We start from the raw sequence: 56,222 nt of genomic DNA, 5'->3' as shown, positions 1-56,222 counted from the left end.
GAAACAGAGAGGGAAGCTGAAGGCGCAAGAGAAAAAGCAAGAAAGAGAGAAGAAGAAGAGGGAAAAGAAAAAAGAGAAGGAACAGAAAAAGAGAGAGAAGCAAAGAGAGAAGAAAGAGAAGAAAAAAGAGAAAGAAAAGAAGAAACGAGAAAAACAGAAAGGGAAAGAGAGGCATAATCGCGGAGGAAATGATCGTTGAACGACTAAAAACATGAAGTGGATTGTAAGGAGTATGACTTCTGGCTGTTTCAAGGCATTCTCTGGTTTTTAATGAAAACGCCTATAGAAAGGAGATAAAGTATGACACGTGTTACTAATTTTCCAAAAGGATTATCAAAACCTGCAATAAGAGCACTAGAGGGAGCAGGTTACACAGACATAAACCAGTTAGTAGAAATAACCGAAAAAGAATTAGCCGCTCTGCATGGTATGGGACCGAGAGGTATAAAAATAATCAAAGATGCGCTTAAGGAAAAAGGTTGTTCATTTAAGAGTGAATAAGCTTGTAAGTTTAGTACAAGTTCAAACCTGAAATTTGGACGTCTGTTTACTAGTAGTTAATTAAAGGGAGTCAACAGGTGGTTGCAGGAGATGATCAATTTTGGTGATCATCTCCTGTTTTCATGAAGTAAGGTTTATCTCATAAATCCACCTTCTGAATGGATGATCTGGCCTGTAATCCAGCCTGCTTCCTCGCTAGCTAGGAATGCAATTAATTTTGCGGCGTCTTTTGGCTCCCCTATTCGACCGAAAGGAAACATGGGGGCTAGACCGCTTTTTATTTCATCAGTCATCCAACCTGTATCTGTTGGGCCGGGATTAATGGCGTTAACTGTTATCCCTAAAGGGGCTAGTTCGGCTGACATAGTAATCGTTAAAGCGTCCACGGCCCCCTTTGTTGTGGCGTATGCTAATTCTCCGGGCATAGGACCTCGAAATTGACCCGATGTAAGATTAACTATTCTTCCGCCAGATTTCTTGGTAAAATGTTGAGCGAATTTACTACTAATCAAAGTCGTAGCCCGAACATTGACCATGTAATGTTTATCTAATTCAGACGCAGTAATATTTGTATAATCGTTATTAGTCGAATAAGCTGCGTTGTTTATTAAAATATCTGGATTGCCAAGTTGTTCCTTAACATAATTCATCAGTTGATCAGGGGCCTCATCTTTAGTGAGATCCAGCTCTAAAGATGCTGTCCGGACACCCTTCTTTGACAGTTCTTCTTTTAATTTCAGCGGTTCATCTGAAGACATACTCCAAGGCATCTTTTTATCGTACTCTGTCCAGTACGTAAAAAATACATCATATCCTGCTTCGGCTAATTCGTTACAAATAGCCGCCCCGATACCTCGCAGACGGCTTACCCCGGTAACAATAGCAATTTTCCTTTGTACTTCTCTCATTACAAGTGCTCCCCCAATTTGACTATGATTAAGTCTATTGTTTTGAAAGTAATTATACACCAAATGCTCCGTTATGTGGATAGAGGGATCCATCATAAATGCAATGTAAATATCGCAAGAACAATGTTGGAAAGGTATAACTCGTAAAACAACTTTTAAAGGGGAAGAGGAAGAGCGGTTTTTATAATTGCAACGAAACTAGATGCTCGTCAAATGCGTCGATAATTTCAAGGAAGTGATTGGCCTCCCTGTATACATGATCTGCAAGAAGCGGATGGATAATGCTTTTAATTTTGCAAGCCTCAATGAGTTCCCTTGCCGTCTTCTTGAATTCTCGAAGCGATACAACGGACACTCTGTTTTGATCCAGGAATTGTTCAAGTAGAGGAACGGTCTCTGATTGCGGGCGCATGCTATCCAGGTCTTGTGCTTGAAATAACAATTGATCAAAGTCATGGCTGAAATCTCTCGCTTGTTCGACAAGTTTGCGTTCAGAAGGGTCTAATAAATGGCCGATAAATTTGGAATGGTCTGCCATGATACGCAAAAAGAAGACATTTTCTTTTATGATAGCTTCCGGCAGGGGTTTTAATTTTCCTTCATTTAATTCCTTGAGGCGTTTAGCGAAATAAGCTGCCTCTCGGCTAATGTGATCTACTAGTAAAGGCATATTATTTGATATAATTTTGCAGCTCAGAATCAGGCCAAGCACTTTTCGTTTAAATGCCCAAATCGATGCGGCTGCTTGATACACTTGGTTGTTAAATTGACGAATTACTTCTGGACTTGTTTGTGCATTATAATTGGCAGCCTGTTCTTCGATTTGCTCAAATATTACAATATACTGCCGTGCTTCTTGGATAAGCTTTGTCTGGTCGGCTGTGAAACCTAAGCTTAAGAAGAAAGCATGTTCTTTCATAATTCTTGACCAAAAGCGAATCTCTTCTAACGATTGCATAACGAAAGACGTTATAGCCCTCACTCCTTCAAAATTCAATCGGCTCATTCTATGCTTTACATACATAATAAATAACTGAAACCCAGCGATAGCGATATAAAGCGGGTGTAGAACATAAAAAAACCTTGTAAAATTGTTTTACAAGGTCAATGTACTGTGTATGGGCACGCTTGAAAATGGTGCTTGTATGAGTGTTGATTGTCTTATTGATTAGATGTGTTGCATTTTCTCTCTAATTCCAGCACATCCGCGAAACATTCCATTGCTGCACTAATATAAAGATCTAGATAATGAGGTTCTATGTATTCGGTAATTCGTTCAAGCAGTTCCGTCTTAACAAGTAGGGGTCGATCTTTCGGGAAGTATATTGGTGAATAGACGGGTTTGCCACTGGCTCTTTCATTGTTTACAACGAGTCGTAAATGAGTCATTTAGATACCAACCTTCTCAACTCCCACTTGGGCAGTTTGTCTTATATTTGTGACATAATTGTAGCACGAATATCTAATTTCTTATAATGGGAATTGAAGGAAAAAAGTAATGAAAAACAAATAGGTTTGGCAAATGGTTATAATACAAATTTAATTGGAAAATACTATATGTTATAATGAAAGAAGAGAAAGAAGGTGAGCGATTGCGTCGAAAGTATGGAAGGCTTCTGAAAAAGGACAATGTTATTGTTTTTCCAGGAGCTTATGAAAACCTCGTGGAAGCCGGAAAACTGGCAGTAGATCAGGAACAATTTGAAAAAGCTGTGGAAGCTTTTGACCAAGCAATTAATTACAATCCCGATAGTTCGGAGTTTCTTGGCCCATATGCAATCGCGCTTTATGAGACGAAAGACTTCTCTCGTGCCAAGGAGTTTGCTGCCCGACTCCTATATAGTGGAACAGCGGATTATATTGCGGCAATGGAATTGTATTTGGCTATCAGTATCCAATTGCAGCATTATGATGAAGTGAGGGAGACAATCGATACCTTGTTTGAAGAACAGATCATTCCGGAACGGATGTTGAAGAAATTCAATTATTTGCGTGAACTGAATGAGCGCCTGTCTGATCGGTACAATGAAAGCGAAGGACATGCTCCCGCTGTACGTTTCTCGTTTGAAGAATTTATGGACATTGGGACAGACATGCAGCAGGCGATGCTTGCTTCGCTTGAAAATGGTGAGCTGGACGCAATGCTTCCGGTGTTAATCAAAATTATTGGTTCAGATGAATTATCACCGATTGTAAAAACGTTCGCTTTGATTTTATTAAAACAGGCAGAGTACGGAAAAGCGGTTGAAATTCGAAAGTTTGGCATGGAAATGACGGTTCACCCGAATCTGCTGCCATTGCCGAATGAAGATAAGTTGACCAGTGATGTCTTCGAGCTTGCGGAGAGGTCATTTGAGAAAGATCCAACCAAACTGGAAATGCTCAAGTCCATCATCCGTAAATATGGGATTGTTACGTATCCATTCAGTTGGGGGAACTATACAGCTGACGAAGTGATGGAAGCGTATGCACTATACATAGAAAGCCTGATGTCAGGACAACAGCTGCCCGAGGATGAACTGATTGATTTCATTCATTACATCGACACTGATTTTGATCGATGAACAAGGGGATGGTACTTGATATTAAATCTGTTGAAAGATAGGAAGACTATGATATACTGTAATGGTTGTAAATGACGTATATACGTGATGAAATATATTGTTGATAATGATTCGGAGGTAGTTGTAATGTCAGTTAAATGGGAAAAGCAAGAAGGAAATAAAGGTACGTTGACCGTTGAAGTTTCTGCAGAGCAATTTGATGGGGCTCTTGATAAAGCATTTGCTAAAGTCGTGACAAAAGTTCAAGCGCCTGGTTTCCGTAAAGGAAAAATGCCGCGTAAAATGTTTGAAAAAATGTATGGAGTAGAATCTCTATATAATGATGCACTCGACTTCATTCTGCCTGAAACATATTCCAACGCACTTGATGAAGCGGATGTAGAACCGATTGCGCAACCGGAAATTGAAGTTGAGAAAATCGGCAAAGGCGAGACGCTTGTCTATAAAGCTCACGTTCAATTGAAACCAGAAGTGAAACTCGGCGACTACAAAGGTCTTGAAGTGAAACGCCAAGATACTGAAGTGACAGATGAAGAAATCGAAGCTCAATTGAAAGACCGCCAGCAAGCTTTCGCTGAAATGGTAGTCAAAGAAGAAGGCGCTATCGAAAACGGAGACACAGTCAACCTCGACTTCGAAGGTTTCACTGGTGGAGAGCCGTTTGAAGGCGGAAAAGCGGAAGGGTATGATCTTGAAATTGGTTCTGGATCCTTCATCCCTGGCTTTGAAGAGCAAATGGTCGGCATGAAAGTCGGCGAAGAAAAAGACGTTGAATTGACATTCCCTGAAGAATACCATGCAGCTGAATTGGCTGGCCAACCTGCAGTATTCAAAGTGAAAGTAAACGAAATCAAAACAAAAGAAATCCCGGCTTTGGACGATGAACTTGCAAAGGAAATCGACGAAGAGGTATCTTCTCTTGATGAATTGCGTACGAAATTGAAAGAAAAGACTGCTGAAGAGAAAAAAGGCGCATCTGAAACTGCTCTTCGTGATGAGCTAGTTGAAGCGGCAGCAAATAACACTGAAGTGGATATTCCTGAAGTGATGATCGAGTCTGAAATCGACCGCATGATGGAAGACTTTGGCCGTCGCCTTCAAATGCAAGGCATGAATCTTGACCTATACTATCAGTTCTCTGGTCAAGACGAAGCTGCTCTACGTTCTCAAATGAAGGACGACGCATTAAGCCGCGTACGTGTTTCTTTGACACTTGAAGCAATCGCGAAAGCGGAAAACGTGGAAGTGACAGAAGAAGAAATCAACGCTGAGCTTCAAAAAATGTCCGAGCAATTCGGCATGGAAATCGATCAAATTAAAAAGACACTAGGCGGCACGGACGTTCTTGAAAACGACCTTCGTTTTAATAAAACGGTTGAGCTTCTTGTCGACAACGCTAAAATTACTGAATAATAACCGAATGTTTAGCTGAATATAACAAGGTACGGAAGTCCGTACCTTGTTTTTCATAGGATCAGACAGTTCCAGCGCGTAATTCTAATTAGTTGATAAACACGGGGGAATCTTGTAAGATTGTCACTTGATAGGGGTGAGCATGATGTTCAAATTTAATGATGAAAAAGATAATTTAAGCTGTTCATTTTGTGGGAAAACACAGGACCAGGTACGGAAGCTTGTAGCTGGCCAAGGTGTTTACATTTGTGATGAATGTGTAGAATTATGTGCAGAAATCGTCGAAGAGGAAGTGGGTCTTGACGAAGACTTCGAGCTGAAAGATGTTCCGAAGCCACGTGAAATCCAAAGCATCCTTGATGAATATATCATTGGCCAGGATCGTGCCAAGAAATCATTGGCAGTTGCCGTTTATAACCATTACAAACGCGTAAACTCCAACAGCAAGATCGACGATGTGGAAATTTCCAAATCGAATATTGTCTTGATCGGACCAACAGGTAGCGGGAAGACATTGCTTGCACAAACTTTGGCCCGTATTTTGAATGTTCCTTTCGCCATTGCGGATGCGACTTCATTGACGGAAGCGGGATATGTTGGAGAAGATGTCGAAAACATTCTTCTTAAATTGATCCAAGCCGCTGATTTTGATATTGAGCGTGCAGAAAAAGGGATCATTTATATCGATGAGATCGACAAAGTGGCAAGAAAAGCTGAAAATGCATCGATCACCCGAGATGTTTCAGGGGAAGGCGTGCAGCAAGCACTGCTTAAAATTCTGGAAGGTACGGTTGCCAGCGTTCCGCCACAAGGCGGCCGAAAACATCCACATCAAGAATTCCTTCAAATTGACACAACCAACATATTATTTATCGTAGGTGGTGCGTTTGATGGAATCGAAGAAATTATTAAACGCCGGACGGGACGTAAGGTCATCGGATTCGGTTCCAACGAAGAGAAGGAAGAGAAGAAGGAAGGTACTGTGCTTTCTCAATTAATTCCTGAAGACCTTCAGAAATTTGGACTCATTCCGGAATTCATAGGACGCCTTCCAGTCATCGCGACACTTGAGCCGTTGAATGAGGATACATTGTATCAAATTTTAACTGTTCCGAAGAACGCTATCGTGAAACAGTATCAAAAAATGGTCGAAATGGATGGAGTGCAGCTCCGTTTTGAAGATGACGCATTAATTGAAATTGCAAAAGAAGCGATTGAGCGTAAAACGGGTGCTCGTGGATTGCGTTCCATCATAGAAAATATCATGTTGGATATCATGTATGAGCTGCCGTCCCTTGAGGAAGTGACGGAATGCGTTATTACAAAAGACGCGGTTCTTGGTAAATCCAACCCACTTTTATACCGTGCGGACGGATCCCAACTGGATTTGGATCAAGAGAAGACAGCTTGATGCATGGAGGAAATAGCTGACTCCGAAGATGCGATTCACTCGCTCGTCGGTTGTCGGCTTTTTCCACCTTATAGGATTCATTGAAGTTGGACATACATAACTTATGGAGGTGACTTCCGTATGCCATTGAAAACGAACATACCTTTATTGCCACTTCGCGGGATGTTGGTATATCCGTCGATGATTTTACATATTGACGTCGGGAGAGAGCGCTCCGTTTTTGCGATCGAACATGCCATTGCCCAAGAAAATCTCATTTTCCTTGTGACCCAGCGCGATATTACAATGGAAAATCCAGAGGCAGAAGATATTTATCAAATTGGCACATTGGCCACTGTAAAATCATTGACCCAATTGCCGAATGGTACGCATCGTGTGTTGATTGAAGGAATGGAACGGGCAGCGTGGTCGAACTATCGGGAAGCAGATCTATATCCTGTAGTGGACGTGGAAAGTATTCCTGACGTGCAAGTGAAAGATGCGGAGAGTGTAGCACTCATGCGAACGCTTCTTTCCTATTTTAAGAAATTTGCCAAAATATCCAAACGTGTATCAAAAGAAACATTGGCGACGTTTGAACAGATTGAAGAACCAGGACGTCTAGCTGATACGCTCGCTTCGCATATGCCGATTAATATTACTTCGAAGCAGGAAATCCTTGAAATGCTGGACGTGAAAGAACGCCTCGAGTGGATGATCAGCAAGCTGCATAATGAGCAGGAAGTTATGAACTTAGAGAAAAAGATCAACGAGCGGGTCAGGGAAGCGATGGAACGCACGCAAAAGGAATTTTATTTGCGTGAGCAAATGAAGGCCATCCAGACGGAATTGGGCGATAAGGATGGAAAAGGGCTTGAAATCGCAGAACTGAAGGAGCGTATTGAAGGAGCTGCCATGCCGGAAGGCGCAAAAGAAGCAGCATTGCGTGAACTCGATCGCTATGAGAAGCTGCCATCTGCAGCTGCGGAAAGCGGTGTAATCCGGAACTATGTCGAATGGCTCGTTACATTGCCATGGTCAAATGCATCGAAAGACCAGCTCGATATTAACCGGTCAGAAGAGATATTGAATCGTGATCACGAAGGTTTGGAAAAAGTGAAGGAGCGTATTTTGGAATATTTGGCTGTCCGCCAAATGACGAATTCGCTTCGCGGACCTATTCTCTGTCTTGATGGACCACCGGGTGTCGGAAAGACTTCCTTGGCACGTTCAATCGCAGAATCACTCGGCAGGAAATTTGTCCGTATTTCACTTGGCGGAGTGCGCGATGAATCCGAAATCAGGGGACATCGACGTACGTATGTCGGGGCAATGCCTGGCCGTATCATTCAAGGGATGAAAAAAGCGGGAACGATTAATCCTGTTTTCCTTTTGGATGAAATTGATAAAATGTCGAATGACTTCCGGGGAGATCCTTCGTCCGCGATGTTGGAAGTGCTGGATCCGGAACAGAACAGCACCTTCAGCGACCATTACATTGAAGAGCCGTATGACCTATCGAATGTCTTGTTCATTGCTACATCTAACGATCTTAGCTCAATTCCGGGACCACTGCGCGACCGGATGGAGATTATTTCAATTGCCGGCTATACAGAGCTTGAGAAACAGTCGATTGCTAAAAATCATTTGATTCCAAGGCAGCTGAAAGAACATGGCCTGATTAAATCCCAAGTGCGTTTTTCTGATGAAGCAATTTTGGACATCGTCCGCCATTATACAAGGGAAGCCGGCGTCCGGAATTTGGAGAGGGAGATTGCGCGGATTTGCCGCAAGGCTGCCAAGATGATCGTTACAGGAGAACGGAAAAGTATTACTGTTAATCCGAAGACGGTCGAATTATTGTTAGGAAAGAAAAAATTTAAGCACGGTAAAGCAGAGGAAGTCAATCAAGTCGGTGTTGCGACAGGTCTTGCCTATACGACAGTCGGCGGGGATACGTTGCAAATCGAGGTTTCATTGTCACCCGGAAAAGGTAGGTTACTACTGACAGGTAAATTGGGCGATGTCATGAAAGAATCAGCACAGACCGCGATGTCCTATGTCCGGTCAAAGGCAGAAGAATTCAACATAGTCGAGGCATTCCACGAAACGCAAGATATCCATATCCACGTTCCGGAAGGTGCGGTGCCGAAGGACGGACCTTCAGCGGGCATTGCAATTGCCACTGCTTTAGTATCTGCCTTGACGAAGCGTCCTGTCCGGCGGGAAGTCGGGATGACGGGTGAAATCACACTGCGCGGCCGTGTGTTGCCGATTGGCGGAGTAAAAGAGAAGACTTTAGGTGCCCATCGCGCTGGATTGACAACCGTCATTTTACCAATGGATAATGAACGCGATATAGAAGATATTCCTGAAAGTGTGCGAAAAGAATTGACGTTCAAGCTCGTTTCGGATGCGGAAGAAGTACTCGACATCGCATTGGAGGCAAAATTGCAATGAAAGTCAATAATGTGGAAATGATAATGAGTGCTGTTAAGCCAGAACAATATCCGGATAATGGGTATCCGGAATTTGCGTTAGCTGGCCGTTCAAATGTCGGTAAATCTTCATTTATTAATAAAATGATTGGAAGAAAAAGCTTAGCCCGGACATCTTCCAAACCGGGAAAGACCCAAACGTTGAACTTCTATAAAATTGAGGAACAGCTATTTTTTGTTGACGTGCCAGGGTATGGCTATGCGAAAGTATCCAAATCTGAACGGGAAGCTTGGGGAAAAATGATCGAACGATATTTGACTGGCCGCGAACAATTGCGTGCCGTCATCCAGATCGTTGATTTGCGCCATGCGCCTTCAGAAGATGATCGGCTGATGTATGACTTTATCGTGCATTACAATCTGCCGGCCATCATCATCGCAACGAAGGCAGATAAAATTCCAAAAGGCAAATGGATGAAACATAAAAAAGTCATCAAAGATGCATTGAACCTTCGCCCTGAAGACCCGCTCATCGTCTTCTCCTCTGAAAAAGGAATTGGCATGGAAGAAGCCTGGAGGGAAATTGAAAGTAGAATGTAGTAAGTTATTTTTCCAACCATGGAAAAGTCCGGACAGGAAAACTGTTCCGGACTTGTTTATTATATAATAATGATTATAAAAACAGCTTATGAACCGTTTGATTTCATAGCTTGTTCACAATTCAAACCGCCATTGCAACATAAATATGTTATAATAAGTACCGTTGAATAAGAACGTGAGAGGTGTGAAGGACCCAATGCATACAATCGTAGTTGGTGTCAATCACCGTACGGCGCCTGTTGAAATACGGGAGAAGGTTTCTTTCGTTGAAGCAGAGCTGCCTGAGGCGATGCGACAATTGCAGCAAGAAAAAAGCATATTGGAGAATATTATCATTTCGACTTGCAACCGGACGGAAATTTACGCTGTAGCGGATCAGCTGCACACAGGGCGTTACTACGTTAAACGGTTCCTTGCGGATTGGTTTGGTCTCTCCATGGATGAGTTGTCACCACACTTGCTCATTTTCGAAAATGACGGAGCGTATGAACATTTGATGCGTGTGGCGGCAGGCATCGATTCGATGGTGCTCGGAGAGACACAAATTTTAGGCCAAGTCCGCTCCAGCTTTTTATTGGCGCAGGAAATCGGCACGACCGGAACAATCTTTAATGAATTGTTCAAGCAGGCGATTACGCTTGCGAAACGGGCTCATTCAGAAACGGCAATTGGTGAAAATGCCGTTTCCGTTTCCTATGCTGCCGTAGAACTGGGCAAAAAGATTTTTGGTACGTTGAATGATAAGCATATCGTCATCCTTGGGGCAGGCAAAATGGGTGAGCTCGCCATCAAAAACTTGTATGGTAATGGTGTAGGCCAAGTGACTGTCGTCAACCGGACATTGTCCAAAGCGGAAAACCTTGCTGCACAATTTGGCGGAAGCGCCAAATCAATGCAGGAGCTGCAATGCACTTTGCTGGAAGCTGATATTTTGATTAGCTCGACAGGTGCTACGGATTTTGTCATCGACTTGGAACTTATGCAAATGGTGGAGAAGCTTCGTAAAGGGAAACCTTTGTTTATGGTCGACATCGCAGTGCCGCGTGACTTGGATCCTCGCATTGGCGAACTTCCAAGCGTCTTCTTATATGACATAGATGATATGCAGGGCATCGTGGAAGCGAACCTTGCTGAGCGTAAGCGTGCTGCTGATGAAATCGGCATCATGATTGAGCAAGAAATCGTCATGTTTAAAGAATGGGTGGCGACACTTGGTGTTGTGCCAATCATTTCGACATTGCGGAATAAAGCGCTCCAAATCCAAGCGGATGCGATGACTAGCATTGAAAATAAAATGCCGAATTTGACTGATCGGGAGAAGAAACTCCTGAACAAACATACAAAATCTATTGTCAATCAATTATTAAAAGAACCGATCCTACAGGCGAAAGAGTTGGCGACCGATCCGGATGCGATGGAAAAGCTGGCGCTATTCCAACAAATTTTCGGCATTGCCGAGAAGGAGTCTGCAAGCCCAGCCGGAAAAACGGAATCGAAAGACAGCGTTCAACCGGTGAAAATCGGCAGCGCTCCGGAATTGTCATATTGATCGGAAGAATCGGATGCACACTTTGGTTTAAAGGTGGGCTTCCGATTTCGTCCGCTCTTTCATCGTTTGAAAGGCAGAGATTGCATCATGGCTGAAATGACCATGGCCAGGTTCCATGAACTTGTAGTCATCCTGTACGCGGTGAGCCTCGTATTTTATTTCATTGATTATTTGAATAAAGATACGGTCGCTCACCGCAGTGCGTTTTGGATACTCTCGCTTGTATACGTTTTGCAAACCGGTTATTTGATTTTCCATATGATTGAAACGAAACGGTTCCCGATCCTTTCCCTGTTTGAAGGGATCTATTTTTTCTCGTGGCTGCTCATAACGCTGTCCGTCATTCTGCATCTCGTCTATAAAGTTGGATTTGCGGTATTTTTCCTGAATGTGATCGGGTTCATCTTTATGACGATTTACACGTTTGCGCCATTTCAGATTGAACAGTCTCCCATTGGTGAATCGCTCATTTCTGAATTGCTTTTTATCCATGTAACATTCGCAATTCTTTCGTATGCAGCGTTTGCCATATCCCTCGTATTCGCCATTTTATATTTGCTAGTTTATAAGGTACTGAAAAAGAAGAAATGGACGAAGCAGTTTGCCCGGTTTCCTTCTCTTCATCAATCGGCAATTGGAATGAAAGCGGCTATTTTTACGGGAATTCCTTTGTTGCTGATCAGTTTAATTTTAGGCATGCAATGGGCGACAGTGGCGCTCGATCATTGGTCATTCTTCGATGTAAAGATTATCGGCTCATTCTTTCTCATTTTGCTTTATAGTTTGGTATTATTTTTGCAAAAGAGTGGAAAACTGACAGCGAACGATTTTGCATGGGCGAACGTCTTCGCTTTTCTTTTCGTCATCATCAATTTTTTCTTAGGCAGTAAACTATCACAATTTCATTTTTGGATTTAGCTTCAGTCAGGAAGACGGATTGGGCTTTCTATGGAAAGGAATGTGTTTCATTGAGAAAAATCATCGTAGGTTCCAGAAGAAGCAAGCTCGCATTGACGCAGACAAACTGGTTTATTGAACAGTTGAAAGCAGCGGGGGCGCCCTTTGAATTTGAAGTGAAGGAAATTGTTACGAAAGGCGATCAGATCCTTGACGTTATGCTTTCCAAAGTTGGCGGAAAAGGACTGTTTGTCAAAGAGATCGAGCAAGCCTTGTATAACAAGGAAATTGATTTTGCGGTACATAGTATGAAGGATATGCCGGCGGTTCTGCCTGAAGGACTCACGATCGGCTGCATCCCGCCTCGTGAAGATGCGCGTGACGCATATATTTCAAAAGGCCATGTCAAGTTTATGGACCTGCCGGCTGGAGCGGTTGTCGGAACGTCGAGCTTGCGTCGAAGCTCCCAGTTGCTATTAATGCGACCAGATATTGAGATCAAGTGGATTCGCGGAAATATTGATACGCGCCTGAAAAAGATGCAGGACGGCGAATATGATGCGATCCTATTGGCGGCGGCAGGCTTGAAGCGAATGGGCTGGAATGATGAAGTTGTGACGGAGTACATGGCACTGGAGGATTGCATCCCGGCGGTCGGACAAGGAGCACTTGCGATCGAATGCCGAAGTGATGATGATGAGCTTCTTGCAGAGCTATCGAAACTGACCGATGATAAAACATGGAAAGAAGTAGAGGCTGAGCGTACATTCCTCAGTGAAATGGATGGTTCCTGCCAAGTGCCGATTGCCGGTTTTGCAAAACTGGATGGCAATGAAGTGAAGTTGACTGGTTTTATCGCATCTCCAGACGCGAAGGAGATCTTCAAAGAGACGATTAGCGGCGATAGTGCTGTAGAAGTAGGAAAAGCGGTAGCTGCCAAACTGAAAGAAGAAGGGGCCGCTGCTGTTATTGAGAAAGTGAAGGCGGAAATGAATGACTGACGGCAAACCGCTTGCTGGAGAAAACGTCATCTTCACCGGAACAAAGAAATCACCCGAAGTTTTTGATATGGTCAAGCGATATGGAGGACATCCTATTGCGGCGCCGCTCATTCGGGTGGAAGAAATTGTAGAGGCAACAGATGAAAGCCGGATGCGGGAGTGCAATCAATTCGATTGGCTCATTTTCACAAGTCAATCTGCTGTCCGGGCGTTCCATGCAAAAATGGAACGTTTTCATTTATCAGCTGACCAGTTTATCATCAATATTGCTGCAGTTGGGACACAGACTGCGGCTGCACTCGAACGGTTAGGTTTTACAGTCGGTTTCATTCCCACCGTTTTTAGTGCGGACACGTTTGTCCAGCAATTTCGCCCCTCGGGAGACAGGCAAATGAAAGTTCTGTTTCTTCGGGGGTCTTTGGCAGGTTCCTTAATACGTGAGGAACTGCCTTTTGCAGTAAAGGAATGGACGGTCTATCGCACAGAGAATGCCATCGAATCGGTTGAGACCATTATCCGGTTGATTCGAACGGGTACATCCGTCTCCGTTCTGTTCGCCAGTCCTTCTGCTGTCCGTGTGTTTGCAGAAAATATAGCGCCAACTGTCGGATGGGAAGGTTTTACAATCGGTGCAATTGGACATGTGACAGAGCAGGCACTTCTCGATGAAGGAGCCTCTGTCCATGCCACTCCCGAAATTTATACATTAATGGAACTCGTCAACGCTTTGGCGAGACGAAAGGATGAGCAAAGATGACCAACTTGCAATTCAGAAGAAACCGCCGGCTGCGTAACTCGGCGGGACTCCGTTCAATGGTGCGGGAAACAAGCTTGAAAAAAGAAGACTTCATTTATCCAATTTTCGTAGCGGAAGGGGAAGGCATTAAAAAGCCGATTTCCTCTATGCCTGGCGTTTACCAGTTTTCATTGGATCAGCTGGCCGCAGAAGTGGATGAAGTGGTCTCGCTCGGCATCCCTTCGATTATCTTATTTGGTATCCCAGCTGAAAAAGATGCAGTCGGATCCGGAGCATATCACGATCATGGAATCGTCCAGAAAGCGACTCGCTTCGTAAAAGAACGTCACCCTGAATTGATTGTCGTTGCGGATACTTGCTTGTGCGAATATACAGACCATGGACATTGCGGTGTCATTGAAGGAGAGAAAGTGCTGAACGATCCTTCACTGGATCTTCTTGCGAAGACAGCAGTAAGCCAAGCGAAGGCTGGAGCCGATATTATCGCACCATCGAACATGATGGACGGGTTTGTTGCAGCAATCCGAAAAGGCTTGGACGAAGCAGGCTTCGAAGATATTCCGATCATGTCCTATGCGGTGAAATATGCTTCCGCTTATTACGGTCCATTCCGGGATGCTGCGGAATCCGCACCACAATTTGGCGACCGCAAGACGTACCAAATGGATTATGCGAACCGGATGGAAGCTTTGCGGGAAGCAGAGTCGGATGTGATGGAAGGCGCAGACTTCCTTATTGTAAAGCCGGCGTTATCCTATATGGATATTATCCGCGATGTGAAAAATAATGTCCTCTTGCCGGTTGTTGCCTACAATGTAAGCGGTGAGTATGCAATGGTCAAAGCAGCTGCACAAAACGGATGGATTGACGAAAAGCAAATCGTTCTTGAAACATTGACAAGTATGAAGCGTGCTGGAGCGGATATTATCATGACATACCATGCCAAAGACGCGGCGCGCTGGTTGGAGGAGAATTGAGTGAGCAGACAATATGAAAAATCCAGAGAGGCATTTGCCGAAGCGGTTAACTTATTGCCAGGCGGGGTAAACTCCCCGGTACGTGCATTCAAGTCAGTCAATATGGATCCGATTTTCATGGAAAGCGGGAAAGGTGCCGTCATTAAAGATATCGATGGCAACGAATATATCGACTATGTCCTTTCATGGGGCCCGCTTATCCTAGGACATACTGATCCAGATGTAGTCGAAGGAATCAAGCGAGTCGCGGAAACGGGGACAAGCTTCGGTGCTCCGACTTTGCTTGAGAATGAACTTGCGAAAATTGTAATCGACCGAGTGCCATCTATTGAAATGGTCCGCATGGTTTCATCCGGTACGGAAGCGACAATGAGTGCGTTAAGACTGGCGCGCGGGTACACAGGCCGGAATAAAATCCTGAAATTTGAAGGCTGTTATCACGGCCATGGGGATTCCTTGCTCATTAAAGCGGGTTCTGGTGTCGCTACACTTGGCTTGCCGGATAGCCCCGGTGTTCCAGAAGGCATCGCAAAAAATACAATTACCGTTGCCTACAACGACTTGGAAAGTGTAAAAGCGGTCTTTGAACAATTCGGGGATGATCTCGCTGGTATCATTGTGGAACCGGTTGCCGGCAATATGGGGGTCGTTCCTCCACAGCCTGGCTTCTTGGAAGGTTTGCGTGAATTGACCGAGAAAAATGGCACGCTGTTGATCTTTGATGAAGTCATGACTGGCTTCCGCGTCGGTTACAACTGTGCGCAAGGCTATTTTGGCATCACGCCAGATTTGACTTGCCTAGGAAAAGTAATCGGAGGCGGGCTTCCTGTCGGTGCTTATGGCGGTAAACGGGAAATCATGGAGCATATCGCGCCAGCAGGAACTGTATATCAAGCTGGTACATTATCCGGAAATCCACTTGCCATGACAGCTGGTATTGAGACATTGAAAAAGCTGACACCTGCTTCGTATGAACACTTCATGAAGCTTGGCGATCAGTTAGAAGCTGGTTTCCGTGAAGCGGCTACGAAATATGATATACCGCACACAGTCAACCGTGCAGGTTCGATGATCGGATTCTTCTTTACGAACGAAGACGTCATTAATTACGATAAAGCGAAAACGTCGGATTTGAGTCTCTTCGCGGAGTATTTCCGTTTGATGGCCGAAGAAGGAATCTTCTTGCCGCCATCCCAATTCGAAGGTATGTTCCTATCCACGGCACATACGGAAGAGCATATTGAACAGACGGTGAAGGCGTTCCATACAGTGTTTGAGAAGTTATCAAAATGACAATAAATTTTTGCACTATGATTCGGTTATTTACGAATCATAGTGTTTTTTTATTGAATTCCTGCCTAAGCAGTCTACTCCAAGGCTTCCATGCATATGATGGCAAATGAGAAGAAGCAAGGGAGGGAATTCGTTGAGGAATTTACAATGGAAGATGGAAGAATCATTTTATTTCCCGGGACATATCGGCGTTCCTCAAGATGCCCAGTCGGTGAAAGTGAAGGCCGGTTTTACTGAAAAGAGAACGGATGACGCTGTGAGGTTGACGGGCATCTACCATATCGCTGCGAAAATCAATTTTCTAGAAGGGGAACGTCGCGAAGGACTTCCCGATTCGGCAGTATTTATTGATGATGTAGAACTGGAAGGCATGCAAGGATATTTTGAGTATGCGGTGCCGCTAAACATCGATCTACCGCCGGAAGTAGGCCATCCAATGCATGTCCATGCGAAAGATGTGAAGACAACCGTCGATGAAGAAGGGGTTCTTCAAATCACTTGGGATGTGGATTGTGTATATGGAGAAGACAGTAATAAATTGGCGGAGGGTAAGGTAAAGGAACCCGAAGCAGCGGTAAATGAGGTCGCAAAGAAGGAGCCGGTTGTTGCAGATGAGCAGAAGGAAAAAGCGGCTGCACAAAAGGAAGAAGCTGTTGTTCATGCGGAGACAAAAACCGAAAAGCAAGTGGTATCCAAGCAAATCATTCAAGCTGAAGTGAGCGAAGGAAAAGTTGAGGAGAACGCAGTAGCATCGGCGGCTGTTGAAAAGGAAGATATAGTTGAAGAGGCAACGGCGCCGTTAGCAGAAAGTAAAGCTGAAGACACGGTCGAGGCGATGGCTGCAGAGCCGGAAGAGAAGGTGGCAGTGGCAGTTACAGAAAAGGCCCCGCGTCAGGAAGAACAGACTGCTCTCGAAGCGCACGTCGCAACGTATGACAGCAGTTCGTTCACTGGGGGAGACGACATGCTATCATACATCGCGAGTCTTCAAGATGAATGGACCACAACGACCTTCCGTTCAAATGATGTTTTTGTATAACAGAAACGCGATTCCGCATAACAGACAGAGCAGGAGAAAGTCGCCGGTTGTCGGTACGACTAATACACGGATCAATTGAAAGCAGCATATTGGTATAATAATACCCTTACAATAAAAACGTGTTTTCCGCAGCCATGGTGGCAATAAATAAGGATTATACCCTCTTCTCATCACAATCTTCCTTTCGTAAAGTGGTTGACGTTTCCTATTCCATTCCGGTACAATAAGGTCAATTGCATATTGATGCGTGGAACGGGATAGTACACATGACGGTTCATTTTAGAGAGGGCTCGCCTGGTGAAAGAGCTTATGAATGGTTTTGTTGAAAGTCACCCGGGAGCAGTTTCCGTGAACTTTGAAGTAGCGGAAGCCGGTTAGAAGCCGTTATAAGATGTTGAGGTGCAGACGTTAGTTTGCACGAATAAAGGTGGTACCGCGAATATAACTCCTTCGTCCTTTTTGGCGATAGGGGTTTTTTTATTTTCCGGAAAACCTTCCCGCATCTTTTTCGCTCATATGCATCCTGTAGAGTAATGGTTGAAATGAAGGAGGAATTGGTATGACAACTGAAAATAGTACAATGCCAACGAAGTACGATCCGCAGTCGATTGAATCGGGACGATACGAATGGTGGCTTGAGGGCAAATATTTTGAAGCGCAGCCGGAGAGTGGGAAAGAACCCTATACGATCGTAATCCCACCGCCAAACGTAACAGGTAAATTGCATTTGGGTCACGCATGGGACACAACGTTGCAAGATATTCTGATCCGTATGAAACGGATGCAGGGCTATGACGCATTATGGCTGCCAGGCATGGACCATGCTGGAATTGCGACTCAAGCGAAAGTAGAAGAAAAACTGCGTGCTGATGGCAAAACAAGATATGACTTAGGAAGGGAAAAATTCCTTGAAGAAACATGGAAATGGAAAGAGGAATATGCCAGCCATATCCGGGCACAATGGTCGAAGCTTGGTCTAGCACTCGATTATTCCCGTGAACGGTTCACGCTTGATGAAGGACTGTCTCGCGCAGTTCGTGAAGTCTTTGTCAAATTGTATGAAAAAGGCCTTATCTACCGCGGCGAATATATTATCAACTGGGATCCGGCAACCAAAACAGCCATCTCTGATATTGAAGTAATCCATAAGGATGTACAGGGTGCATTCTATCATATGCGCTACCCACTAGCGGACGGAACCGGAAGCATCGAAATAGCGACGACCCGTCCTGAAACTATGCTTGGGGATACGGCGGTTGCAGTTCATCCGGAAGATGAGCGCTACAAGCATTTGATCGGAAAAACGGTCAAATTGCCGATCGTCGGCCGGGAAATTCCGATTGTTGCTGATGATTATGTCGACATGGAGTTTGGAAGCGGTGCGGTGAAAATTACACCTGCTCATGACCCGAACGACTTTGAAATCGGTAACCGCCACAATTTGCCTCGCGTTCTCGTCATGAATGAAGACGGCTCGATGAATAAGCTGGCGGGCAAATACGAAGGCATGGATCGGTTTGAATGCCGTAAACAGATCGTTAAGGATTTACAGGACATGGATGTCCTCTTCAAAATTGAAGAACATTTACATGCAGTCGGCCATTCAGAGCGAAGCGGCGCTGTAGTGGAACCGTATTTATCAACACAATGGTTCGTTAAAATGGGTCCACTAGCGAAAGAAGCGATCGATCTTCAGCATGGCGAAGGCAAAGTCAATTTTGTACCGGAACGTTTTGAAAAAACGTATTTGAATTGGATGGAAAACCTGCATGATTGGTGTATCTCTCGCCAGCTTTGGTGGGGCCACCGGATTCCGGCTTGGTATCATAAAGAAACAGGCGAAGTGTATGTAGGGCATGAAGCACCTGCTGATATCGAAAACTGGAACCAGGATAATGATGTTTTGGACACTTGGTTCTCCTCCGCGCTTTGGCCGTTCTCTACAATGGGCTGGCCGGATGCGGAAAACGAAGAATTCAAGCGCTATTATCCAACAGATACGCTCGTCACGGGCTATGACATCATTTATTTCTGGGTATCCCGGATGATTTTCCAAGGGATCGAGTTTACAGGGCAGCGTCCATTCAAAGACGTACTCATTCATGGCCTGGTGCGTGCAGAAGATGGACGGAAAATGTCCAAGTCGCTCGGCAACGGCGTAGATCCAATGGATGTCATCGATCAGTACGGGGCAGACGCATTGCGTTACTTCCTGGCAACAGGTTCATCGCCTGGCCAAGACCTTCGTTTCTCGACGGAGAAGGTTGAAGCGATCTGGAACTTTGCGAATAAAATCTGGAACGCATCCCGTTTTGCTTTGATGAACATGGATGGCATGACATACGAAGAAATCGATTTGTCCGGTGAGAAATCCGTAGCAGACGCTTGGATTTTGACACGCTTGAACGAAACGATCGAGCAAGTAACGAAACTCGCTGACAAGTATGAGTTCGGTGAAGTCGGCCGTGCCCTATACAATTTCATCTGGGACGATTTCTGCGACTGGTACATCGAGATGGCGAAATTGCCGTTATACGGGGAAGATGAAGCGGCGAAGAAGATGACTCGTTCGGTTCTAGCTTATGTGCTCGATAACACGATGCGTTTGTTGCATCCACTCATGCCGTTCATTACAGAAGAGATCTGGCAAAACCTCCCGCATGAAGGCGAATCAATCACGACAGCTGCTTGGCCGGTTGTTGATACGTCATTGACGGATACAGACAAAGCGTCAGCAATGAAACTGCTCGTCGATCTGATCCATGCAGTGCGTAATATCCGTGCGGAAGTAAACACGCCGATGAGCAAGAAAGTATCCTTGTACCTTGCAGCTAAAGATCAGGCGATTGTTGACGTGCTGGAAGCGAACCGGAATTACATCGAACGTTTCTGTAATCCGGAAACGCTTGAAATTGGCATTGGCATTTCTGCGCCAGGTAAATCGATGTCTGCTGTCATTACAGGAGCGGAACTGTTCTTGCCGCTTGAAGGCTTGATCAATGTCGAGGAAGAAATTGCGCGTCTGACGAAGGAATTGGCAAAGTGGGACAGCGAAGTGAAGCGCGTCCAAGGCAAACTTTCCAATGAGCGATTCATTTCCAAAGCACCGGAAGCGGTTGTAGCGGAAGAGCGCGAAAAAGAAAAAGATTACCTCGAGAAGAAGGCGGCTGTAGAGCGCCGGATTGAAGAATTGAAAGAAATGTAATAACAGCTGGCGGCCTTCTATCAGAAGAGACCGCCAGCTTTTTTGTTGTATCTGAGGTGTTTTTTATATTGGTTTGTGAAGTTCCAAAGTACTTTGATCAAAGCGATTGGGAATTGGTATCCTATGGAAAAGATCTTTAAGGAGAAACCGTTTATGTGGTAAAGTTGAAGAAAAGAAGATGAAAGAAAAAATAGGGGGAATTCATCTGGTATATGTAATGATATTCTTTTCTCTATTTATCTCAGCAATCGGGTCGGTTGCTATCCTAAAAAAGACGGAACATAAAGTATGGAGTATGGTATCAGCTGTATTTGTAAATATCATCATCTTACTTTCTACCATGTTCATTATGTACAATATGAATGAAGAGGCGCGTATTTTTGGTGTCGACGATTCAGAATCACTTACTTTAATAATTGCTATCCCGATTATATCGTGGGTAAATTTTGTACTACTTCAATTTGTGAATAAGAACGGCAGGCAGGTTAATTAGCACACAACATTCATGAGGAACATATGGAGAGTGAAAAACGCACAGGCGTAGCTGTGCGTTTATATCATTTCTTATCGCCGACCGTTATTCGATTCATTTATCTGGCATGCCATTCATATTGAATATCAGGCAAGCCTTCTTCGTTTTCATGTCCTCTGCCAACTTTTTGAAACCCATTCTTTTCATAAAAACGTTGCGCGTTTTTATTTATTTCAAATGTAGTTACTGTTAGCTTCCCGCTTGATTGCGATTTAGCAATGTCCAGGAATAATTGGCCGATACCAAAGCCTTGATAGTCAACATGAATATAGAGCTGGCTAATTTCCTCATTATTATACGCAATCATGCCTACTACTTGCTGGTTAAATAAGGCGATGTCTATATGAAAATGCTTTGGTACAATTGATTTAAAAAATAAACATGCTCCTCAAAGCTATGAATTTCATTCCGGCAAATGGCCTTTTCTTTACTAGTACGCCACATGCTCACAGTTTGTTCAGCATATTCCGGGCGATACGGAATGATAATCATTTCGGGCAGGTTCATCTTCTTGCCTCCTCGGCGCTTTCCATTCCATGACTGCAGTGTGAATCGTGCGCCTTTCTCGCCCCATTGTCATCCATGATCCATGAATGTTCTCTTAACATATTTCATCAATTCAGCAGCAGGGGAGACGTCATGTGTTACATATAACGATCTGGCTCCGACTGGATCCTCCACTTCGTTCAGCAGCCAGCGGCCATCCGGCAACAGGAGAAAGTCGATGCCGATATAGTCGCTTTTTAAAGCCTTCGCCATGGTTTGCGCTTCCTTTTCCTGTGATGCAGAAAGAATGTATCGTTCCACGGAGCCGCCTAATGTATAGTTTGATTTGAACGAATCGCGTCCTATGCGTTTTACGGCACCTAGTACTTCATTCCCGAGCATGAACACCCGTATATCCGTGCTGTTCGATTCAACAAAAGGCTGGGTAATGATGTTCCGGCCAGCAAACGTATTGAAAAAATCCTCCGCTTCTTCTTTCGATTGGCAAAGAGAAACCTCATTGCCACCATGGCCATCACACGTTTTTAAGACGTTCGGGAAGACGGAAAGCTCATCGGCTGAGCCGACTTTTTTTGTAGGGACGGCAGGAATGCCGAGCAATGCTGCAAGTTCATAAGTCTTGAATTTATCATTAGCGATCCGGTTCACTTCCGACCGGTTGAACAGTCGAAACCCTGCGGCCTCCCAATTCGCAGATAGCTCTGGATTTCGATCGCGGAAAATAATGAAATCAGCATCCTCAGCAGGTTGTTCTTCATCCACGATAAGTGTCAATTCCATATCCAATCGATGGGCTGAATTCTTCAAGTCATCAATAAATCCTTTATTTCGTTCGGCCTCCGCGGATGAATAATAAAGACATCCTTTCATGACAGCTTCCCTACAATATATTCAATCATCTTATCCGCAACATTAATGCCCGTGACATTATAAATATTGCGGATATGTGCGGCAGCGTTCACTTCACAGACGAGCGGCTGTCCGCTTTCGCCAAATAACAAATCGACGCCGGCAAATTCGGCCCCAACCGCCTCGGCAGCTTGCAATGCAATCGACTTTTGCTCATCGGAGAGTTCGATAACGCTTGCCACCCCGCCATTTGTAATATTCGCCCGGAAATCGGTTTCAGACGAACGATACATGGCCGCCACGATTTCACCGCCGACAATATTGACCCTAATGTCACGCCCTCGGCTCGATGCAATGAACTGTTGAAATACATAATCAATCCCTCTCAATTCATCGACTTTCGCATAAAAGTCTTCTTCTGTTTCAATCAAATACACTTTCATGCCGAAAGAGCCATGTCCTTCTTTTATAATGAGCGGCAAGCCAAGTTGCTTGAGTACATTTTCATAATATCCGGTGTTCTGTATGGTGAAATTCGGATACACTTTTGGCGCAATGATCGTTTTAGGCATCGGGATGCCTGCATTTGCAAGTTTAATATATTGTTTTGCTTTGTTGTCACACGTTTCGATGACATCCGGATCATTGAAGACGGGGATGCCATTCTGTTTCAAATAGGTCGCGAGCAAAATGTCTTTATCGAGGAAAACGACAAAATCTGGCCGATTACGAATTGGCGCTGAGAGATCGATCAGTACCTCAAAGTTCTTTTTCAATGTCGCCTGAATGCCTGCCCGCTCTGCCGCTTCCGCAACAAGTACTGCCTGATCTAGGAATTTATCGCTAGTTAAACTGCCATTGTAAATCACCCAACAACTTCTCATATAGGACCCCTCCGGCCATGATATACTTACCCTAAGCTGATTTTAACACACGGAGGGATTCAATTGATTCCAAAATTGGATGAATATAAAGAGCGATGGGACATTCGTAGTGATAGCGAAATAAAACCAGGGCTGGATCACGTGAAAGAGGCGTTGCGCCGCGTCGGAAATCCGGAAAAAGAGTTGAAAATTATCCATGTGGCGGGGACAAATGGGAAAGGCTCCACTGTTGCCTTTATGGAAGCTATTCTTAAAGAGCACGGCTATCAGACAGGGGTATTTTCTTCTCCCGCACTTGTCGATCTGCATGATCAGATCAGATTAGACGGGCTGCCGGCCAGCAGAACGGAGTTGGACGTAGCGTTTCGCTGCATGAAGGAAAATGGCATTAGCGGGTTACTAACAGATTTTGAGTTGCTGACGGTTGCTGCATTCTTGGTGTTCCAACGGAATGCTCCAGATTATGTTTTGCTGGAATGCGGAATGGGCGGAGAGCTGGACAGCACAAACGTGGTAACGCCACTCGTATCTATCATTACTTCCATCGCACTAGACCATGAAGGGTTTCTCGGAACGACACTTACAGAAATTGCGGGCCATAAGGCGGGAATCATTAAGAAGCAGGTGCCTGTCGTAACGGGAAGTTTGCCGGATGAGGCAAAAGCTGTGATTGAACAAAAGGCAGATACGCTAGAAAGCCCTTGGAGAAGCTTCGGAGTTGATTTTACATTGGAGACAGGGGAAACGGAGCGATTCATCGGTTTAGCTTCATTCGAATGGCAAACGAGGAAGATGAAAGGACCACACCAGGCAAGAAACGCCGCCGTTGCTTTGGAAGCACTGTTGCTTGCGGGAATTAATTTGGAACAGCCAGCCGTCGCAGCCGCCATTGCCAAAGCACAGCTTCCGTTCCGGTTTCAGGAAATTAGCGAGGGGGTATTTCTGGATGGTGCACATAATCCGGCTGCAGCTAAAGCACTAGCTGATACGATCCGGACAGAGTTCCCTGGAGAGAAAGTTGATTTTATAATTGGGATGCTGCAAACCAAAGATATTCAAAAGACCCTCGATGAACTGATTCCCGTGGCTAAATCCTTTACATTTATCTCTTTTCCACATCCACAAGCCGCCTCTGCTGAACAGCTTATGGAAAGTTGTCGGTATAGTACAAAAAGGGTGACAAAATTGGAAGCTGATTCTATAATACTAACAAGAGGAAATACTAGGAAGAAAATAGTTGCAGGGTCACTGTATCTAATCACTAGTCTTTTGGACTACTTTGAGTTAAAATGAGGATGGAAGTTCATTAAGTGTAATGAATTGGTAAACGTGTAAAATAAATTAAGAACCCTTTTAATTAGGTAAGGAGGAAATGAGAAATGTCCCAGAAGAGAGATCATATACTTATTTTTTTCTTTTGTTGGCTGCTCATTGTTCCTTCTGGACTCTATTTTGCATGGGCAAATTTCTCGCCGCAGTCATTTGATTGGTTCAGAATCATTCTTTATACGTTCATGGCCTTACTGACGTCTTCTTTCATAGTAAAATTTAATGGTAAACCTATTTCATTGACGATGTGGGTGACGATGGCTGTATTTCTGGAGTATGGGCTGTTCGTTGAAATAATAATTAGCCAGCTGGCGCTTTTCGCTACATTGACCGTACAAAAAAGTTCATTGCCGTTCGTCAAGAGGTATTTCATTAATTCATCGATGGTCATGATCACTTCGGCAGTGGCGGCTTTCGGGTTCTATTTTGTTGGTGGTGATATCGGAACGAATCACTTTGGAATCGCTCTCGTCAGCCTCGCTGTCTACCGGCTATTTTATACGGTTGCCAATTTATCGATACTCAAAATCTATTTTATGTATAGCAGGAGTTCATCTGTTTTTACGTTTCGCGATATTGCCTTTGAATATGGAAGCGTCGTCCTTCTGCTTCCGATTTCCTTAACGCTGTACTTTTTACTAGAGGCCATTGGGGAAAGTGCATTTGCTTTAATTGGCATTCCGTATTTGGTGACGGTTACAATTATCCGTCAATATAGTAAATCGGAGCGAGTGAACAGTGATTTGAAAAGGGCGGGTGAGATCGGCAATGAATTGGCTGGCATATCTAGTGTCCAGCAAGTACGGGATCAATTTATCCAAAAGGTAAGTATCCTGTTCCAGTCCGATCATGTGTACTTGTTCAAAAGTCATGGGCAATGGCTGGAGCAAGTGAGGGTTTTGGAAGACGACAAATTTATTGAAAATGGATTTGAGTCATTTCAAATCGGGCAGGGGATTGCTGGAAGTGTGCTCTCCAAAACGGAGCCTGTCATATACCGGCGAAGATCCGAATGGGAAGATATCGCACTGCACTTCGCGCCGCTGGATTTGGAAAGTATTCTATGTGTACCGATTTCCCATCAAGATGAAGTTGAATTCATACTTCTGCTCGGTTCTAGAAGAAGAAAGGCTTTCAAGGAATATCAGCTGAAGATTTTGGATTTACTTGGCTCTTACTTCATCGTGTCTCTCGACAAAGCGAGGTATATGCAGGAAGCGCTGGCGAAGAGTGAAAAATGCGCATTGACAAAGCTCTATAACTACAAATATCTCGAAGATAAGCTGTCCGGCGATATGAAAAAGCTTGGCAGAGGAGATCTTAGGTCACTTTCCATTGTCATGGTGGACATTGACCATTTTAAACAAGTTAATGACACGTATGGGCATCAAAGTGGAAATGATATACTTGCGAGTTTTGCGGAACTGTTAGAGCAAGTAAAACCGGAAGGCGCGACGGTCGGCAGGTACGGCGGTGAAGAGTTTTTAGTCTTGCTTCCAAATAAACAAAAAGACGAGGCGTATCTTTTTGCGGAAGCATTACGGCAGCAAATCAGAGCCACGCCATTTGCAATCATTCCTGATTTAAGTGAGGATAAACGGCAACTTGATGTATTCATTACTTCAAGTATTGGCGTATCTGCAGCTCCGGATGATGCTGACGAAGCGATGACCCTGTTGCGGAATGCGGACCGGGCCCTCTACATTGGTGCGAAGCAGGCGGGTCGGGATAGGGTTGCACAATATGTGAGATAACGAATGGAGGATGGGAATGCAATATTCTGCGATGCAAAAGAGAGTCATATTAACGTTGTGGTTGTTGCTTTTCCCATCTATATTATATGTCAGCATTCATTATTTCCCGCTTGGCAAGTTAGATTGGTTCGATATTGGATTTAATTTAGTTGTGTATGCGCTCATTATGATGCTGCCGGTTCGTTTGAACAGTGTTTCGTTGAGTTTGGACAGATGGGTATTATTTTATGTGTTTTTTCATTACGGATTAGTAGTTGAATTTCTTTTTATCCAGTTCGGTGTCTTTCTACTCTTATTTTCGGACCGTTCCTCCACATCAAAAGTAATGAGATTCGCAGGTAACTCGGCGATTTTTGCTATCGTTTCACTTACAAGTGCGGCAGTTTATTACGCAGTAGGCGGAACAGTGGGTGAACCATCTGTCGGCAGGCTGGCGTTGTTCGGATTTCTGTACGCTTCGACGTATTCCGTCATGAATAACTTATTGCTACTGGCTTATTTTAAATTCGTGAAATATAAGGCGATCGAGTTTTGGGATTCTGCAGTGAAGGACTACATCATTACGATACTGCTACTTCCTTTTGCCATGACGTTATGTTTCTTGACAGCACTCTTGGATAATAAATCGTTCTTGCTGATCGGTATTCCATTCATTCTTGTATTGCTGATCACAAGGCGATATGTCCAATCGGAAGGGTTGCATGACGTACTAACCTCCGCCACAGCGATCGGACATCAGCTGGCTAAAAATCTGCGGGTGGAGGATGTGATGGACACATTTATCAGTAAGCTCAAAACGGTTATTCCTTATGAGAATGCGTATATTATTGATTTACGAAAAGATAAGCTAGTCATGCTTCGGGTAGTAGAAGCTGGTCAAATTGTGGAGAAAGCGGAGCTGTTCACTTGTCCAGATTGGCTAATTGCAGGGAACGGACTGGACACGGAGGCGACCTGTGTTTATTCGAATCGAAAAATGATGAGCAAATTGGAGCAGTATCATTTTGCACCGGCCATTCAATCCGTTATGACCACCCCGATACTCAGAGGATCGAAGACAGAAGGCTTTTTAATTCTTACCGCAAGCAGTCGGTACATTTTCACAGAGCTGCATACTAAAATGATAGGTGTGCTGGCCGGATACTTGATCGCTTCTATCGACAAAGCTATGTATTTTGAAAAAACAGTGGAAAAGAGTGAACGATGCGGTTTAACCGGACTTCATAATTTTAGATACTTGGAACGGAAGATGGACGAGGAAATGATTCGGTATCACACGAAAGACATCAGCCAGGTGTCCGTCATCATTTTGGATATTGACCATTTCAAATCAATTAATGATTCCTATGGCCATCAAAGTGGGAATGATCTGCTTTGCGCATTTGCGGAACTTCTGAAAAGCCATTTGGCGCATGGTGCGACCCTCACACGTTATGGAGGCGAGGAATTTGTCATGTTGCTGCCGAATGTCGATAAACAACAGGCTTACAAAATCGCTGAATCAATTCGCATGGAAGTCATGGCAACCAACTTCCGAATCATTCCCGATCTCACAGCAGACCGGCAGGCCATTCAAGTCCAAATGACCATCAGCGCAGGTGTCGCCTCCATCCCGAGTGATGCAAACGACGCGAAAGATTTATTGCGCAAGGCGGATCGCGCACTCTACATTGGCGGAAAGCAGGCCGGCCGTAACCGAGTCGGCGTCTACGAAGAAACTCAGTTCAATACCGTTGTATAAACAGGACCGGGGAACCGGTCTTTTTTTATATCTTTTTTACTAGCATTCGAGAAAAGTTGATAAGTTTTGATGAATTTTGTATGCTGTAAGTAACAAGATTGATAGGAATGTAAAGAAAATGTAATCTGTTAGATTAAACAATGAAAATAGTGGTAGAGAAAACAAAGGGAGGGCAATTCCATGAAGCGTTTACGAGTGGACAACAATGAACGGGGGGTAACGCTGGTGGAGTTATTGGCCTCCCTTGTTATTTTAGGGATTGTCTTCGTCGGCTTCATGACGGTTTTTCCGCAGATGACGAATTTTAATGAGAAGACGGGTAGCAAGTTGGAGACGATGAATTTGGCTAGGAGTAAGTTGGAGGAAATTAAGGATATGGGAATTCCGGCTGAATGTAAAGGAATTATTGATAGATGTGAAATCTCGGATGATAATGTAGAAGGATATAAAGTTACAATTCAATATAAAATGACTCCCGACTTGAAAAAAGAAGGAGAGCCAACTGAACAAGTTGCATTATATCAAGTGCATATTAAATTTTTCAGACCGGGGCACGAAAACAAACCAGTCAGTGAAACATTCGGTTATGTACGGGATTGATCGCAGAGATGGAAGGGGTGAAAGGTGTGTTGAAAAAACAGGATGGAATGACGTTAGTAGAGGTGCTGGCAACACTCCTTTTAACGTCCCTTGTTATTGTGCTCATCTGGACCACCGTTGCGATTAGCATGAAATATAATGTGACTGAAACGAAAAAACTGCAAATGCAGCAGGATGCGAATTATATTATTACAGATATCCAGAGAATACATAGGAAATATGAGTGTTATCAAATAATACAAGAAAACCAAGGTTCGTGGGAAGTCCAGGAATGCTCGAATGGTAAGATCATTTCGGTTTATTCAAATCCAGCTTTTAAATACGAGTTGTCAGGACAGCCAGAGAAAATTTTTACAAAACAAAAAAAAGAGGAAGCTGGAGTACGGTATTCTCCTTCCTACCTATTAACAGTGAGCGTCAATACTGATAAAAATAATGGACCATCTATTAAAGTGCAAACTACTATTTCACGTATTGATGAAAGTACTAAGCGATAGGAGGCAGATAAGATGAAAATTCTTCTGAATCAAAGAGGATATACATTACTCATTGTCCTTTTTTTGGTCGTTTTCATTATGACGGTTACCGCTATTTTCGTGAGAGGATCTATAAGTAACGCTAAGCAAGAGCACCTTGTGGATGATAATCAGCTTTCAGTTGTAGCTGCAGAAATGGGAGTTGAGTTTTACTCAAATTTATATAACAACTATTTTATTGATATTCGAAAAGATATATGGAATAAGGAATATAGTTTATTTCTTAAAGAAAAAGAAAACATTGTTAATGATAAATCTATAGTGCACAAGGAAAAGCGTATTGAAGAAGTTGCAGAATACTATCGGAATGAAGTTTACACGAAGGTATATCAGAAGTTGAGAAATGTTAATATTATTTCTCCCAATAACGACGTCATATTCTATTTTAATGAGAGACCAATTATTACACCATACTCTGACTCTTTGAGTAATTTCTATACAAGAGTATCTGGTACAGTTACAGGTGAATATAAAAACAAATCAAAAACAAAGCTTGAAATGGAATTATTATTATATATACCTAGTATGATCGAGAATAGTAATGAAGGTGAAGAAAAACCTGCATTTGATATGTTAAAACCTCATCAAATTAGAGAAATTGGTCAACATTTAAATTGTTTACAAAATCAAAGATATCAACAACAAGATTTTGTGAAAGTTTACTGTTCTAATACAAATTTCAATGGAGAACAAATTCAACAAAATAAGTCAGTGGATATAGGAACAAATGGTAATTTTACTGCGAAACAAATTGAACAGAATTATTCCAGTTTTACAGTAACATCAGGAGCACTATTTAAATCAGAACAAATTCAGCAAAATGGGACAGTTAATATACAGTCGGGAGGGGATTTTTCGGCTAAACAGATACAACAAAACGGGGAACTCCAGATACATACAAATGGATTGTTTTCTTCCGAACAAATTAATGATAACTCTAGCAAGTTAATGATAACGGCTTTAAATGGAATAACTGCTAAGCAAATTCAAAAAAACCATAATTCTAAATTTAAGACTAACAAGAATTTCGCATCTGAACAAATTCAGCAAAATACTGGATTTATTAAGTTGGAAGTTGCGGGAGATTTTAGCTCAAAACAAATTGATCAGAATGAGAACTTGGAGATCTTAACTTTAGGGAATTTTGAGTCTGAACAAATCCAGCATAATAAAAGCAACTCTATAATTCATGTCGGAGGTCAATTTAATTCGAAACATATACAGAATAATAAGAATTTAAAAATAATTGTAGCCTCAGATTTTTATTCTGAACAAATACAAGGCAACGAAAGGCTTGAACTTTATGTTAATAGAAACTATAAGTCTAAGCATGTCCAACAAAACGATAATTTGAAAATAATTGTAAGAGGGGATTTTACTGCGGATAAGTTGGATTTAAAACCAAATAGTTTAGTTTGCGTAGGTGGGAAATTCTCTGTAGAAAACATTAATAAGGATTCATCCAGTAGTATTTATGTGTTGAATATGAATAATGAAACTATTAATAGTAGAGAGATAACATTAACGAATAGTGAAGAGTGGACATCCAAATGCGGAGGAGAACCTATCGATTCTACGATAAATTGGAAAAAACCTATTATCGATATCGAATATTGAATCTGAAGCATATAGGAAAGGTGGGAGAGTAGGTGAATAAAAAAATCCTCTCTTTTTTCATAATAATTTTATCGGTTATATTAATATCAACAGGAGTATTTGCTTCTGAATTTCGAAAGAAAGAATTCTCGTCCCGCACTTTCATCGGCCCATACGACATCTCGGGATTAACCGTAGGTGAAGCAAAAGCCAAGCTGGCAACTGATGTAACTGCACTTCACGATCAGATGGAGCTGTCAATCGTTTATTTAGATGAGACGGCTCAATTGCCAAAGGAAATTGTAGCTTTTAATGTGGAGAAATCTGTAGCGGAGGCGCAGCCTGGGGAAGAAAACCCGTTATACTCGATTGTTTCTGAAGATGGGTTGGAGACTGTGTTGGTGCAACAATTCGGATCTATTTCGTTTTCGAAGGAATCAATTGAAATGATTTCGCAGGGAATAGCAGAAGAGATGCAGAGTGCCATTTTTCCGCATGTCGTGTACATAACGGATTATATGACAAAGGCTGACCGGAAGCAGACGATGGTGGCGTCAGCAAGTCATTCGATGGATCATCTATCTCCTATACTAATTGAAGCGATTCGGAGCCTGGACGGGGCAGAAATTAAGGGGCATCAAGTTTTTGATTTGACGGAAGAGCTTGGGGAAACGGAAGTGGCTCCGTTATCTGACTCTGAGCTGACCATTCTTGCTTCGACTTTGTATCAAGCGGTTTTGCAAACGAATTTTGCGATTGAGGAACGAGCCATTAGTTCGTCGCTCCCTCCGGCAGTTGAAGTTGGATTTGAAGCTGCTGTGAATCGCCGGCTCGGTATCGGGTTTTCATTTCTGAATCCTAATAAAGCAGATTTTGTTTTACATACGGAAGTGAAAGCAAATGAGCTGCTAATTTCCATTGAAGGCTTGCCGTTGGTGTACCAATACGAACCTTATATCGAACGAGTGGATACGTTCAAGCCGCGGATCATCAAGCAATTCAGCGCTTTTATTCCAACAGGCCAGGTTGTTGAGAAGGAAATTGGTAAGGATGGATTGGAAGCTATTGTTCAGAGAGCGCTGAAACAAGAAGGTGTTTTAGTGGAGATGGAACCTGTATCGAAGGATTTTTATGCTCCTGTTCCTCGTGTTGAATTGCATCCTCTCGTAGATGAGAAAGAGGCTGCTAGTATATCTGATTCAACGGACTCGGAGACAGTAACAGTGCCGGGTGGCAATGAAGTGACTTCTGATTCAGCTTCCACACAAGCACAAATAGAAGGTACTCAGGAAGAAGTGACTTCAGGGCAAACAAGTACAAGTACTACTTCCACTGGATCGAATGGACAACAGTCGGATAGTCAGGAAGGCATCATTTATGACAAAGGCGGCATGCCGGTCAACAAGTGATCGAGAGGAGAGGAAGTATGGCGACAACTCGAAAACGGCTAGGGGATTTACTTGTGGAATCTGGCCTGATTACAGATGCACAGCTGCAAACAGCTTTAGCGGAAAAGCCGCGTGACCAGAAACTGGGGGATTCATTACTGCAGCGCGGCTATATCACAGAACAGCAATTAATAGAAGTTTTGGAGTTCCAACTAGGGATTCCGCACATCAACTTATTCCGTTATCCGTTTGATGCTAAGCTCTTCAATATTGTACCGAAAGAGTTTTCAAAACGGAATTTGATCGTTCCTCTAAAAGCAGAAGGGGACAAGCTGTTTGTGGCAATGGCTGATCCCATGGACTATTTGTCTATCGATGACCTTCGGCTTTCCACGGGATTCCATATTGAACCAGCAATTGCATCAAAAGACGATATCTTACGGACAATTTCCAAGTATTACGAAGATGACTTGCTAGAAGACTTTTTAATTGACCAGCCTGAAGATACGCGTGAGCAGCAAGATGAACTGACCGATCTGGACTCGCCGATTGTCCGGCTTGTGAATCAATTGCTTTCTTCTGCTATTACCCAAAAGGCAAGTGATATTCATATCGATCCACAAGAACATCAAGTGGCGATCCGTTTTCGTATTGATGGGTTGCTTCATACCGAGCGCTATTTGCCGAAGCATATGCAAGCAATGCTTACCGCGCGCATTAAAATCATGTCCCGTCTCGATATTACCGAGCAACGGGTTCCACAGGACGGTCGGATTAAAGTGAATATCGACTTCCGACCGATCGATTTGCGTGTATCGACCCTTCCTACTGTATTTGGTGAAAAAATTGTTATGCGTATTTTGGATTTAAGCAGCTCCTTAAATGATTTATCGAAACTGGGATTTAGCGAAATGAACTTGGAGCGTTTTTTACAACAAATTGAACGGCCAAATGGCATTGTGTTAATTTCTGGACCTACCGGTTCGGGGAAATCATCCACTTTATATGCGGCACTTAACCGTTTAAATCAAGAAGAAGTTAATCTTATTACGGTAGAAGACCCGGTGGAATATCAGCTTGAAGGGATCAACCAAATACAGGTGAATCCACAGGTTGGACTAACTTTCGCAGCCGGACTTCGGTCGATTCTCCGGCAAGATCCGGATATTGTTATGGTCGGTGAAATCCGGGATCGTGAGACAGTGGAAATTGCCATTCGTGCATCGCTTACGGGGCATCTTGTTTTGAGTACCATTCATACAAATGACTCGATTGCCTCGGTGACACGGCTGCTCGATATGGGCGTCGAACCATTCCTCGTGACGTCGTCTGTTAATGCAATTGTTGCGCAACGGCTCATCCGGCGTGTGTGCCGCGACTGCGGCGCGACCATGCCTGCATCCAATCGGGAAAAAGAAATTTTCGCAAAACGCGGTAAGTCCATTGAAACGATTGTACGTGGGCCTGGCTGTGCGTCTTGCAACATGACGGGATATCGTGGCCGGATTGCCATTCATGAAGTGCTTGTCCTGACAGATGACATGCGCGAAGTTATTAATAATGGCGGAACGCCTTCCAAGCTTCGTGAAATCGCCATTCAAAGCGGCACTGTTTTCTTAATTGACGATGGTCTGGATAAAGTACAACAAGGTATCACGACAACAGAAGAAGTTTTGCGTGTAGCTTTGATTGAATAGGGGTATCAAATATGAAAGACAGAATTGATGAACTATTAGCGAAAGCCTTTGAATTGAAAGCATCCGATATTCATTTGACCATTGGAATGCCGCCTGTATTTAGAATCCATGGCGATTTAAAACGGTATGGAACAGACGAATTGGATAGTGATTTTACAGAACTTGTCGCCAAGACGACGATTCCAGGTAAACTGTTTGAAACGTTTAAAAAGAGCGGACAAATCGATTATTCTTACGAAGTTCCAGGAGTTTCGCGGTTCCGTGTCAATGCATTTCAGCAAAGAGGGGCGGTTTCAATCGCCTTTCGGACCATACCGACAAAAATCCCGACAATTGAAGACTTGCAAATTCCTGGCGTGCTCAAGTCACTTGCCGGCACGCCGCAAGGACTTATTCTTGTCACGGGGCCGACTGGTTCTGGGAAATCTACCACTCTAGCCTCGATGCTTCGTTACATTAATGAAACGATGCGCAAACATATTATTACGCTAGAAGATCCAATTGAGTATGTGCACGCGCATGGATCATCAATTATTGATCAGCGTGAAGTAGGCTTCGACACCGATTCGTTTGCTGCAGGCCTTCGGGCATCATTGCGGCAGGACCCGGACGTCATCTTAGTCGGTGAAATGCGCGACCTAGAGACGATATCAACGGCTATTACCGCAGCGGAAACCGGACATCTTGTGTTGGCTACACTTCATACTTGGAGCGCTGCTTCTACCATCGATCGTATTATTGATGTGTTTCCGCATGGTCAGCAGGCGCAAATTCGTGTTCAGCTAGCAGGCGTATTGACCGCAGTTCTATCGCAGCGTTTATTTCCGACAGTTGATAGAACAGGAAGAAGGGCAGCGACAGAACTGATGATTAATAATCCTGCCATCGCAAACTTGATTCGATCTGAAAAAGTCCATCAGATCCCGAATGTTATTCAAACAAATCGTTCTATGGGCATGCATATGATGTCTACTTCCGTCAGGCAGCTGCTCGATCAAGGTGTTATTGCCTATGACATGGCGATGCCGTACCTCGAAGGTGATGAATCGTAATGGCTCGTTTTAAATACGAAGGTCGTGATGCAAGATCGATACGGACTGGGGTCATTACTGCTGGAAACAAACGAGAAGCGGCATTAAAGCTCAAAAGCCAGGGCATACGGGTGAAAAACCTCCAAGAAATTGCGGAGACGGCGCTGACGAAAGAGATACACTTTGGAAGGCCAGTGAAACGGACCCAGTTCATTATGTTTCTGCGCCAATTTTCCACATTGCTTCGGGCAGGTGTCACGATTGTAGAATCGATCCGTATTTTATCCCTTCAGGTAGAAGGAAAGCAGTTTCAAAAAATATTGATTGCAATAGGGGATGACCTAAGAGGAGGCGGTTCGTTATCCGCAGCACTCGCAAAGCATCCAAAGGCCTTTGAGCCGCTCGTCATCAATATGATCGAAGCAGGCGAAATGTCCGGAACCGTCGATGATTCACTCGACCGCCTCGCCGATCATTATGAGAAAGCGCATCGGTTGAAGCAAAAGGTGTTATCAGCACTTTCGTATCCAATTGTAGTTGGTATTGTGGCAATCGGCGTTGTCATTTTCTTGCTGACATTTGTTGTGCCGATGTTCGTTGACCTGTTTGACAGTGTAGGCGGAGAGTTGCCTTGGCTGACAAAATTCGTTTTACAGGCAAGCGATTTCATGGTCGATTACTGGTACTTGTTCTTTTTATTCGTGGCGGCAATAGTAGTAACAGTCATGATGATGCGGTCAAACCGAAATGGGAAGTTTATGCTTGATACGTTGCTGCTCCGGATGCCGATTTTTGGCGATATCGTCAAAAAATCCTCACTCGCAACGTTGACTCGGACGCTAAGTTCGTTGTTTTCGAGTTCCGTTCCAATTTTGCAGTCACTCTCGATGACGGAACGGATTGTCGAAAATGAAGTCGTTTCCCGGGTTGTTTCGAAATCAAGAGAATCATTGCAACGGGGCGGCTCGCTCACGGAGCCGATGCTCGGACACTGGGCATTCCCACCATTGATTCCCCATATGATTGCAATTGGCGAACAAACCGGTTCACTCGACACGATGCTGGCAAAAGTGGCAGATTTCTACGAAAAAGAAGTTGATGCTGCAACCGATCGACTGAAAGCATTGATTGAACCGCTCATGATCGTCTTACTAGCAGGTCTGGTTGGGACTATAGTCCTTTCTATACTACTCCCGATGTTCAGCATATTTACACAGATTGATAATTTATGACGAAAAGATAAACAGTTAGAAAGAAATATAGGATTATAGTTCCATTACGTTTGGTAGTTTGGTATGCTTGTCTTATACAAAAGGTTGGAACTTGAGGAGGAATTTACATGAAAAAGTTTTTACAGAAAAGACTGAAGAACGAAAAGGGTTTAACGCTTGTCGAACTATTAGCCGTTATTGTTATTTTGGGGATTATTGCGGCGATTGCTGTGCCATCGATTGGTAGTATTATTGAAAACTCAAGAATTAAAGCTGCTAAGGCGGATGCATTAAATGCTATGTCCGCGGCTCAGTTATATTTTGCGGAAAACGATACAGAATCAACTGTCTCTCTTAAAACATTGCAAACTGAAGGTTATATGAAAGATCTTGGAACCTTAAATGATGGTGGCACAGTTAATAAGGGAGAAAAGGGAAGCGAAAATACAATTGACGCAACCGCTAATTATAGTGGAAGTAAGACAGTAACATTTACAAAGGCAACAGTTAAAGCGATAAATGATAGTAAGAATAGTACATCGGTTCCTATTGGGGCAGATGACAAAGAGGATTAAGTTTAATATTATTTGTCTTGTTAGTAAAAAGGAAAGGGAATACTATTAGTTTTCCCTTTCTTTTTATTACCTCGTAAAAGATACACAAAAATAATGATTAAACCAATCTTGTCTTACAATTCAGACTGTTATGTGTCATCATAATTATCGGTATCATTGCAATCATCGCCATCCCAACCCTCAATAAAATCATAGAAACCTCCCGAGTTAAACCCGAATAAAGCAATGACCCACATGATTTTCATTGCGGCTGACCTGTATTTTGTGGGAATCAAAGTAGTGATGGGTATACCAACTCTGTAGGTGTACCATCGCTTATTGCAGAAGGCTAAATGGTAGGCGAAAGTTTTGGTAACAACTCTTTATGGGTCGCCGGCTTGACCCCAAATTGGACTTGCGGAGATGTTTATTCTGATATTAATCGTGTCTAGTTCAAGAAAGTGACAGTTGACATGATTAAAAATAGTGGTATTGAACTAGTCGTTTGAACGGAAAAGTGTAGAAATGATTGAGTAAAATTTTTTCTTTCTTACATCTCTTTCTTCCTCACCTCTTACCCATTTGCTATACTAAAACTACTAACCTATTCTCAAATTTCACCAGGAGTTGACGGGATGTCCATTTTTTCGCGCCGTTCGCGGACGGCTTCGCTTACGATTGAGGACGATGCGGTGCGGTATGTCCGCTTGAAGTCGCTCGATCCGCTTGTTGTGGAAGCGGCTGAGGAGATTGTGCTGCCGCCGAATACGATTGTCGATGGGAAGATTGTTGATGCGGAGACGTTGACCGTTCTTCTGGAAGGGGTTTTGAAAGATTGGGGCATCGCGAAGCGGGATGTCCGTTTTTTGGCCCCTGATACATATGTGCTGATCCGAAAAGTTTCTTATCCGGATGATGTGCAGCTGGATGAATTGAAGGGCCATTTCTTCATTGAAATCGGTTCGACGATCTATTTGCCTTTTGATGATCCGGTGTTCGACGTCGTTCCGTATACGCCGGCTGTGCAAGGCCATGAAGCGATTTTAATTGCGTCCAAAGAAAGTGTTTTAAACGGGTATGAGGATGTGCTGAAAGCCGTGAAGCTGGATCCGGTCGCTTGCGACATAAGTCCGCTCGCTTTGTATCGGCTGGCGCATCGGTTGTTTGCGTATGATGGTTCGGAGCATGTCATGCTTGCCGATCTGCACGCCGGTCGGTTGACAGTTTCGATTTTCCATAATTATTATCCTCTTTTTATGCGGCCTGTCGATTTGGATCAGGCGGCGGATTTGACGATTTCTGGAATAGCAGCTGCGGCCTCATCGACTGTCACGCCGATGTCTGTTGTTATGGAGCTTGAAAAACTGATGAACTTTTATCGATACAACATGCTGAACGGTGCTGCATCCATTACGCATCTCCTTGTAAATGGTGATTTTGAAGGTATGGACGAGCTTCTTGCTCTTGCTCGAGATCGTTTTTCCGTCAAGGCGCAAGTGTTGGCGGGTGAGCCGCTCCGTTTGCCGGATGGCCAAGCGCTTGATCCTTCTTTCAACCGGACTGTCGGCCTTGCACTGAAAGAGGTGACGTGATGCTGATCGATATTAATCTATTGCCTGAAAAGGAGAAGGAACGCTCTAGACTTTTGATCCTTGCGATCAGCCTGCTTGGCGTGGCCCTCCTTATTTGGGTGGTTTTCTTTGTTCTGGCGGGAAGACTTGCGTCGGATACTGAAAAATTGGACCAACAGATCATTGCCATCCAGCAGGACCAGGCAGCACTTCAGGGCAGTGAATCGTCCCAACCAGCAGGTGGTACGAAAACGGCTGTTGCTGATTTGGAGCAGTCGATTCGTTTTTTGGAAGGGCATCGGTATGAGACGTTGCCGCTTCTCCGTGACATGGTTGCATTGTTGCCGGAACGGGGCTTTTTCGTCAATTTCACGTTTACACAGCCTCATTTTGCAGAGGTGACCGTCCAGTTTGATGATAAACAAGCTGCTTCCTATTATCTCACACGCCTTCTTTCGAGTGAGGCAATCGTAGATGCTTCTATCGAATCGGTTACCGCTGAACACTTAGAGTCAGCAGACGGATCTCCTATGATGTCGTCTGAAATTCCGCGTTATCAAGCGACTTATATCATTGAATTCAATGATAGCCGAATGGCCGAGATGGAGGCTGTGCAGGAAACGGAGCAGGAAGGGGAGGATCCGGATGAGTAATTTGTCTAAACGGCAAAAGGAGATGGCTCTTGTTATCCTATCCGCCATCTTCCTGCTGGCTTTGTCTCTGTTCTCTTACTTCCGTCTCTATGTGCCTGCGAAGGAAGCCAATGCACTTGCAGCAAACACCGTTTCCAATGAACGTAATGTCCTGTTTGCGCTGGAAAAGCAAAAGGCGAAAGTGGAGACGGCTGGCTATTCAAGTTCCCGACCGCTGCAGGCGAAAGTGCCTGTTATTCCCCTGGATGACAAGGTCCTGCTTCAAATTGGCGAAGCCGAAGTGAAATCAGGGACGGTTGTCGAGGAAGTGAATTTCAGCCGTGAACCGCTTGTACTGGATCCCCCATCTGAGGATGCGGCGGTCATCCAAACACTTTTGGTCGAGGTCAAACTGCAAGCGGGTACCTACGCTCAAGTCGACCGTTTCATTAATGTGATCGAAGAGATGGATCGGATTTTTATTGTGGATTCAATGGAATTCACTGTTCCTGAGGAACTGCGAACTACATCCGAAGAACCACGGACACTGGAGTTATCTATTTCATTCAGAGCTTTTTATCGTCCCGATCTGACAGCTCTTTTGGATGAAGCGCCAAAAGTCGATGCGCCAAAGCCTGCTGCCAAGGACGATCCGAGTCCATTCAATTCGAACGGACCGGATGGGGAGGAGAGCGAGCAGTGACGGCTGTATACGTTGGGCTGTTTTTCGTGTATGGACTAATCTTCGGTTCTTTCTTTAACGTCGTCGGTTTGCGTGTGCCCAAAAAGGAGTCGATTGTCTCGCCGCCCTCCCATTGTGGTTCATGCGGGAGACAATTGAAGCCTCTGGACTTGATACCAGTTCTTTCTTATATCGTGTTGGGCGGCAAATGCCGTACTTGTGATAACCGAATCAGCTACATGTACCCGGTGATGGAGGTGGTGACGGGGCTTCTGTTTGCATACTCCTTCTATCATTTCGGCTGGAGCACTGAGCTGATGGTAGCAATTTTGCTATCCTCCATGCTCGTCATTATAACCGTTTCAGATTTTGCTTATATGATTATCCCCGATAAAGTGGTGCTGCCGGCCGCTGTGTTGTTTTTGGTTCTTCGTTTTTTCATCCCCCTTGATCCATGGTGGGACAGCGTGCTTGGTGGTGCAATTGGTTTTGCGGTTTTATTTCTGATCGCTGTCTTGTCGAAAGGCGGCATGGGCGGTGGAGATATAAAATTATTTCTTGCCATCGGGTTCGCCATCGGGACAGTCGATACCTTGCTTACGCTCTTTCTCGCATCCTTGGCGGGATCCATCGCTGGTATCATCCACTTGAAAAGAACAGGGAAAGGGCGCAAAACGCCTGTGCCTTTTGGTCCGTCCATTGCGTTAGCTGCACTTGTTTCCTATTTTTGGGGAGCCGCTTTTGTCGATTGGTACGGCAATTTATTTCAATAAGTCGATAAGTTTTTAAGAGCAAGGCGACATACGTCTTGTTCTTTTTCACATTCCGTTTGGTACAGTTACTAAAAACGGGGTGGACAGGCATGAACTTCAGAAGGAAGTATTCAAAGATAACAGTTCTGATGGCAGTGCTTCATGGTGTCGTGATCGGCGTCGCAGCGGTTGCCATTGTCGGATTCATTTTGGTCGGTACAGGGGATAAAGTGAAGGACAAAAAAGCCGCTGTAAAGGAGGTGCCTGCTTCGGGGCCACCTGCTGTCGAAGCGCCAGCAGACAATCCCGTACCAGGTGCGTCGCTACAATTGTACGCCAAGCAACATGGAGTCTTTTCGACAGACCAATCCGCTTCCGCCTTCATTGCGGGTCGGCCCGATCTCTCCGATGCGTCGGTTGTTAAAGCGCAAGACCAATATTTCGTCTGGAGTGCAATCGGGTTAACCGAACAGGAAATAGATGCGGATGCTGCACAAGAAACGTATCGAAAACCTTTTACAGTAGAAGCGGCCGCTTGTTCTGCATCAGGAGCAGGCAAATTGAAGGAGATATTGGCAGAAACGGATATAGCCAAAATTAAAGATTTGGCTGCTTCCTCAAGCAGTGATCCGAGTGGGGGAATCGGACCTGAGTTTGCAAAACAAATTACCGCCGTTACTGCGTTTACAAGCGATCTGCAAGTCATTCGTGTGTACTTATTATCTCATTATTCTATTAAAGACGGGTGTGCGAAAATTTCATTTTGAAGCCAATTAGGGTCAGAAAATGAAGATATCGCGTTTTCTGGACAATTTTCAATGAACCTTTTCTCAAGTATGATAGGGAAAAGGAGGTTTTCATAAATGAAATTTCTTAGCGAACAACAAATTGTCTTGGCTTCCTCTTCCCCAAGACGAAAGGAATTACTGGAGATGGCGGGCATTCCGTTTGAAGTGATGCCTAGTGATGTCGAGGAAGACCTGGAGTTGCAAGGGAGGGATTTCGAAGGCTTCGTCAAGACCCTGGCACAGACTAAAGCAGAAGCGGTTGCAGAAAAGTTGCAAGATGCGGTGGTCATCGGCGCTGATACAATCGTCGTATTTGAAGATGCCATATACCATAAGCCGGTTGATGCGCAAGAAGCAATCCGGTTTATGCGTGAGTTCTCTGGCAAAGCCCATTCGGTCTATACGGGGGTAGCGATTTTGCATGGTGGCCAAAGCAGCCTTTTATGTGAGCAAACTAAGGTGTTTTTCAAGGACTTGGATGATGATTTGATTGACTGGTATGTTGAATCAGGGGATCCCATGGACAAGGCGGGAGCGTATGGCATTCAGACGGCTGGTGCTCTGTTGGTCGATAAAATCGAAGGGGATTATTATAATGTTGTCGGCTTGCCGATCGCCAAATTGGCCAGCCGGTTGCGAGAGATGAACATCCTTTCCCTGCAAGGAGGCGACGCCTGAATTGACGAAGCTGAGGGGGCAAATGATGATTCGGGACGTCCATATTTCGGATAGGCCGCGTGAAAGATTAATCCGTCAAGGAGCGAGCAGTTTGTCGAACCAAGAACTGATTGCTATCTTGTTGCGGACTGGAACAAAAGAGGAATCGGTGCTGATGCTTGCCAACCGAATTTTAACGTCTTTTGATAAAATACAAGATCTTAGAGACGCTACCATTGAGGAAATGATGTCTGTCAAAGGAGTGGGGCAGGCAAAGGCCGTCCAGATTTTAGCTGCTGTTGAAATAGGAAAAAGGCTGTACCAGAAACATACGGAAGGACGATATACGATCCGTTCGCCGGAAGACGCGGCAGCCTATTTGATGACGGACATGTCAACGTTGCAGCAGGAACATTTTGTCGTGTTATTTTTAAATGTGAAAAATGAAGTGCTTCATAAACAGACGGTATTTATTGGCAGCCTGAACTCCTCGATTGTGCACCCGAGGGAGATTTTCAGGGAAGCAGTCAAGCGGTCGGCCGCCTCGATCATTGTCGCGCATAATCACCCGTCAGGCCACCCGGCGCCTTCTCCTGAGGACATCGAAGTGACAAAACGATTAGTTGAAGCAGGGTCTATTGTAGGCATTGATTTACTGGATCATGTCATCATTGGGGACCATCGTTTTATCAGTCTAAAAGAGAAAGGGTATATGTGACACTGTGAATTTGTTCTTCTATCCGTTATAATGTGTTGTATGATTTTAAGAAGACCATTTTTAACGGTCGAGAAGAAAGGAAGAACAGATTTGTTTGGATTAGGTTCAAGAGATGTCGGGATTGACCTTGGCACAGCTAATACATTAGTTTTCATTAAAGGTAAAGGTATTGTACTTCGGGAGCCTTCCGTCGTAGCGAAAAATACAGTGACAAATGAAATCGTAGCAGTCGGAAGCGCGGCGAAAAACATGATCGGGCGTACACCGGGGTCCATTGTGGCAACGCGTCCAATGAAAGATGGGGTTATCGCAGATTTTGAAATTACGACAGCGATGATCGAGCATTACATGAAAGAAGCGACAAAAGCGGCAGGAAGCGCTTGGAAAAAGCCAAATGTTATGGTTTGTGTTCCTTATGGCATCACATCTGTAGAACAGCGTGCGGTCATTGACGCGGCGAGACAAGCTGGGGCAAAAGATGCATTTACGATTGAAGAGCCATTTGCGGCAGCAATCGGAGCAAATTTGCCAGTTTGGGAACCTACAGGAAGTATGGTCGTCGATATAGGTGGCGGTACGACAGAGGTAGCTGTTATTTCTTTAGGCGGTATCGTTACGAGTGAATCGATCCGTGTTGGCGGTGACTCCATGGATGGAGCCATCATCAGTTACATACGCAAAACGTACAATTTGACGATTGGTGAACGGACTGCGGAAGCGATCAAAATCGAAATTGGATCGGCACGTGTAACGAATAAAGCAGATAAGATGGAAATCAGAGGCCGCGATTTATTGACAGGTTTGCCAAAAACTCTTGAAATCACATCGGACGAGATTGTAGAAGCACTTCGTGAATCCATTACACAAATTATTGAAGGCGTCAAAAAGACATTGGAAGCAACTCCACCTGAATTGTCTGCGGACGTCATGGAACGCGGAATTGTCTTGACGGGCGGCGGTGCGTTGCTGCAAAACTTGGACAAGGTGATTTCAGACGAGACGAATATGCCTGTTTTCATTGCGGAAGATCCGCTTGATTGTGTGGCGATCGGTACAGGCAAGGCGCTCGATAACTTCGATGTCATTAAAAAGATGCAAGCGAAATAAGTAGGGAGGATTTGGGCCAATGCCGCGATTTTTTTCAAATAAACGATTGATATTATTGCTCGTTGGCGTCATCGTGCTTGTGGCATTGATTTCATTCTCCCTGAAGGATCGCAGAAATGCTTCGATCCCAGAACAGATAGTGAAAGATGTCGTCGGCTTCGGACAATCCTTATTTTCGAAGCCGGCGCACTATATTACGGGCACAATCGAAAAGATTGACGGGATATTGAATACATATGAGGAAAACAAGCAATTGAAAGCGAGACTGCAAGAGTACGCTTCGAACCAAGTGGAGCTGGCTGACGTCAAAGCAGAAAACAAACGCTTGAGAGAGTTGATTGGTAAGACGGAAGACTTGCGGGCATTTGATCCGATCCAGGCGACGGTCATCTCGCGGAATCCCGATCAATGGGAGGAGAAAGTCATTGTCGACCGTGGCTCGACGAGCGGAGTGGAATTGGACATGGCGGTAATAACAGCGAAAGGGCTGGTCGGAAAAGTAGTTAATGTGACGAAAACGAATTCGACTATTGAACTTCTTTCGACAGAAAACCGTAATTTCCGAGTGGCTGCCGTCATCCCGGGTGAAACATCCGTATTTGGATTGATTGAAGGGTATGACCCGGACCGCAGAGAATTAATCATGAAACGGATTGATTCGAGTTTTGATGTTAAAGTGGGAATGAAAGTAGAATCTTCAGGGTTAGGCGGTATTTTCCCGAAAGGCCTTTATATCGGGGAAGTGACAGAAGTGTCGACAGATGATTACGGCTTGACGAAATTGGCCTATATCCGCCCGGCTGCGGATTTCTCCATGCTCGATCACGTTGTCATTGCCAAACGGAAGATGGAAGTATATAAAAATGGTACTGATACGGAGAGTCCGACGGAAGACCAGGGGGAGGATGAATCATGAGCCGGTTCATCATCCCTCTGCTTGCGGTCTGTCTCTTTTTCCTGGAGCCTGTTTTTAGTTTGTTTTCCCCGATCGACATAGGGGGCATGGAATATATACTTGTACCCCGTTTTGTCATCGTCTACCTCATTTTTCTCGCTGTCTATTACAATCAGAAGCGAGCCATCCTGTTAGGTTTAATACTTGGACTCTTGTATGATATGTATCACATTGATATTATTGGAGTATATACTTTTTTATATCCGCTGGTCTGTTATCTCGGTGCGTTGCTAATACGCCAAGTACATCGTCATATTGTTACCGTGATGTTCTTATCGGTGATACTCATCGTGTTACTTGAATTGCTTTCTTACTTCTTTGCCAGTCTGATTGCTTTGACTTCCATCCATTTGGATGAATTCATCGTGAGACGCCTGGTGCCGACGATGATTGCCAATGCCATCTTTATTGGAATGTTCGGCTGGTTGTTCAAAAAAGTGATGACCGGAAGAGGAATGCAAAATCAGGCCGGATCATAACTCAAGAAATTGTGGGGGACGCAAATGACGACGAAACAGCAATTTGTAACGATAAAAGGGACAAAAGACGGCCTTGTCCTCCGACTTGATGATAAATGCTCGTATTCGGATATGATTGCGGAACTCCGCAGAAAAGTGAGCGAAAACAGCCTAGAAGGCGTAGCAGAGGTTAAAGTCCACACGGGACACCGATTCTGCAATGAGGAAGAGCTGCGGGAGATTATGGCGATTGTGCATGAGTCGCCTCATCTGCGTGTCTCTAAAATTCAGAGTGATGTTATCTCTATGGATGAATGTAATCAGAAAATCGTTGAACGCCAGTCCGAAACGTATATCGGCATCGTTCGCTCTGGGCAAGTGATTGAAGCGGAAGGCGATCTCGTTGTCATCGGAGATGTCAACCCGAATGGCAAAGTCGTGGCTGCAGGAAGCATTTATGTGCTCGGGCGCCTGAAGGGGATGGCTCATGCCGGTGCTGGCGGAAACGAAAATTGTGTGATCGCTGCATCATGGCTTGAGGCAACGCATTTGATCATTGCTGATAAGATGGAAACGATGACGGACGAACTGACAATCTTATCGGAACAACCGGAAATGGAATGTGCCTACATTCATTCAAATGGCTTCATCGCCATTGATCGTTTGCAGGAACTTCGGATTCTCCGGCCAAATCTGTCAACTTTCAAAGGAGGAAGCTGATGTGGGGGAAGCAATTGTAATAACATCTGGTAAAGGCGGAGTCGGAAAGACAACGACTTCTGCGAACCTTGGAACTGCATTGGCCCTGCAAGGCAAAAAGGTATGCCTTGTTGATACAGATATCGGTCTACGGAATCTGGATGTCATCCTAGGCCTTGAAAATCGTATTATTTATGATCTCGTTGATGTGATCAAGGGCCGCTGTAAAGTTCACCAGGCCTTAGTGAAAGACAAGCGTTTCGAGGATGGGCTCTTTTTATTGCCAGCCGCTCAAACGACAGATAAAACCGCCATTTCCCCTGAAGAAATGAAAGAGCTGGTCACAGAATTGAAGCGTGATTATGATTACGTTTTAATCGATTGCCCGGCCGGTATTGAACAGGGTTATAAAAATGCTGTAGCTGGCGCGGATCGTGCCATTGTTGTCACGACGCCTGAAATCTCGGCTGTTCGGGACGCAGACCGAATCATCGGCCTGCTGGAAGCAGAGCCGATTGACCCGCCAAAGCTCATTATCAACCGGATCAAGAGCCAGCTCGTTAATCGGGGCGATGCGCTCGATGTCAATGAAATTACGACCCATCTATCGATTGATCTGCTTGGGATTGTGTTGGATGATGAAAACGTCATTTCTTCTTCTAACAAAGGAGAGCCTGTCGTGATGGACCCTTCCAACCCGGCGGCGATCGGTTACCGCAATATTGCGAGACGCATATTGGGTGAATCGGTTCCGCTCATGTCGTTGGATACAGGGAAACCCGGCTTTTTTGGGAAATTGAAATCATTATTTGCAAAATGACGCCTGCACACCTCTTGGTATGAAAAAATGCCAAGTAGGTGTGTTTTTATTTGGCCGCGCCGTTAGAAATGAAATGAACGACTGAACTTTCTTTCAATTCTCTTGGCGTTCGCCCATAATATTCTGCCTGTCCTCGTCATATACTGGGAAAAAGGCGGTGCGGCGGATGAAATGGAAAACAAAATGGATGGCAGCAATTGTTCTGACGATCGGAGTTATCGGCGTCGCGAAATTGGAAGAGGTTGGGCTGGTCAAGAAACCCGTTACACAATATGTTACGACGGGGAAGGATTTTATTGTGATGAAGAAATGGGTCGCTTCTATATTGGGAGACGATAAAACGGAAACGATAGCTGTTACGGGGAAGCAGGAGGATGAAGTTCCTTTTGCCTCGTATGAATCAATGCAACCCTATGAAAAAGGTGTCATCGTCTCGTATTCTCAACCAATGCCAGTTCTTGCCCGAGGGGATGGCCTGGTCGTTTTCACGGGGTCTACCAGACAATCGGGTAAAACAGTGACGGTTCTATATGATGATGGTGACGAGGTGACGTATGGATTTGTCGGAAGCATCTCGAAGTTGCCCTATACAACTGTAAAGAAAGGAGATACACTCGCTCTGATGAATGAAGAGACGATGTATTTGCAAGTGAAGCGGGAAGGAATAAATTTGGATGCCGACATGCTGGCCACGTATTTCTCGGAACCGGCCGATGCGAATTAAGCTCCACCCCATCCTTTTGCCGTTTTTTGCCTTTTTGGCTCTGACCGGCGGTATATCTCTTTATGCCCTCATTTTTCTGTCTCTATTAGTTCACGAGGCTGGACATGTTCTGGCCGCAAAATGGGCGGGAATGCGTGTCCGTTCCTGTACCATTCTTCCTTACGGCGGCGAGCTTTCCATACCGAAACGCTCTCTTTATTCTAAAAAGGCGAGGATTGGTGTAGCGCTGGGAGGTCCCATTGCAACAGCCCTGTTGCTGATAATCGTAAGTTTTAATACTGTACCGGGTTCTGCCGAGTTAAAGAGAATCCAGCTGGCCATCCTTCTGATAAACTTGCTCCCTATACTTCCTTTGGATGGAGGACAGGCGCTGAGTACGCTGCTGGAGCGTAAAGAAAAGAGACAACAATCGAAGTCTCTTTTTTTAATGGGTTCTATTCTTTTATTGGCGGCCGGATTGCTAGTTTTGCTGAATGGTTTTCCTGATACACTCCTCTATATGTGCTTAGCTGCTTTTCTATTGTTTCAGAATATATCTTCTTACCGATATCGCAAATACGAGTATGCTTATGAACGGTTAATTGAAAAACAGTTGACGCAGTAACCAGGGCGTGGTAATATTTTAATGTTATTGTTTGTAGCACCCGTGCTACAACCGCGCTGATAAGGTACAAGCATCCGTTTGGATCACCTTGGAGGGCGAGTCTGAGTCTATAGAGGAGGTGCAAGTATGTACGCAATCATTGAAACTGGTGGAAAACAAATCAAAGTCGAACAAGGCCAAGAAGTCTACATCGAAAAAGTAGTCGGCGAAGCTGAGGAAACTGTAACATTCGACAAAGTTCTATTCGTTGGTGGAGAAGACGTGAAAGTTGGCGCTCCATTCGTGGAAGGTGCAACGGTTACTGGTAAAATCGTTAAGCATGGCCGCGGCAAGAAGATCACTGTCTTCAAATACAAGCCGAAAAAGAACTACCACAAGAAGCAAGGTCATCGTCAGCCATACACGAAAGTTGTCATCGAAGGCATCAATCTGTAAGCCGGCATGATCGAAGTCATTATCACTGAACAGCCATCGGGCCGCATCAGCTCTTTTGAAATGAAAGGCCACGCCGACTTTGCCGAATATGGAAAAGACCTTGTCTGTGCAGGGGCTTCAGCCGTTTCGTTCGGATCCGTCAACGCGATCATCGCATTGACTGGAATTACGCCTGAAATTAAGCAAGGATCGGATGGAGGATATATGAAAGTAGACTTTCCGGTTACGGAAAAGGATGCTGATATCCAACTGATTGTCAGGGCGATGATTGTTTCATTGCAGACGATTGAACAAGATTATGGGAACCATATACAGATTACTTTCAAATGACAGGAGGTGGATCACATGCTACGTTTGGATCTCCAGTTTTTTGCATCGAAAAAAGGGGTAGGTTCTACAAAGAACGGTCGTGACTCTGAATCGAAACGTCTTGGCGCAAAACGCGCTGACGGACAATTCGTAACAGGCGGCTCAATCCTTTATCGCCAGCGCGGAACAAAAATTCACCCAGGTGAAAACGTTGGCCGCGGCGGTGACGATACACTTTTCGCAAAAGTTGACGGCGTTGTTCGTTTTGAACGTTTTGGCCGCGACAAGAAGAAAGTGAGCGTTTATCCTAAGGAAGCTTAATGGATATCAAGAAACAGGACTGCATAGTTAATATGCAGTCCTTTTTTGGATTCATCAGCGTTTCCTTCATGTATTTCCAACTGATGAAATGTTATACTTTAAAGTATGACACAGTTGGCGGTGAAAAAATGGATACCAAACAATTAACGGTGACGGAAGCGCTGAAATTTGCCAGACATGATTTTTTGAATGAGCTTCAGTTAATATTATTATATATCGATTTGGATAATAAAGAAGAAGCGAGGAAGGCGATTTTAGGAGCGACGGAACGGCAACGCTCCATGGCTATGCTGGAAAGGCTGCGCATGCCTTCGGTAGAGGAATGGCTGAATACGTTTGATTGGGTCCATACTGAATTCTCAAAACGGATTGAGTGCGATATTGTGGCAGCTGTTGATCGGGCAGTGGACGATCGTGCGGTAGCAGACTATTTGGAAACTGTAGTTCAATCGGTCGCAGCCGTTTTGAATCCTTTGGATGATCATGAGTTAATCATTCACGTATCAGCAACTGATTCGGAGTGGAGCATCCAAATGGAACTGGAAGAAACAGTGCCTGTTGTATGTCCGGCTACTACAGGCAATTTAAATATTACGATTACGGAAACGGCCGATGATGGCCAATGGACGTTCACGATTAGTGGGCGATAGGAGGAAGAACTATGTTTGTCGATCATGTAAAAGTATATGTCAAAGGCGGGGATGGCGGAGACGGGATGGTTGCGTTCCGCCGTGAGAAGTACGTCGCATACGGCGGCCCTGCTGGCGGTGACGGAGGCAAAGGAGGCGATGTCGTTTTTATCGTCGACGAAGGATTGCGGACGTTAATGGATTTCCGTTATCAGCGCCATTTTAAAGCGCCGCGAGGAGAGCATGGCGGCAGTAAGAACAAGCATGGCCGTGGAGGAGAAGATATGGTTGTCAAGGTTCCTCCTGGCACAGTCGTCAAGAATGCCGAGACAGACGAAGTTATCGCCGATCTCGTTGAGCACGGACAAACGGCTGTTATTGCAAAAGGCGGACGTGGCGGACGTGGAAATTCCCGTTTTGCGACACCACAGAATTCGGCGCCTGAACTGTCGGAAAAAGGAGAGCCGGGCGTGGAAAGGGAAATCGTGCTGGAACTGAAAGTTTTGGCAGACGCAGGCCTGGTCGGATTTCCTAGTGTCGGCAAATCGACGTTGCTTTCAGTTGTCTCTGCAGCCAAGCCGAAAATTGCAGATTATCATTTTACGACGCTCGTCCCAAATTTGGGTATGGTTGAAACAGTGGACAACCGGACCTTCGTGCTGGCGGATTTGCCTGGGTTGATTGAAGGGGCACATGAAGGTGTCGGGTTAGGGCATCAGTTCCTTCGCCATATTGAACGAACCCGCGTCATCATTCATGTGATCGATATGTCTGGATTGGAAGGACGAGATCCGTATGAAGATTACACAACGATTAATGCGGAGCTGGAACAATATAATTTGCGGTTGATGGAGCGCCCGCAGGTCATCGTGGCAAATAAGATGGACATGCCGGATTCGGAAGAGAACTTACAACTGTTCAAAGAGAAGCTGAACGATGAGTCCATCCGGATATTCCCGATCTCAGCGATCACCCGCCAAGGGCTGGATGATTTGTTGTTTGCGGTAGCTGATTTGCTGGAGACGACACCGGAATTCCCGATGTACGAAGAGCATGATGAAGAGGAGCATTCGGTCATGTATAAGCATGAGAGCGAAACGCCGGACTTCAAAATCACTCGGGATGATGACGGCGCCTATGTGCTGTCGGGTTATACGTTAGAACGCTTGTTCAAGATGACGGATTTCAATTTCGACCAATCTGTTCGGAAATTTGCAAGACAAATGCGTGGCATGGGAGTCGACGATGCGCTTCGTGAGCGCGGTGCACAGGATGGAGATATTGTTCGGATCCTGGATTTTGAATTTGAATTCATCGAATAAGAGAGAAGACCTGTAATTACGGTCCGTTTGGGGGAGGCGTGCTATGAATCCGCTTGGAAAAGGACAATTTTATCTTGTGCGGGAAGACGTTTTAACGGAATCGATGCAAAAAATGCTCGAGGCAAAACGACTGCTTGCGAGTGGGGAAGAACGGACAATCCAAGAAGCGACAAAACGGGTCGGCCTGTCCCGGAGTGCTTATTATAAATATCGGGATACGGTATTCCCGTTCGAATCCATCGCCAGAGAGCGCATCCTGACGATCTTCATTCAACTGGAAGATCGTCAAGGGTCTCTTGCGACCATTCTTCAAATCATTTCAGATGCAAGGTGCAACGTTCTGACAATCCACCAGACGATTCCAGTGCAGGGCCGTGCAAATATTACGTTATCGCTGGATGTAACGGAAATGCCGATAAAAATGGATGAATTCATGCAGCGCATGAAAGCGCCAAATTTTATCGATTCCGTCCATTTGATCAGTTCAGGCGCACTTTGAATTGGCTAGGAGGTTTACCATGGCTAAGGATACATTTACACCATCAGTCGCTTATTTAGGACCCGAGGCATCGTTCACGCATGTGGCGGCGACACAATTATTCGATGAGGCAGGCCTCGTGCCGCATCCGACGATTCCAGACTGTATCGAAGCCGTTTCGGCAGGGCATGTCGCCTACGCGATCGTCCCGCTCGAGAATGCACTTGAGGGTTCGGTACCGTTAACAATTGATTATTTATTCCATGGGAGCGAACTGTTTATCAATGCAGAAATATCGACTCCTATTGAACAACATTTAATGGTGAATAAATTACATACGAATGGCAGCGGAAAAGTGGAATCTGTCCACTCTCATCCGCACGCTCTCGCGCAATGCCATAAATATTTGCAATACCATTACCGGCGTGTTCCGCTTATCCAAACAACCTCTACAGCAGCTGCCGCGAAATATGTTGCAGAGCATCCTGAACAAAGGATTGCCGCCATCGGTAACCGATTGGCTGCCGAAAAATACGATCTGCATATTTCAGAGGAAAGCATTCATGATTTTCATTTTAATCATACCCGGTTCGTTGTCCTGTCATTGAGAAAAGGCCAGCTTGAAACGGACGGCCACTCAGGACAGCCGAAGACCACCCTGATGGTGAAGCTGCCAGAAGATGATCGGTCAGGGGTGCTGCATCAAATTCTATCAGTTTTCGCCTGGCGTAAATTAAATTTAAGTAAAATTGAATCCCGGCCTTTAAAGACGGGACTAGGGAATTACTTTTTCATCATTGATGTCATGGAATCGGAAGAACATCCGATGATGAAAGGCGCGATGGAGGAACTAGCCGCTCTTCATTGCTCGGTTCGCTCATTCGGCACATACTTTACATATGCATAATAAACGCCACGTTCAAAATTTTGAACGTGGCGTTTTATGTATATTGGCAGTCATCCGGCAGTATACATGGAAGTAAGGATGCCTAACGAAAATAAAGGTCACAAATACGGGCGTTCGTTCATACGATGGATTGATGGAAGGGGGATTTTTTTAGTGGAAGTCCATGTAGTGGTAAAAGGGGATACATTATGGAAAATCGCAAGGCAGTATGGGATTCCCTTTGAAGAGTTGAAACGGGTGAACGCCCATTTGGCGAACCCGGATTATATTGTGCCTGGAATGAAGATCTTTTTGCCTGCGAAACATGAACACCAAGCAAAGCCTGGAACGACATTACCTAAAACAAAAGGGGAAGCGGTAAAGCCCCATCAAAAACCGGCTCAGCCATCTAAACCGACGACTCCGGCGCCTCCAATTCCGCTGCCGACTGCAGAGGAATCACCAGAAGTGCCGAAGCCGCCAATGATGAAGCCGCCGAGTGCAACGAAACCACCTAGCCCGACGAAACCGCCTAGCTCGGAAAGGCCGCCAAGCGTGAAGCCGCCTGTTTCAAAGCCGCCTACCATGACACCGATACCGCCAACACCACAGTTGCCGCCAATGCCGCCGTCTATGCCGACTCTCGAAGAGGAATCACCAACAGTCCAAACACCACAGATGCCGCCGGTGGCAATGCCGTATCCAATGCCGATGCCATATCCGATGCCGCAATACATTCAACCAATCTTTACGATACCATGTGGATGCATGCCGTGTTTTGATGTCGATTGCCATCAGCATATGCATCCGATGCAACAACCTCATATGCAGGCACCACAAATGCAAATGCCACAAATGCAAATGCCATACATGCCTGAAGTGAAAGAGGATTATAAGGAAGAGTCGCCAATCTGTCCTGGGCAGGCACCAGGCGCGTTCCCACCGCAATATCCGATGTCGGGTGGTTGGAAAATGGTGGAGTCACCGATGTTTGAAAAAGAAGAGAAGGAATCACCGATGATGCAGCAGCAATGGGAGGAATCCGTGCACTGTCCGCCTGAACAGGGGTATGTGCCTCAAATGATTTCGCCTGCTCAAAATCAGCCATTTCACATCTATCCAATGCAACCGCAGCCTTACCAGTTCGGTTGCAGTCAAGGCTGTGACTGTGGATGCGGACAACAGCCTATGCATGTTTCACCAATGTACCAGCACCCGTGCTGGGGCATGCCGGCACCGTATCATGGACCGTATCATCCGATGCCGATAGCTGGACCACAATACGGCTACAACTCGTACGGAGCTTATTGACCGGCGTATGACGCTGGAGCCCAATGTCAAGCAGATCAAAGATAATGTGTGGAAAGTGGAAGAGGCCGGTAAGAAATATTCGTTGAAGCAATATAGTTCCCTGTCTACTGCCGTCAAAGTGAAATATGTCCATGAAGAATTGGAGAAAATGAATTTTCCGCATATCGTGCCATTACTGCCGACGGAGGATCGATTGTTGCTCAAACAACCATGGCTGGAAAATGCAAGGCCGGTCAGCTACAAACGCCGGTCGGATCGAACAGATTCTTTAACTGCATTGCGGGAACTTCACCAGACAGATCGGCATTTTAATTGGAAGGTGTCTCCCTATTTGCATACTTATCCATTAATGATGAAATGGACCGACCGGCTTAGCCGGTTCCTCGATCATCGAGCTTTTTTTCAACAACTGATTGGTGTTCGCCGAGTACAGGAAATCATTTTTTATGCTAAGGAAGCATTGCCGATTGTTAAGCAACACGCCAAAGAAGCAATCGGGCAGCACACCTTACTGCATGGAGACGTAGTGCACCATAATATTCTACGGGATGAAAATGGGGTTATACGTTTAATTGATTTCGATCTGGCTTGCACCTCACACCCGGATACCGAGCTGGCGTTATGGAGCCATCGGGTTTTACCGCATGTCTCCTACAATGTCGATTTTCTCTTTGACGAACAACAGGCGCTTGACAAGATGAACCGAAGTGCAAAAGCGATGCTATTGTATCCAAATGAAATACTCAGGGAATGGCTTCATCTCTTGACGCTGCCCGAACACAATCAGCAAAAGTTGGCGAGGCAGCTCATCCCGTTTACGGAAGCCGCGTTATTTGCTTGGCCGAAGTTATGGTATGACGTGGAAAAAAGGATGAAGTAATATGGGGAGTCCATTATCTACATGACCTTTTCGGTGAGATGCTACCTTTTGAATGGAACAGGAATCGAGGGTTCGTTTAAAAACGATAAGAGATAACTGGATGGCCGCTCTTGCAGCGGCTTTTTTTTGTTAGAATGAATGGTTTGTTTTACTTAATTAGTTAGCAGGTAAAGGATACGTAGAGATGCATTATGCGTGGGTACGTGATGGTTATGCGCGGGTGTGGTGAATCAATGCGCAGTTGCCATGAGTGATGCATGGTGGATAGCTATTTTTTAAAATGAATAGACGGTATCCTTTGGTAATGTAAATTAATGCATAGAAGGAAGCTGCAAAGGCTCGCTGGTCTTATGTTTATTGCGCGAAAACAGGAACAATATCGAATCAGATAAAAAAGGATGGATGACAGATAATACTTTCATTTCTCTTCCATGTAATCTATTGCTCTTGGATAGGTAGAAAACCCGTTCGTATGCTATAATCGTAATATTGATGTAGGGGGAGAGTTCTTTGTACGATTATATAAAAGGCAAGGTTACGCGTGTAACGCCGGAATACATAACGCTGGAACAAGGCGGAATCGGTTATCAGATTATGACACCGAACCCTTATGTGTTCCATCAGACGGAAGAGATCCAGCAAGTTTTCACCTATATGCATGTCAGAGAAGATATGCAATGGTTGTTAGGCTTTAAAACATTGGAGCAGCGGGAGCTGTTCAAAAAGTTGATAACTGTGTCCGGTATTGGCCCGAAAGGTGCTTTGGCTATTTTGGCGAGCGGCATTCCTTCGCAAGTCGTCGGTGCGATTGAACGGGAGGACGAGAGTTTTCTGACGAAATTCCCAGGGGTGGGCAAGAAGACAGCACGCCAGATGATTCTGGATTTGAAAGGTAAATTGCATGATCTGTTTCTCGAGATCGACATGCCCGGTGACGAGCCATCCCTGTTATCGATGGCAGAAAACGATGATTTGGAAGAGGCGCTATTGGCCCTTGAAGCACTTGGGTATTCCGCTAGGGAGCTGTCGAAGGTGAAACCACATCTTCAAAAAGAGGAGCGCGACACGGAAGGCTATATGAAATTGGCTTTGCAGCTTTTATTGAAACAGAAATAGAGTTGAAAGGAGGGGGCTTGGATGGAACGGGTCGTATCCAGTGAACATTCCCATTTTGATGAAGGATTTGAGCAGTCGCTCAGGCCGCAGACATTGTCACAATATATTGGACAGGCACAGGTAAAAGAAAATCTGAGCATTTTCATCGAGGCGGCCAAAGGGCGTAATGAGAGTTTGGATCATGTTTTGCTGTATGGGCCGCCAGGACTTGGCAAGACGACGCTTGCAGCCGTTATTGCGAATGAAATGGGTGTGAATGTCAGAATGACGAGCGGTCCTGCAATCGAACGTCCTGGTGATCTGGCTGCAGTCGTTTCCTCCCTAGAACCCGGTGATGTTCTATTCATTGATGAGATCCATCGTTTAAATCGGGCTATTGAGGAAGTCCTTTATCCGGCAATGGAGGATTTTTGCCTTGATATCGTTGTCGGCAAAGGGCCGGCTGCCAAATCAATCCGGCTCGATTTGCCTCCATTCACATTGATCGGCGCAACGACGAGAGCCGGATCCTTATCGGCTCCGCTGCGAGATCGCTTTGGCGTGCCGCTCAGGCTGGAATATTATGAAGTGAAGCCTCTGCAAGAAATTATCCAGCGCAGCGCGGGTTTATTTGACGTGGAGATCATG

Annotated in this window: 54 protein-coding genes, 1 pseudogene and 2 other annotated features; of the genes and pseudogenes, 50 read left to right on the top strand and 5 right to left on the bottom strand. The window is 44.8% G+C overall.

All coding sequences use genetic code 11. The annotated features are described in order from the left end of the window. Nucleotides 1–300 precede the first annotated feature (300 nt). Nucleotides 301–501 (top strand): helix-hairpin-helix domain-containing protein, encoded by a 201-nt coding sequence (locus tag NCCP2222_RS02040; RefSeq protein WP_248509137.1) that lies wholly within the window; start codon nt 301–303, stop codon nt 499–501. Nucleotides 502–635: 134 nt separating this feature from the next. On the opposite strand, the gene NCCP2222_RS02035 is transcribed toward NCCP2222_RS02040, so the two are convergent. Together NCCP2222_RS02035 and NCCP2222_RS02030 are read right to left on the bottom strand one after the other, a co-directional pair. Then, nucleotides 636–1,505 (bottom strand): SDR family oxidoreductase, encoded by an 870-nt coding sequence (locus NCCP2222_RS02035; RefSeq protein WP_375709147.1) that lies wholly within the window; start codon nt 1,503–1,505, stop codon nt 636–638. A gap of 85 nt (nt 1,506–1,590) precedes the next feature. Next, complete coding sequence (locus tag NCCP2222_RS02030; RefSeq protein WP_248509770.1) at nt 1,591–2,367, bottom strand: DUF2935 domain-containing protein; 777 nt, start codon at nt 2,365–2,367, stop codon at nt 1,591–1,593. Nucleotides 2,368–3,001: 634 nt separating this feature from the next. Between NCCP2222_RS02030 and NCCP2222_RS02025 the strand changes: the two genes are divergently transcribed. The 13 genes from NCCP2222_RS02025 to NCCP2222_RS01960 all read left to right on the top strand — a co-directional run bounded on the left by NCCP2222_RS02025 (nt 3,002) and on the right by NCCP2222_RS01960 (nt 20,532). Continuing rightward, entirely contained in the window at nt 3,002–3,973 is a 972-nt protein-coding gene (locus NCCP2222_RS02025) for a tetratricopeptide repeat protein (protein WP_248509134.1), read from the top strand. Between the two features lie 126 nt (nt 3,974–4,099). Further along, nucleotides 4,100–5,386 (top strand): trigger factor, encoded by a 1,287-nt coding sequence (gene tig / locus NCCP2222_RS02020; RefSeq protein WP_248509133.1) that lies wholly within the window; start codon nt 4,100–4,102, stop codon nt 5,384–5,386. Nucleotides 5,387–5,531: 145 nt separating this feature from the next. Next, nucleotides 5,532–6,797 carry an ATP-dependent protease ATP-binding subunit ClpX gene (clpX, locus tag NCCP2222_RS02015; RefSeq protein WP_238082352.1) on the top strand — a complete coding sequence of 422 codons (1,266 nt, stop codon included), beginning with the start codon at nt 5,532–5,534 and terminating at the stop codon, nt 6,795–6,797. Nucleotides 6,798–6,917: 120 nt separating this feature from the next. After that, nucleotides 6,918–9,236: an endopeptidase La gene (gene lon / locus NCCP2222_RS02010; protein ID WP_248509128.1), complete on the top strand. Its 2,319-nt coding sequence runs from the start codon at nt 6,918–6,920 to the stop codon at nt 9,234–9,236. Next, nucleotides 9,233–9,814, top strand: a complete 582-nt coding sequence (gene yihA / locus NCCP2222_RS02005) for a ribosome biogenesis GTP-binding protein YihA/YsxC (RefSeq protein ID WP_248509127.1) — start codon at nt 9,233–9,235, stop codon at nt 9,812–9,814. Before lon ends, yihA begins: the two co-directional genes overlap by 4 nt. A 196-nt stretch (nt 9,815–10,010) precedes the next feature. Further along, nucleotides 10,011–11,363, top strand: coding sequence for a glutamyl-tRNA reductase (gene hemA / locus NCCP2222_RS02000; RefSeq protein WP_282570630.1), 1,353 nt, complete (start codon nt 10,011–10,013; stop codon nt 11,361–11,363). 87 nt (nt 11,364–11,450) lie between these two features. Then, nucleotides 11,451–12,281 (top strand): cytochrome c biogenesis protein CcsA, encoded by an 831-nt coding sequence (gene ccsA / locus NCCP2222_RS01995; protein WP_248509113.1) that lies wholly within the window; start codon nt 11,451–11,453, stop codon nt 12,279–12,281. A gap of 50 nt (nt 12,282–12,331) precedes the next feature. Next, nucleotides 12,332–13,261 (top strand): hydroxymethylbilane synthase, encoded by a 930-nt coding sequence (hemC, locus tag NCCP2222_RS01990; protein ID WP_248509112.1) that lies wholly within the window; start codon nt 12,332–12,334, stop codon nt 13,259–13,261. Continuing rightward, entirely contained in the window at nt 13,254–14,018 is a 765-nt protein-coding gene (locus tag NCCP2222_RS01985; protein WP_248509111.1) for a uroporphyrinogen-III synthase, read from the top strand. Before hemC ends, NCCP2222_RS01985 begins: the two co-directional genes overlap by 8 nt. After that, a complete protein-coding gene (gene hemB / locus NCCP2222_RS01980; RefSeq protein WP_248509110.1) occupies nt 14,015–14,995 on the top strand; it encodes a porphobilinogen synthase in 981 nt (326 codons plus the stop codon). The genes NCCP2222_RS01985 and hemB overlap by 4 nt, the downstream gene beginning before the upstream one ends. Continuing rightward, a complete protein-coding gene (hemL, locus tag NCCP2222_RS01975) occupies nt 14,996–16,288 on the top strand; it encodes a glutamate-1-semialdehyde 2,1-aminomutase (RefSeq protein ID WP_248509108.1) in 1,293 nt (430 codons plus the stop codon). A 133-nt stretch (nt 16,289–16,421) separates the two neighbouring features. Then, nucleotides 16,422–17,327: a hypothetical protein gene (locus NCCP2222_RS01970; RefSeq protein ID WP_248509106.1), complete on the top strand. Its 906-nt coding sequence runs from the start codon at nt 16,422–16,424 to the stop codon at nt 17,325–17,327. A gap of 239 nt (nt 17,328–17,566) precedes the next feature. Beyond that, nucleotides 17,567–17,788 (top strand) — a binding site (T-box leader). A 98-nt stretch (nt 17,789–17,886) separates the two neighbouring features. After that, on the top strand, nt 17,887–20,532 hold the full coding sequence (locus tag NCCP2222_RS01960; RefSeq protein ID WP_248509102.1) for a valine--tRNA ligase: 2,646 nt from the start codon (nt 17,887–17,889) through the stop codon (nt 20,530–20,532). A 590-nt stretch (nt 20,533–21,122) separates the two neighbouring features. Here the strand turns inward: NCCP2222_RS01960 and NCCP2222_RS01955 are convergent. The 3 genes and pseudogenes from NCCP2222_RS01955 to NCCP2222_RS01945 all read right to left on the bottom strand — a co-directional run bounded on the left by NCCP2222_RS01955 (nt 21,123) and on the right by NCCP2222_RS01945 (nt 23,304). Beyond that, nucleotides 21,123–21,571 (bottom strand): annotated as a pseudogene (locus NCCP2222_RS01955) (N-acetyltransferase family protein). A 69-nt stretch (nt 21,572–21,640) separates the two neighbouring features. Next, nucleotides 21,641–22,441 carry an ATP-grasp domain-containing protein gene (locus tag NCCP2222_RS01950; RefSeq protein ID WP_248509100.1) on the bottom strand — a complete coding sequence of 267 codons (801 nt, stop codon included), beginning with the start codon at nt 22,439–22,441 and terminating at the stop codon, nt 21,641–21,643. Continuing rightward, entirely contained in the window at nt 22,438–23,304 is an 867-nt protein-coding gene (locus tag NCCP2222_RS01945) for an ATP-grasp domain-containing protein (protein WP_248509099.1), read from the bottom strand. Before NCCP2222_RS01945 ends, NCCP2222_RS01950 begins: the two co-directional genes overlap by 4 nt. 63 nt (nt 23,305–23,367) lie before the next feature. Between NCCP2222_RS01945 and NCCP2222_RS01940 the strand changes: the two genes are divergently transcribed. The 36 genes from NCCP2222_RS01940 to ruvB form a co-directional block, all read left to right on the top strand. Next, nucleotides 23,368–24,597: a bifunctional folylpolyglutamate synthase/dihydrofolate synthase gene (locus NCCP2222_RS01940; RefSeq protein WP_248509096.1), complete on the top strand. Its 1,230-nt coding sequence runs from the start codon at nt 23,368–23,370 to the stop codon at nt 24,595–24,597. 86 nt (nt 24,598–24,683) lie between these two features. Next, nucleotides 24,684–26,387: a GGDEF domain-containing protein gene (locus NCCP2222_RS01935; RefSeq protein WP_248509095.1), complete on the top strand. Its 1,704-nt coding sequence runs from the start codon at nt 24,684–24,686 to the stop codon at nt 26,385–26,387. Nucleotides 26,388–26,403: 16 nt separating this feature from the next. Further along, nucleotides 26,404–28,128 (top strand): sensor domain-containing diguanylate cyclase, encoded by a 1,725-nt coding sequence (locus tag NCCP2222_RS01930; RefSeq protein ID WP_248509094.1) that lies wholly within the window; start codon nt 26,404–26,406, stop codon nt 28,126–28,128. Nucleotides 28,129–28,308: 180 nt separating this feature from the next. Continuing rightward, complete coding sequence (locus NCCP2222_RS01925) at nt 28,309–28,728, top strand: type IV pilus modification PilV family protein (RefSeq protein ID WP_248509093.1); 420 nt, start codon at nt 28,309–28,311, stop codon at nt 28,726–28,728. 26 nt (nt 28,729–28,754) lie between these two features. After that, a complete protein-coding gene (locus tag NCCP2222_RS01920) occupies nt 28,755–29,225 on the top strand; it encodes a PilW family protein (RefSeq protein WP_248509092.1) in 471 nt (156 codons plus the stop codon). A 12-nt stretch (nt 29,226–29,237) separates the two neighbouring features. Further along, nucleotides 29,238–30,881 (top strand): hypothetical protein, encoded by a 1,644-nt coding sequence (locus NCCP2222_RS01915; protein ID WP_248509091.1) that lies wholly within the window; start codon nt 29,238–29,240, stop codon nt 30,879–30,881. 32 nt (nt 30,882–30,913) lie between these two features. Then, nucleotides 30,914–32,269, top strand: a complete 1,356-nt coding sequence (locus tag NCCP2222_RS01910; RefSeq protein WP_248509090.1) for a VanW family protein — start codon at nt 30,914–30,916, stop codon at nt 32,267–32,269. A 17-nt stretch (nt 32,270–32,286) separates the two neighbouring features. Further along, entirely contained in the window at nt 32,287–33,945 is a 1,659-nt protein-coding gene (locus NCCP2222_RS01905) for a GspE/PulE family protein (protein WP_248509089.1), read from the top strand. A gap of 11 nt (nt 33,946–33,956) precedes the next feature. Beyond that, nucleotides 33,957–34,997, top strand: coding sequence for a type IV pilus twitching motility protein PilT (locus NCCP2222_RS01900; RefSeq protein WP_248509077.1), 1,041 nt, complete (start codon nt 33,957–33,959; stop codon nt 34,995–34,997). After that, on the top strand, nt 34,997–36,208 hold the full coding sequence (locus NCCP2222_RS01895) for a type II secretion system F family protein (RefSeq protein ID WP_248509075.1): 1,212 nt from the start codon (nt 34,997–34,999) through the stop codon (nt 36,206–36,208). The genes NCCP2222_RS01900 and NCCP2222_RS01895 overlap by 1 nt, the downstream gene beginning before the upstream one ends. A 107-nt stretch (nt 36,209–36,315) precedes the next feature. After that, nucleotides 36,316–36,762: a type IV pilin protein gene (locus NCCP2222_RS01890; protein ID WP_248509073.1), complete on the top strand. Its 447-nt coding sequence runs from the start codon at nt 36,316–36,318 to the stop codon at nt 36,760–36,762. Nucleotides 36,763–37,376: 614 nt separating this feature from the next. After that, on the top strand, nt 37,377–38,333 hold the full coding sequence (pilM, locus tag NCCP2222_RS01885) for a type IV pilus biogenesis protein PilM (protein WP_248509072.1): 957 nt from the start codon (nt 37,377–37,379) through the stop codon (nt 38,331–38,333). Further along, nucleotides 38,333–38,965 carry a hypothetical protein gene (locus tag NCCP2222_RS01880; RefSeq protein WP_248509067.1) on the top strand — a complete coding sequence of 211 codons (633 nt, stop codon included), beginning with the start codon at nt 38,333–38,335 and terminating at the stop codon, nt 38,963–38,965. Before pilM ends, NCCP2222_RS01880 begins: the two co-directional genes overlap by 1 nt. Further along, the gene (locus NCCP2222_RS01875; RefSeq protein WP_248509065.1) at nt 38,958–39,647 is read left to right on the top strand and encodes a pilus assembly protein PilO; all 690 of its coding nucleotides are present in this window, start codon (nt 38,958–38,960) and stop codon (nt 39,645–39,647) included. The genes NCCP2222_RS01880 and NCCP2222_RS01875 overlap by 8 nt, the downstream gene beginning before the upstream one ends. After that, a complete protein-coding gene (locus NCCP2222_RS01870) occupies nt 39,644–40,399 on the top strand; it encodes a prepilin peptidase (protein WP_248509063.1) in 756 nt (251 codons plus the stop codon). The genes NCCP2222_RS01875 and NCCP2222_RS01870 overlap by 4 nt, the downstream gene beginning before the upstream one ends. An 89-nt stretch (nt 40,400–40,488) precedes the next feature. Then, a complete protein-coding gene (locus NCCP2222_RS01865; protein WP_248509061.1) occupies nt 40,489–41,145 on the top strand; it encodes a hypothetical protein in 657 nt (218 codons plus the stop codon). A 96-nt stretch (nt 41,146–41,241) separates the two neighbouring features. Then, nucleotides 41,242–41,844, top strand: a complete 603-nt coding sequence (locus NCCP2222_RS01860; RefSeq protein ID WP_248509060.1) for a Maf family protein — start codon at nt 41,242–41,244, stop codon at nt 41,842–41,844. 22 nt (nt 41,845–41,866) lie between these two features. Continuing rightward, nucleotides 41,867–42,541: a RadC family protein gene (gene radC / locus NCCP2222_RS01855; protein ID WP_248509769.1), complete on the top strand. Its 675-nt coding sequence runs from the start codon at nt 41,867–41,869 to the stop codon at nt 42,539–42,541. Nucleotides 42,542–42,631: 90 nt separating this feature from the next. Then, a complete protein-coding gene (locus tag NCCP2222_RS01850) occupies nt 42,632–43,648 on the top strand; it encodes a rod shape-determining protein (RefSeq protein ID WP_184210408.1) in 1,017 nt (338 codons plus the stop codon). Nucleotides 43,649–43,667: 19 nt separating this feature from the next. Beyond that, nucleotides 43,668–44,564, top strand: coding sequence for a rod shape-determining protein MreC (mreC, locus tag NCCP2222_RS01845; protein ID WP_248509059.1), 897 nt, complete (start codon nt 43,668–43,670; stop codon nt 44,562–44,564). Then, nucleotides 44,561–45,082 (top strand): rod shape-determining protein MreD, encoded by a 522-nt coding sequence (gene mreD, locus NCCP2222_RS01840; protein ID WP_238082287.1) that lies wholly within the window; start codon nt 44,561–44,563, stop codon nt 45,080–45,082. The genes mreC and mreD overlap by 4 nt, the downstream gene beginning before the upstream one ends. 24 nt (nt 45,083–45,106) lie before the next feature. Continuing rightward, nucleotides 45,107–45,781 (top strand): septum site-determining protein MinC, encoded by a 675-nt coding sequence (minC, locus tag NCCP2222_RS01835; RefSeq protein WP_248509055.1) that lies wholly within the window; start codon nt 45,107–45,109, stop codon nt 45,779–45,781. A gap of 1 nt (nt 45,782) precedes the next feature. Next, the gene (gene minD, locus NCCP2222_RS01830) at nt 45,783–46,580 is read left to right on the top strand and encodes a septum site-determining protein MinD (RefSeq protein ID WP_248509054.1); all 798 of its coding nucleotides are present in this window, start codon (nt 45,783–45,785) and stop codon (nt 46,578–46,580) included. Between the two features lie 166 nt (nt 46,581–46,746). Continuing rightward, nucleotides 46,747–47,304, top strand: coding sequence for a peptidoglycan DD-metalloendopeptidase family protein (locus NCCP2222_RS01825; protein WP_248509053.1), 558 nt, complete (start codon nt 46,747–46,749; stop codon nt 47,302–47,304). After that, nucleotides 47,294–47,908 carry a site-2 protease family protein gene (locus NCCP2222_RS01820; protein ID WP_248509052.1) on the top strand — a complete coding sequence of 205 codons (615 nt, stop codon included), beginning with the start codon at nt 47,294–47,296 and terminating at the stop codon, nt 47,906–47,908. The genes NCCP2222_RS01825 and NCCP2222_RS01820 overlap by 11 nt, the downstream gene beginning before the upstream one ends. A 39-nt stretch (nt 47,909–47,947) precedes the next feature. Next, nucleotides 47,948–48,021: a sequence feature (ribosomal protein L21 leader region), on the top strand. Nucleotides 48,022–48,034: 13 nt separating this feature from the next. Then, nucleotides 48,035–48,343 (top strand): 50S ribosomal protein L21, encoded by a 309-nt coding sequence (gene rplU / locus NCCP2222_RS01815; protein WP_184210394.1) that lies wholly within the window; start codon nt 48,035–48,037, stop codon nt 48,341–48,343. 6 nt (nt 48,344–48,349) lie between these two features. Further along, nucleotides 48,350–48,673, top strand: coding sequence for a ribosomal-processing cysteine protease Prp (locus NCCP2222_RS01810; protein ID WP_248509047.1), 324 nt, complete (start codon nt 48,350–48,352; stop codon nt 48,671–48,673). A 15-nt stretch (nt 48,674–48,688) separates the two neighbouring features. After that, nucleotides 48,689–48,973: a 50S ribosomal protein L27 gene (rpmA, locus tag NCCP2222_RS01805; RefSeq protein WP_238082273.1), complete on the top strand. Its 285-nt coding sequence runs from the start codon at nt 48,689–48,691 to the stop codon at nt 48,971–48,973. A 128-nt stretch (nt 48,974–49,101) separates the two neighbouring features. Next, a complete protein-coding gene (locus NCCP2222_RS01800; protein ID WP_248509045.1) occupies nt 49,102–49,623 on the top strand; it encodes a Spo0B domain-containing protein in 522 nt (173 codons plus the stop codon). A gap of 11 nt (nt 49,624–49,634) precedes the next feature. Next, on the top strand, nt 49,635–50,924 hold the full coding sequence (gene obgE, locus NCCP2222_RS01795) for a GTPase ObgE (protein ID WP_248509043.1): 1,290 nt from the start codon (nt 49,635–49,637) through the stop codon (nt 50,922–50,924). A 43-nt stretch (nt 50,925–50,967) separates the two neighbouring features. After that, complete coding sequence (locus tag NCCP2222_RS01790; RefSeq protein ID WP_248509041.1) at nt 50,968–51,423, top strand: ACT domain-containing protein; 456 nt, start codon at nt 50,968–50,970, stop codon at nt 51,421–51,423. 19 nt (nt 51,424–51,442) lie between these two features. Beyond that, nucleotides 51,443–52,309, top strand: coding sequence for a prephenate dehydratase (gene pheA, locus NCCP2222_RS01785; protein WP_248509040.1), 867 nt, complete (start codon nt 51,443–51,445; stop codon nt 52,307–52,309). Between the two features lie 153 nt (nt 52,310–52,462). Further along, entirely contained in the window at nt 52,463–53,599 is a 1,137-nt protein-coding gene (locus tag NCCP2222_RS20705) for a LysM peptidoglycan-binding domain-containing protein (protein WP_282570629.1), read from the top strand. A 7-nt stretch (nt 53,600–53,606) separates the two neighbouring features. Beyond that, on the top strand, nt 53,607–54,479 hold the full coding sequence (locus NCCP2222_RS01775; protein WP_248509038.1) for an aminoglycoside phosphotransferase family protein: 873 nt from the start codon (nt 53,607–53,609) through the stop codon (nt 54,477–54,479). Nucleotides 54,480–54,989: 510 nt separating this feature from the next. Continuing rightward, nucleotides 54,990–55,595, top strand: a complete 606-nt coding sequence (gene ruvA / locus NCCP2222_RS01770) for a Holliday junction branch migration protein RuvA (RefSeq protein WP_238082260.1) — start codon at nt 54,990–54,992, stop codon at nt 55,593–55,595. A 21-nt stretch (nt 55,596–55,616) separates the two neighbouring features. After that, a partial coding sequence (gene ruvB / locus NCCP2222_RS01765; protein WP_248509036.1) for a Holliday junction branch migration DNA helicase RuvB occupies nt 55,617–56,222 on the top strand: 606 nt, incomplete at its 3' end.

The organism is Sporosarcina sp. NCCP-2222, assembly GCF_023168145.1.
Lineage (GTDB): Bacteria > Bacillota > Bacilli > Bacillales_A > Planococcaceae > Sporosarcina.
Note: the sequence above shows the minus strand (reverse complement) of the source record. Positions and strands in the feature narration are given on the sequence as shown.

Coding starts and splice junctions, on each gene's coding strand:
- NCCP2222_RS02040 (WP_248509137.1), top strand. CDS start 301: ATGACACGTGTTACTAATTTTCCAAAAGGATTATCAAAACCTGCAATA.
- NCCP2222_RS02035 (WP_375709147.1), bottom strand. CDS start 1,505: ATGATGGATCCCTCTATCCACATAACGGAGCATTTGGTGTATAATTAC.
- NCCP2222_RS02030 (WP_248509770.1), bottom strand. CDS start 2,367: ATGCAATCGTTAGAAGAGATTCGCTTTTGGTCAAGAATTATGAAAGAA.
- tig (WP_248509133.1), top strand. CDS start 4,100: ATGTCAGTTAAATGGGAAAAGCAAGAAGGAAATAAAGGTACGTTGACC.
- clpX (WP_238082352.1), top strand. CDS start 5,532: ATGTTCAAATTTAATGATGAAAAAGATAATTTAAGCTGTTCATTTTGT.
- lon (WP_248509128.1), top strand. CDS start 6,918: ATGCCATTGAAAACGAACATACCTTTATTGCCACTTCGCGGGATGTTG.
- yihA (WP_248509127.1), top strand. CDS start 9,233: ATGAAAGTCAATAATGTGGAAATGATAATGAGTGCTGTTAAGCCAGAA.
- hemA (WP_282570630.1), top strand. CDS start 10,011: ATGCATACAATCGTAGTTGGTGTCAATCACCGTACGGCGCCTGTTGAA.
- ccsA (WP_248509113.1), top strand. CDS start 11,451: ATGGCTGAAATGACCATGGCCAGGTTCCATGAACTTGTAGTCATCCTG.
- NCCP2222_RS01985 (WP_248509111.1), top strand. CDS start 13,254: ATGACTGACGGCAAACCGCTTGCTGGAGAAAACGTCATCTTCACCGGA.
- hemB (WP_248509110.1), top strand. CDS start 14,015: ATGACCAACTTGCAATTCAGAAGAAACCGCCGGCTGCGTAACTCGGCG.
- NCCP2222_RS01960 (WP_248509102.1), top strand. CDS start 17,887: ATGACAACTGAAAATAGTACAATGCCAACGAAGTACGATCCGCAGTCG.
- NCCP2222_RS01950 (WP_248509100.1), bottom strand. CDS start 22,441: ATGAAAGGATGTCTTTATTATTCATCCGCGGAGGCCGAACGAAATAAA.
- NCCP2222_RS01945 (WP_248509099.1), bottom strand. CDS start 23,304: ATGAGAAGTTGTTGGGTGATTTACAATGGCAGTTTAACTAGCGATAAA.
- NCCP2222_RS01935 (WP_248509095.1), top strand. CDS start 24,684: ATGTCCCAGAAGAGAGATCATATACTTATTTTTTTCTTTTGTTGGCTG.
- NCCP2222_RS01930 (WP_248509094.1), top strand. CDS start 26,404: ATGCAATATTCTGCGATGCAAAAGAGAGTCATATTAACGTTGTGGTTG.
- NCCP2222_RS01925 (WP_248509093.1), top strand. CDS start 28,309: ATGAAGCGTTTACGAGTGGACAACAATGAACGGGGGGTAACGCTGGTG.
- NCCP2222_RS01915 (WP_248509091.1), top strand. CDS start 29,238: ATGAAAATTCTTCTGAATCAAAGAGGATATACATTACTCATTGTCCTT.
- NCCP2222_RS01905 (WP_248509089.1), top strand. CDS start 32,287: ATGGCGACAACTCGAAAACGGCTAGGGGATTTACTTGTGGAATCTGGC.
- NCCP2222_RS01900 (WP_248509077.1), top strand. CDS start 33,957: ATGAAAGACAGAATTGATGAACTATTAGCGAAAGCCTTTGAATTGAAA.
- NCCP2222_RS01895 (WP_248509075.1), top strand. CDS start 34,997: ATGGCTCGTTTTAAATACGAAGGTCGTGATGCAAGATCGATACGGACT.
- NCCP2222_RS01890 (WP_248509073.1), top strand. CDS start 36,316: ATGAAAAAGTTTTTACAGAAAAGACTGAAGAACGAAAAGGGTTTAACG.
- pilM (WP_248509072.1), top strand. CDS start 37,377: ATGTCCATTTTTTCGCGCCGTTCGCGGACGGCTTCGCTTACGATTGAG.
- NCCP2222_RS01880 (WP_248509067.1), top strand. CDS start 38,333: ATGCTGATCGATATTAATCTATTGCCTGAAAAGGAGAAGGAACGCTCT.
- NCCP2222_RS01875 (WP_248509065.1), top strand. CDS start 38,958: ATGAGTAATTTGTCTAAACGGCAAAAGGAGATGGCTCTTGTTATCCTA.
- NCCP2222_RS01865 (WP_248509061.1), top strand. CDS start 40,489: ATGAACTTCAGAAGGAAGTATTCAAAGATAACAGTTCTGATGGCAGTG.
- NCCP2222_RS01860 (WP_248509060.1), top strand. CDS start 41,242: ATGAAATTTCTTAGCGAACAACAAATTGTCTTGGCTTCCTCTTCCCCA.
- radC (WP_248509769.1), top strand. CDS start 41,867: ATGATGATTCGGGACGTCCATATTTCGGATAGGCCGCGTGAAAGATTA.
- mreC (WP_248509059.1), top strand. CDS start 43,668: ATGCCGCGATTTTTTTCAAATAAACGATTGATATTATTGCTCGTTGGC.
- mreD (WP_238082287.1), top strand. CDS start 44,561: ATGAGCCGGTTCATCATCCCTCTGCTTGCGGTCTGTCTCTTTTTCCTG.
- minC (WP_248509055.1), top strand. CDS start 45,107: ATGACGACGAAACAGCAATTTGTAACGATAAAAGGGACAAAAGACGGC.
- NCCP2222_RS01825 (WP_248509053.1), top strand. CDS start 46,747: ATGAAATGGAAAACAAAATGGATGGCAGCAATTGTTCTGACGATCGGA.
- NCCP2222_RS01820 (WP_248509052.1), top strand. CDS start 47,294: ATGCGAATTAAGCTCCACCCCATCCTTTTGCCGTTTTTTGCCTTTTTG.
- rplU (WP_184210394.1), top strand. CDS start 48,035: ATGTACGCAATCATTGAAACTGGTGGAAAACAAATCAAAGTCGAACAA.
- NCCP2222_RS01810 (WP_248509047.1), top strand. CDS start 48,350: ATGATCGAAGTCATTATCACTGAACAGCCATCGGGCCGCATCAGCTCT.
- rpmA (WP_238082273.1), top strand. CDS start 48,689: ATGCTACGTTTGGATCTCCAGTTTTTTGCATCGAAAAAAGGGGTAGGT.
- NCCP2222_RS01800 (WP_248509045.1), top strand. CDS start 49,102: ATGGATACCAAACAATTAACGGTGACGGAAGCGCTGAAATTTGCCAGA.
- obgE (WP_248509043.1), top strand. CDS start 49,635: ATGTTTGTCGATCATGTAAAAGTATATGTCAAAGGCGGGGATGGCGGA.
- NCCP2222_RS01790 (WP_248509041.1), top strand. CDS start 50,968: ATGAATCCGCTTGGAAAAGGACAATTTTATCTTGTGCGGGAAGACGTT.
- pheA (WP_248509040.1), top strand. CDS start 51,443: ATGGCTAAGGATACATTTACACCATCAGTCGCTTATTTAGGACCCGAG.
- NCCP2222_RS01775 (WP_248509038.1), top strand. CDS start 53,607: ATGACGCTGGAGCCCAATGTCAAGCAGATCAAAGATAATGTGTGGAAA.